The 56,431-nt window shown below is 72.3% G+C and carries 50 protein-coding genes and 2 pseudogenes (1 of these 52 cut by a window edge); 33 read left to right on the top strand and 19 right to left on the bottom strand.

Annotation, left to right across the window (positions count from 1 at the left end):
• Both ACIQWR_RS37335 and ACIQWR_RS37330 read left to right on the top strand, forming a co-directional pair.
• Positions 1–453, top strand: partial view of an amino acid ABC transporter permease gene (locus ACIQWR_RS37335; RefSeq protein ID WP_404019278.1) — the 3' portion only. 348 nt of this gene lie to the left of the window's left edge; only the last 453 of its 801 coding nucleotides appear in the window; its start codon lies beyond the left edge, outside the window; it ends in the stop codon at positions 451–453.
• 16 nt (positions 454–469) lie between these two features.
• On the top strand, positions 470–1,312 hold the full coding sequence (locus ACIQWR_RS37330; RefSeq protein ID WP_404019364.1) for an amino acid ABC transporter ATP-binding protein: 843 nt from the start codon (positions 470–472) through the stop codon (positions 1,310–1,312).
• 7 nt (positions 1,313–1,319) lie between these two features.
• Here ACIQWR_RS37330 and ACIQWR_RS37325 read toward each other — a convergent pair whose 3' ends face one another.
• The 3 genes from ACIQWR_RS37325 to ACIQWR_RS37315 all read right to left on the bottom strand — a co-directional run bounded on the left by ACIQWR_RS37325 (position 1,320) and on the right by ACIQWR_RS37315 (position 4,396).
• The gene (locus tag ACIQWR_RS37325; RefSeq protein ID WP_404019275.1) at positions 1,320–2,906 is read right to left on the bottom strand and encodes a carboxylesterase/lipase family protein; all 1,587 of its coding nucleotides are present in this window, start codon (positions 2,904–2,906) and stop codon (positions 1,320–1,322) included.
• Between the two features lie 115 nt (positions 2,907–3,021).
• Positions 3,022–3,606 carry an RNA 2',3'-cyclic phosphodiesterase gene (gene thpR / locus ACIQWR_RS37320; protein WP_404019272.1) on the bottom strand — a complete coding sequence of 195 codons (585 nt, stop codon included), beginning with the start codon at positions 3,604–3,606 and terminating at the stop codon, positions 3,022–3,024.
• 88 nt (positions 3,607–3,694) lie between these two features.
• A complete protein-coding gene (locus tag ACIQWR_RS37315) occupies positions 3,695–4,396 on the bottom strand; it encodes a class I SAM-dependent methyltransferase (protein ID WP_404019269.1) in 702 nt (233 codons plus the stop codon).
• A gap of 201 nt (positions 4,397–4,597) precedes the next feature.
• On the opposite strand from ACIQWR_RS37315, the gene ACIQWR_RS37310 reads away from it, so the two are divergent.
• Entirely contained in the window at positions 4,598–5,677 is a 1,080-nt protein-coding gene (locus ACIQWR_RS37310; protein ID WP_404019266.1) for a GNAT family N-acetyltransferase, read from the top strand.
• A gap of 34 nt (positions 5,678–5,711) precedes the next feature.
• On the opposite strand, the gene ACIQWR_RS37305 is transcribed toward ACIQWR_RS37310, so the two are convergent.
• The gene (locus ACIQWR_RS37305; protein WP_404019263.1) at positions 5,712–6,440 is read right to left on the bottom strand and encodes a hypothetical protein; all 729 of its coding nucleotides are present in this window, start codon (positions 6,438–6,440) and stop codon (positions 5,712–5,714) included.
• A 138-nt stretch (positions 6,441–6,578) separates the two neighbouring features.
• Positions 6,579–7,274: a TetR/AcrR family transcriptional regulator gene (locus ACIQWR_RS37300; RefSeq protein ID WP_404019261.1), complete on the bottom strand. Its 696-nt coding sequence runs from the start codon at positions 7,272–7,274 to the stop codon at positions 6,579–6,581.
• A gap of 127 nt (positions 7,275–7,401) precedes the next feature.
• Here ACIQWR_RS37300 and ACIQWR_RS37295 point away from each other — a divergent pair, with 127 nt between their 5' ends.
• From ACIQWR_RS37295 to kdpB, 8 genes are all read left to right on the top strand, one after another.
• Positions 7,402–9,264 (top strand): amidohydrolase family protein, encoded by a 1,863-nt coding sequence (locus ACIQWR_RS37295; protein WP_404019258.1) that lies wholly within the window; start codon positions 7,402–7,404, stop codon positions 9,262–9,264.
• Positions 9,265–9,378: 114 nt separating this feature from the next.
• Positions 9,379–11,070 (top strand): ABC transporter substrate-binding protein, encoded by a 1,692-nt coding sequence (locus ACIQWR_RS37290; protein ID WP_404019255.1) that lies wholly within the window; start codon positions 9,379–9,381, stop codon positions 11,068–11,070.
• Entirely contained in the window at positions 11,067–12,035 is a 969-nt protein-coding gene (locus tag ACIQWR_RS37285) for an ABC transporter permease (protein ID WP_404019252.1), read from the top strand. Before ACIQWR_RS37290 ends, ACIQWR_RS37285 begins: the two co-directional genes overlap by 4 nt.
• Positions 12,032–13,021, top strand: coding sequence for an ABC transporter permease (locus ACIQWR_RS37280; protein ID WP_404019249.1), 990 nt, complete (start codon positions 12,032–12,034; stop codon positions 13,019–13,021). The genes ACIQWR_RS37285 and ACIQWR_RS37280 overlap by 4 nt, the downstream gene beginning before the upstream one ends.
• Positions 13,018–14,049 carry an ABC transporter ATP-binding protein gene (locus tag ACIQWR_RS37275; RefSeq protein ID WP_404019247.1) on the top strand — a complete coding sequence of 344 codons (1,032 nt, stop codon included), beginning with the start codon at positions 13,018–13,020 and terminating at the stop codon, positions 14,047–14,049. The genes ACIQWR_RS37280 and ACIQWR_RS37275 overlap by 4 nt, the downstream gene beginning before the upstream one ends.
• Complete coding sequence (locus ACIQWR_RS37270) at positions 14,046–14,960, top strand: ABC transporter ATP-binding protein (RefSeq protein ID WP_404019244.1); 915 nt, start codon at positions 14,046–14,048, stop codon at positions 14,958–14,960. Before ACIQWR_RS37275 ends, ACIQWR_RS37270 begins: the two co-directional genes overlap by 4 nt.
• Before the next feature lie 424 nt (positions 14,961–15,384).
• The gene (locus ACIQWR_RS37265) at positions 15,385–17,379 is read left to right on the top strand and encodes an APC family permease (protein ID WP_404019241.1); all 1,995 of its coding nucleotides are present in this window, start codon (positions 15,385–15,387) and stop codon (positions 17,377–17,379) included.
• Between the two features lie 58 nt (positions 17,380–17,437).
• Positions 17,438–19,636, top strand: a complete 2,199-nt coding sequence (gene kdpB, locus ACIQWR_RS37260) for a potassium-transporting ATPase subunit KdpB (protein ID WP_404019239.1) — start codon at positions 17,438–17,440, stop codon at positions 19,634–19,636.
• Positions 19,637–19,679: 43 nt separating this feature from the next.
• Here the strand turns inward: kdpB and ACIQWR_RS37255 are convergent, their stop codons facing one another.
• Complete coding sequence (locus tag ACIQWR_RS37255) at positions 19,680–20,240, bottom strand: hypothetical protein (protein ID WP_404019238.1); 561 nt, start codon at positions 20,238–20,240, stop codon at positions 19,680–19,682.
• A 273-nt stretch (positions 20,241–20,513) separates the two neighbouring features.
• Here ACIQWR_RS37255 and ACIQWR_RS37250 point away from each other — a divergent pair, with 273 nt between their 5' ends.
• Positions 20,514–21,209 carry a response regulator gene (locus ACIQWR_RS37250; protein WP_404019361.1) on the top strand — a complete coding sequence of 232 codons (696 nt, stop codon included), beginning with the start codon at positions 20,514–20,516 and terminating at the stop codon, positions 21,207–21,209.
• A gap of 163 nt (positions 21,210–21,372) precedes the next feature.
• Positions 21,373–23,019, top strand: coding sequence for a hypothetical protein (locus ACIQWR_RS37245; RefSeq protein WP_404019236.1), 1,647 nt, complete (start codon positions 21,373–21,375; stop codon positions 23,017–23,019).
• A gap of 89 nt (positions 23,020–23,108) precedes the next feature.
• Here the strand turns inward: ACIQWR_RS37245 and ACIQWR_RS37240 are convergent, their stop codons facing one another.
• On the bottom strand, positions 23,109–23,990 hold the full coding sequence (locus ACIQWR_RS37240; RefSeq protein ID WP_404019233.1) for a GNAT family N-acetyltransferase: 882 nt from the start codon (positions 23,988–23,990) through the stop codon (positions 23,109–23,111).
• Between the two features lie 198 nt (positions 23,991–24,188).
• Between ACIQWR_RS37240 and ACIQWR_RS37235 the strand changes: the two genes are divergently transcribed.
• Entirely contained in the window at positions 24,189–24,623 is a 435-nt protein-coding gene (locus tag ACIQWR_RS37235) for a hypothetical protein (protein WP_404019230.1), read from the top strand.
• Between the two features lie 17 nt (positions 24,624–24,640).
• On the opposite strand, the gene ACIQWR_RS37230 is transcribed toward ACIQWR_RS37235, so the two are convergent.
• A complete protein-coding gene (locus tag ACIQWR_RS37230; protein ID WP_404019227.1) occupies positions 24,641–25,894 on the bottom strand; it encodes a serine hydrolase domain-containing protein in 1,254 nt (417 codons plus the stop codon).
• 178 nt (positions 25,895–26,072) lie between these two features.
• Between ACIQWR_RS37230 and ACIQWR_RS37225 the strand changes: the two genes are divergently transcribed.
• Positions 26,073–26,873, top strand: a complete 801-nt coding sequence (locus ACIQWR_RS37225; RefSeq protein WP_404019222.1) for a MerR family transcriptional regulator — start codon at positions 26,073–26,075, stop codon at positions 26,871–26,873.
• Between the two features lie 24 nt (positions 26,874–26,897).
• On the opposite strand, the gene ACIQWR_RS37220 is transcribed toward ACIQWR_RS37225, so the two are convergent.
• Positions 26,898–28,493 (bottom strand): alpha/beta hydrolase family protein, encoded by a 1,596-nt coding sequence (locus tag ACIQWR_RS37220; protein ID WP_404019219.1) that lies wholly within the window; start codon positions 28,491–28,493, stop codon positions 26,898–26,900.
• 299 nt (positions 28,494–28,792) lie between these two features.
• Between ACIQWR_RS37220 and ACIQWR_RS37215 the strand changes: the two genes are divergently transcribed.
• Both ACIQWR_RS37215 and ACIQWR_RS37210 read left to right on the top strand, forming a co-directional pair.
• Entirely contained in the window at positions 28,793–30,016 is a 1,224-nt protein-coding gene (locus ACIQWR_RS37215) for a sensor histidine kinase (RefSeq protein ID WP_404019217.1), read from the top strand.
• The gene (locus ACIQWR_RS37210) at positions 30,013–30,675 is read left to right on the top strand and encodes a response regulator (protein WP_404019214.1); all 663 of its coding nucleotides are present in this window, start codon (positions 30,013–30,015) and stop codon (positions 30,673–30,675) included. The genes ACIQWR_RS37215 and ACIQWR_RS37210 overlap by 4 nt, the downstream gene beginning before the upstream one ends.
• 57 nt (positions 30,676–30,732) lie before the next feature.
• On the opposite strand, the gene ACIQWR_RS37205 is transcribed toward ACIQWR_RS37210, so the two are convergent.
• Entirely contained in the window at positions 30,733–31,647 is a 915-nt protein-coding gene (locus tag ACIQWR_RS37205) for a LysR family transcriptional regulator (RefSeq protein ID WP_404019211.1), read from the bottom strand.
• A gap of 145 nt (positions 31,648–31,792) precedes the next feature.
• Here ACIQWR_RS37205 and ACIQWR_RS37200 point away from each other — a divergent pair, with 145 nt between their 5' ends.
• The gene (locus ACIQWR_RS37200; RefSeq protein WP_404019209.1) at positions 31,793–32,614 is read left to right on the top strand and encodes an inositol monophosphatase family protein; all 822 of its coding nucleotides are present in this window, start codon (positions 31,793–31,795) and stop codon (positions 32,612–32,614) included.
• Positions 32,615–32,671: 57 nt separating this feature from the next.
• A pseudogene (locus ACIQWR_RS37195) lies at positions 32,672–33,322 on the top strand (NADPH-dependent F420 reductase); the annotation flags it as partial.
• Positions 33,323–33,343: 21 nt separating this feature from the next.
• Here the strand turns inward: ACIQWR_RS37195 and ACIQWR_RS37190 are convergent.
• Positions 33,344–34,717 carry a HEAT repeat domain-containing protein gene (locus tag ACIQWR_RS37190; RefSeq protein ID WP_404019206.1) on the bottom strand — a complete coding sequence of 458 codons (1,374 nt, stop codon included), beginning with the start codon at positions 34,715–34,717 and terminating at the stop codon, positions 33,344–33,346.
• 110 nt (positions 34,718–34,827) lie between these two features.
• Positions 34,828–35,055, bottom strand: coding sequence for a hypothetical protein (locus ACIQWR_RS37185; RefSeq protein WP_404019203.1), 228 nt, complete (start codon positions 35,053–35,055; stop codon positions 34,828–34,830).
• Between the two features lie 246 nt (positions 35,056–35,301).
• Between ACIQWR_RS37185 and ACIQWR_RS37180 the strand changes: the two genes are divergently transcribed.
• Together ACIQWR_RS37180 and ACIQWR_RS37175 are read left to right on the top strand one after the other, a co-directional pair.
• Entirely contained in the window at positions 35,302–35,841 is a 540-nt protein-coding gene (locus ACIQWR_RS37180) for an ArsR/SmtB family transcription factor (protein WP_404019201.1), read from the top strand.
• A 17-nt stretch (positions 35,842–35,858) separates the two neighbouring features.
• The gene (locus ACIQWR_RS37175; RefSeq protein WP_404019358.1) at positions 35,859–37,130 is read left to right on the top strand and encodes an MFS transporter; all 1,272 of its coding nucleotides are present in this window, start codon (positions 35,859–35,861) and stop codon (positions 37,128–37,130) included.
• 20 nt (positions 37,131–37,150) lie between these two features.
• Here ACIQWR_RS37175 and ACIQWR_RS37170 read toward each other — a convergent pair whose 3' ends face one another.
• The 7 genes from ACIQWR_RS37170 to ACIQWR_RS37140 all read right to left on the bottom strand — a co-directional run bounded on the left by ACIQWR_RS37170 (position 37,151) and on the right by ACIQWR_RS37140 (position 44,116).
• A complete protein-coding gene (locus ACIQWR_RS37170) occupies positions 37,151–37,633 on the bottom strand; it encodes a DoxX family protein (RefSeq protein WP_404019198.1) in 483 nt (160 codons plus the stop codon).
• Between the two features lie 124 nt (positions 37,634–37,757).
• Entirely contained in the window at positions 37,758–37,997 is a 240-nt protein-coding gene (locus ACIQWR_RS37165) for a chaplin (RefSeq protein WP_404019195.1), read from the bottom strand.
• Positions 37,998–38,204: 207 nt separating this feature from the next.
• Positions 38,205–40,235 carry a transglycosylase domain-containing protein gene (locus tag ACIQWR_RS37160; protein WP_404019193.1) on the bottom strand — a complete coding sequence of 677 codons (2,031 nt, stop codon included), beginning with the start codon at positions 40,233–40,235 and terminating at the stop codon, positions 38,205–38,207.
• A 187-nt stretch (positions 40,236–40,422) separates the two neighbouring features.
• Positions 40,423–41,646 carry a trypco2 family protein gene (locus ACIQWR_RS37155; protein WP_404019190.1) on the bottom strand — a complete coding sequence of 408 codons (1,224 nt, stop codon included), beginning with the start codon at positions 41,644–41,646 and terminating at the stop codon, positions 40,423–40,425.
• Positions 41,636–42,712 (bottom strand): caspase domain-containing protein, encoded by a 1,077-nt coding sequence (locus ACIQWR_RS37150; RefSeq protein WP_404019187.1) that lies wholly within the window; start codon positions 42,710–42,712, stop codon positions 41,636–41,638. Before ACIQWR_RS37150 ends, ACIQWR_RS37155 begins: the two co-directional genes overlap by 11 nt.
• Before the next feature lie 16 nt (positions 42,713–42,728).
• On the bottom strand, positions 42,729–43,109 hold the full coding sequence (locus tag ACIQWR_RS37145) for a hypothetical protein (protein ID WP_404019185.1): 381 nt from the start codon (positions 43,107–43,109) through the stop codon (positions 42,729–42,731).
• A 53-nt stretch (positions 43,110–43,162) separates the two neighbouring features.
• Positions 43,163–44,116 carry a LysR substrate-binding domain-containing protein gene (locus tag ACIQWR_RS37140; RefSeq protein ID WP_404019182.1) on the bottom strand — a complete coding sequence of 318 codons (954 nt, stop codon included), beginning with the start codon at positions 44,114–44,116 and terminating at the stop codon, positions 43,163–43,165.
• A 228-nt stretch (positions 44,117–44,344) separates the two neighbouring features.
• Here ACIQWR_RS37140 and ACIQWR_RS37135 point away from each other — a divergent pair, with 228 nt between their 5' ends.
• From ACIQWR_RS37135 to ACIQWR_RS37080, 12 genes and pseudogenes are all read left to right on the top strand, one after another.
• Positions 44,345–45,772, top strand: a complete 1,428-nt coding sequence (locus tag ACIQWR_RS37135) for a 2-hydroxymuconic semialdehyde dehydrogenase (protein WP_404019180.1) — start codon at positions 44,345–44,347, stop codon at positions 45,770–45,772.
• Positions 45,773–45,816: 44 nt separating this feature from the next.
• On the top strand, positions 45,817–46,656 hold the full coding sequence (locus ACIQWR_RS37130) for a 2-keto-4-pentenoate hydratase (protein ID WP_404019177.1): 840 nt from the start codon (positions 45,817–45,819) through the stop codon (positions 46,654–46,656).
• Complete coding sequence (locus ACIQWR_RS37125) at positions 46,653–47,510, top strand: 2-keto-4-pentenoate hydratase (protein ID WP_404019174.1); 858 nt, start codon at positions 46,653–46,655, stop codon at positions 47,508–47,510. The genes ACIQWR_RS37130 and ACIQWR_RS37125 overlap by 4 nt, the downstream gene beginning before the upstream one ends.
• Positions 47,507–47,920 (top strand): RidA family protein, encoded by a 414-nt coding sequence (locus ACIQWR_RS37120; protein WP_404019171.1) that lies wholly within the window; start codon positions 47,507–47,509, stop codon positions 47,918–47,920. Before ACIQWR_RS37125 ends, ACIQWR_RS37120 begins: the two co-directional genes overlap by 4 nt.
• Positions 47,917–48,486, top strand: a complete 570-nt coding sequence (locus ACIQWR_RS37115) for a 3-hydroxyanthranilate 3,4-dioxygenase (protein WP_404019168.1) — start codon at positions 47,917–47,919, stop codon at positions 48,484–48,486. Before ACIQWR_RS37120 ends, ACIQWR_RS37115 begins: the two co-directional genes overlap by 4 nt.
• Positions 48,483–49,550: an amidohydrolase family protein gene (locus ACIQWR_RS37110; protein WP_404019165.1), complete on the top strand. Its 1,068-nt coding sequence runs from the start codon at positions 48,483–48,485 to the stop codon at positions 49,548–49,550. The genes ACIQWR_RS37115 and ACIQWR_RS37110 overlap by 4 nt, the downstream gene beginning before the upstream one ends.
• Positions 49,547–50,461: an acetaldehyde dehydrogenase (acetylating) gene (locus tag ACIQWR_RS37105; protein WP_404019163.1), complete on the top strand. Its 915-nt coding sequence runs from the start codon at positions 49,547–49,549 to the stop codon at positions 50,459–50,461. The genes ACIQWR_RS37110 and ACIQWR_RS37105 overlap by 4 nt, the downstream gene beginning before the upstream one ends.
• The gene (gene dmpG, locus ACIQWR_RS37100) at positions 50,458–51,543 is read left to right on the top strand and encodes a 4-hydroxy-2-oxovalerate aldolase (RefSeq protein ID WP_404019160.1); all 1,086 of its coding nucleotides are present in this window, start codon (positions 50,458–50,460) and stop codon (positions 51,541–51,543) included. Before ACIQWR_RS37105 ends, dmpG begins: the two co-directional genes overlap by 4 nt.
• Entirely contained in the window at positions 51,537–52,772 is a 1,236-nt protein-coding gene (kynU, locus tag ACIQWR_RS37095) for a kynureninase (protein ID WP_404019158.1), read from the top strand. The genes dmpG and kynU overlap by 7 nt, the downstream gene beginning before the upstream one ends.
• An 85-nt stretch (positions 52,773–52,857) precedes the next feature.
• Positions 52,858–54,630: a hypothetical protein gene (locus tag ACIQWR_RS37090; protein ID WP_404019155.1), complete on the top strand. Its 1,773-nt coding sequence runs from the start codon at positions 52,858–52,860 to the stop codon at positions 54,628–54,630.
• Positions 54,631–54,709: 79 nt separating this feature from the next.
• Entirely contained in the window at positions 54,710–56,164 is a 1,455-nt protein-coding gene (locus ACIQWR_RS37085) for an amino acid permease (RefSeq protein WP_404019152.1), read from the top strand.
• Between the two features lie 146 nt (positions 56,165–56,310).
• A pseudogene (locus tag ACIQWR_RS37080) lies at positions 56,311–56,431 on the top strand (IS5/IS1182 family transposase); the annotation flags it as partial.

Genomic DNA, 56,431 nt, shown 5'->3' with positions numbered 1-56,431 from the left:
GTGGCGGTCCCCCTCGCCTTCCCCGGCACGGAGATCCCCGGCGGTACGTACGGCAAGGTCGCCCTCGGTCTCGGGCTGGTGGCCGCCGCCTACATGGCGGAAACGATTCGCGCCGGCATCCAGGCGGTGCCCAAGGGGCAGATGGAAGCGGCCCGTTCGCTCGGCTTCTCGCACGCCCGGGCCATGGTCTCGGTGATCATCCCGCAGGCCTTCCGCATCGTCATCCCGCCGCTCACCAACGAGTTGGTCCTGCTGTTCAAGGACTCCTCGCTCGTGCTGTTCCTCGGCGTGACGCTCCAGGAACGCGAACTGACCAAGTTCGGCCGGGACCTCGCCAGTCAGACCGCCAACTCCACCCCGATCCTCGTCGCGGGCCTGTGCTACCTCCTGGTGACCGTACCGCTGAGTTTCGTGGTGCGGCGCCTGGAGGCCCGTGCGGACAAGGCCACGTGAGGACGACATGGACGACATGGACGACATGCCGCGGAAGAACCGAACGGCGCCGGCGGACGTGAGCGGCACGGACCGCCCGGAGATCGAGGTCCGGGGGCTGCACAAGTCCTTCGGCGACAACCACGTCCTGCGCGGCATCGACCTGGAGGTCGCCCGCGGCGAAGTGGTGTGCGTCATCGGACCGTCCGGCTCGGGCAAGTCCACGCTGCTGCGCTGCGTGAACCTGCTGGAGGAGCCCAGCGACGGCCGGATCTTCGTCGGCGGTACGGAGGTCACCGACCCGGACGTCGACATCGACGCCGTCCGCCGCCGCATCGGCATGGTCTTCCAGCAGTTCAACCTCTTCCCGCACGTGAACGTGACCGAGAACCTCACGCTGCCCCAACGCCGGGTCCTCGGCACCGACCGGGCGCGGGCGGAGGCCGTCGCCCGGGAGAACCTCCGAAGGGTCGGTCTCGCCGACAAGTCCACGGCCTATCCGGCCCAGTTGTCGGGCGGTCAACAGCAGCGGGTGGCGATCGCGCGGGCGCTGTCGATGGGCCCCGAGGTGATGCTCTTCGACGAACCGACCTCGGCGCTCGACCCCGAACTCGTCGGCGAAGTGCTGTCGGTGATGCGGGTGTTGGCGGGCGAGGGCATGACCATGATGGTGGTCACCCACGAGATGAGCTTCGCCCGCGAGGTCGCGGACCGGGTCGTCTTCATGGACGGTGGCGTCATCGTCGAACAGGGCCCGGCGGCCCAGGTGGTGGGCGCCCCGGCGCACGAGCGGACCAGGAACTTCCTCAACCGCGTGCTCGACCCCGCGGCGGTCGCACCCCCGACCCCCGCCCCCATCGACGACACCCCACAGCACTAGCGGTGTCTCAGGACAGCAGCGGCAGGGCGGCGAAGTCGTGTTCCCGCCACAGCAGTCGGGAGGCCTCCTCCGGGTAGGGGACGACGGCCGGGCCCGTATCGAAGCACATGGTCGGGCGCCGTGCGGCGTCGTACGCCGGCCAGCCCGGGTCGCCGTGCGCGGCGAAGGCCGTCCACGCGTCCCGGACGTACGCCGACACCGCCTCCGCCTCGGCCCGAGCGCCAGCGGCCTCGCCGATCAGCGCGGCGGGCTGGCCGCGGTCGAGGTTGCCGAAGACCAGCGGTACGTCGAGGCCGTGGCAGGCGCCGAAGAGGCCGCCCATGCCCGGCGCCGACCAGGTCAGCTCGTAGACGTGGGCCCGCCCGCCCGCCAGGGTCTGCGCCTCGGCGAGGTGCAGCGACGGCATGCGGAACAGCCAGTCCGAGTGCACCAGCTCGTACAGCTCCTCCGGACCCGCCGCCGGGAACGCGTCGCGGTAGCGGCGCGCCCCGTCCGGGCCGGGGGCGAAGAGCCGCAGGGCGTCCGCCGCCCGTTCTTCGCCCACGGTGCCCAGCAGGCCCTCGATCACCGTGAAGAGCCGTTGCTCGGCGCGCGTGTGGCCGACGAGCAGCTCGACGTCCCGCCCGGCGCCCTCGCTGAGGGCCCGCCACGGCGTGACGGGCAGCACCTCGCCGTCCACCACGGGCGCGAAGGCCATGGCGCGGTGGGCCGGCAGGCCCCAGCGCCGCACCCGCCGGTCGAGCGACGCGGTGACGGCGTCCCCGGCGGCGGACAGCCGGAGCGGATCGACATCGGCCAGATCGGCCACCGTGGGCCGTAGCGCCAGCTCGTCCGCGCAGGCGGCCGCGACGTCGGCCGCGAGCTCCGGCGCGAAGAAGGGGCCCGGCACGCTCTGCGTGACGGCCCGGTGGAAGAGCCCCCGCGCACGACCCGTGGCGAGCAGCGCGGCGATCGACCCGGCTCCCGCGGACTGGCCGAAGACGGTGACCCGGGCGGGGTCCCCGCCGAATGCCCGGATGCCGTCGCGCACCCACTCCAGCGCGGCGATCTGGTCGAGCAGACCACGGTTGGCGGGCGCCCCGTCGATCTGCGCGAAGCCCTCGATGCCCACGCGGTAGTTGAAGGTCACCACGACCACACCGCCCTCGCGCGCCAGGCGGGCGCCGTCGTACTCGGGCAGCCCGGAGGCGCCGATCACGTAGGCGCCGCCCTGGATCCACACCATCACCGGCAGCCCCGCGCCGGGACCGGGATCGGGCGACCAGACGTTGACCGTCAGCCAGTCGTCGTCGCCCGCCGCCTTGCGCGACAACGCGTCCATCCCGAACACCCCGGCCTGCGGGGGCGGCGGCCCGAAGGCACGGGCCTCCCGCACCCCGTCCCAGCCGCGCACCGGACGCGGCGCGGCGAAGCGCAGCGCGCCCACGGGCGGTTCGGCGAAGGGGATCCCGCGGAAGACCGCCAGGCCCCCCTCCCGGCTGCCGCGCAGCAGCCCGGCCGCGGTCCTCACCACCGGATCGGCGGGGGACGCTGCGGACCCGGAGAATTCGGCGGACCCGGCGGACCCAGCGGGCTCGGGTGCGGCAAGGGACATCACGGCCACCTCTCGGAGACGATCCCGTCGACCGGATCCTCGACGACCCCGTCGACCGGATCCTCCCACCGCGCCCGGCCGCGGACGACCCATTTACGACGCCGGCCCACGGGGATCAGCGCCCGCCGTCGAAGTCCCACGCCTCGATGTCGCGGTAGTGGATCGGCCCCGGCCCGCGGCCGATGTTGCTGCCCACCAGGTGCAGGCGCCGGGACCGCCACGGGCGTCCGACGAACCCGGTGAGCCCGGCGGCCGCCTCCACCACGCTGGACGGATCGTCGCGCCGGGCCCGCGCCAGCGTCAGGTGGGGACGCAGCGGTCGCTCCGGGAAGACCACCCCGGCCTCCTTGACCACCCCGCGGACCTCGGAGGCGAGCAGGTGGAGCCCTTCGAGGTCGCCCTCGATCCCGCTCCACAGCACCCGCTCGTCGAAGTGCCCGCCGCCGCGCATGGCCAGCTCCACCGGCCGCCGCGCCGCCGCCAGCTCGGCGAGCGGCGGCCGCAGCAACCCGGCGGCGGACACCGGCAGCTCGCCGAGGAACGCCAGGGTGATGTGCCAGTCCTCGATCCGGTTCCACCGCATGCGGGGGTACGCCTCGTAGGCGGGGGCCAGGGCCCGGGCGAGCTCGTCCTTCGCGTCGTCGGGCGGGGCGAGCGCTATGAACACGCGGATGGTCGAGGGCTGGATCTGTTCGTTCACGAAGAACTTCGTACACCACCGCGCGGGACCGGGTGCGCACGCCCCACCCTTGGGCCGCCCCGGGCCGCCCCGGGCCGTCCCGCCCGGACTACGGTCGGCGCTCGAAGGAGAAGAGGTGGGTGTCGAAGTACGCGGCGTCGGGGGAGGCGAGCACCTCCCCGACCCGCACCCACTCCGGGTCGCGCGCGATCACCGGGAGCAGGTCGTCCCCCACCAGGCACAGGACGGCAGCGCGCGGCCGGCGCAGGAGGGAGGAGCGGATGTTGCCGAGCACCGCGCGGGTGATGGTTTCGGTGAAGGGCTCGTACAGGAAGAAGAATCCGGCGTCGTCCGGGACGGCGTAGCGCGCGGCGTCCTCGTGGTGCACCTCGATCGACCCGCACCGGCGGCGGTCCGTTCCGAAGCGTTCGATGTTGCGCCGGGAGGTTTCGCACAGGCTCCGGGAGAACTCGACGCCGATCACGCTGCGGAACGGCAGTTCGCAGGCCACGAGCAGCACGCGGCCCTTGCCGGATCCGAAGTCCACGAACGACACGTCCTCGTGGCGGACGGGGGACGCGGCCAGGGCCTGCCGGATCGTGCGCAGCGGTGTGGGGGAGTAGCGGGAGTTGTGCTCCAGCGTGGCGGCGTCGGCCTCCTCGATCTGCCACGGTTCCACCACGGTGCTCGTGTCGAGCCCGTGCGCGGCGTCGAAGCCCGCATCGTCGTCGATCTTCCGCAGCGCCGCGTCGAAGGCCGCCTGCGACGCCAATGTGTCGAGGGCGTCATGCTTCGGGTCGTCCCTGCGCATGCTGCCGCCTCCCAAGGTCGGTGCCCCCGGGAGGAACGGCTGGTCAGCCGGGCCGGGGGAGGTCGTGGATCGGCACCATAGTCCGGGAGCCGCAGCGGGTCGACGCGCTGCGTCCCCGTGCGTCACCTCGGCGCCGCCCGGCGCGGGGAGGGGCTGCCGGCCGTGGGCGGGTCCCCCCCCGGCAGCCCGTAGGGTCGTCGCATGACACATACGGGCCCCAGGGACCTCGACCGCGCCGTCTCGGACGCCGTACGGGCGCTGCGGGCCGTCGCGCACCTCGACTGGTCCGTGCCCGCGGCGGGGCTGGAGTGGAGCTGCCGCGACACGGCCGTCCACCTGGCCGGTGACCTCACCGGCTTCGCCGCGCAGCTGGCCGGGCGGGTCACCGGCGCCTACCTTCCGCTGGTCGTCGGCGCGGCTCCCGGCACCCCGCCCGGCGGCCTGGTCGACCTGGTCGAGGCGAGCGGGAGGCTGCTGTCCGCCGCCGTCCGCGCGGCCGGGGCGGACGTGCGGGCCTGGCACCCCGCCGGTCCGGCGGGCCCCGACGGATTCGCCGCGATGGGGGCGGCCGAGCTCCTCCTGCACACCCACGACATCGTGCACGGCCTGGGCGACGCCGACTGGCAGGGGTCCGCGGACACGGCCGGGCCGGTCCTCGACCGGCTCTTCCCGCACGCGCCGCGCTCCGTCGAGGGCGGCCCGTGGGGGTCGCTGCTCGTGGCCACCGGCCGGGCCGACCTGCCGGGCCTGCCCCGACGGCGGGGCTGGCGCTGGTACAACGACCCGGTCCCCGGCGTCGGGGTCGTGCTCTGCGAGATCTCCCCGTCCGCCGCGGCCGACCTGTACGAGGGCGGCGACGGCGGATTCCACTGGCCCGAGGAGGGCCCCGGCGAAGGCACCCGCATCGCCTCCGGGATGGTGGGACTGGCCCGTGAGGTGGGGGAGTACCACCCGGGTTGGGGCCCCTATGCGATCGTCAGGCTGAGCGACCACCGGGCGATCGGCGGCATGGGCTTCCACGGCGCCCCCGACCCCGAGGGCCACGCGGAGGTCGGTTACGACCTGGTCCCCTCGGCCCGCGGACACGGCCACGCGACCGAGGCGCTGCGCGCGCTCGCCGCCCTGGCGTTCGCCCGGCCCGGGCTCACCGAGCTGCACGCCGTGGTCGAGGAGGGGAACCTCCCCTCCCACGGGGTGGTGGCCCGGGCGGGCTTCGAGCGGGCGGGGTCCGGGGAGGACGGCGTCCACTACCTCCTGCGCGGCCCGGAGGCGGCGGCGTAGACCCGCGGGCGCCTCGGGAACGCGTCCCGGGCGCTCAGGAGATCGCGTACCACTGGCTGGCCCAGCCGGTGTTGATGGTGCTGGTGGACTGTTCGGCGAGGTTCACCGTGGCCGGCAGGGACGTCTGGCCCGTCAGCAGGGTGCTGTAGCGGAGGTTCGGCGGGGCCAGGCCCGCGTTGACCGAGATGCCGGCGCCCGTGGACTTGAGGGTGAGGCCGTTGGTGGCCCAATTGCCGTTGAGCAGCAGGGCGATGAAGTACGTGCCGGGGGCGGCGGCGAGCGGTGTGGTCAGGGGCAGCGGTTTGGCCACGGCATCGGTCATCAGCTGCGGCGAGATGTCCGCGGTGGCGGCGACCAGGGCGCCCTTCGCGTCGTAGACGCCGAGCTGGCAGTTGGCGAGCTGTGCCTTCGGGTCGATGCCGGCCAGCCCCAGCCAGATGTTGGACCAGGTGATCCGCTCCCGCAGCACGATCCGCACCAAGGTGACGCGGCCGGCCACCCCCGCTGTCGACTGGGCGGTCACGTGCCCCGCGTCATTGGGGTCGCCGGTCCAGGCGAGCAGGTTCTGGTCCTGCGGGCGCGGTCCCTCGAACCCGGAGCCGCCGCCCGTGGCGGGCGCGGGGGGCGCCGCCGGCACGGAGGCGGCTGCGCTGCTGCCACCCGTGTGCGGGCTGCCGCCGGACGCGGAGCAGCCGGACAGGACCAGCGCGGCCGCGAGCGCGGTGGCCAGGCAGGTCGAGGCGAGGGTGGTACGGGTGCGCATGGTCCCCCCATGACGTTCGGATGTGCCGGAACAGCCATGCTCACATACGGTTCCCGCAGGTCGGCGCGGGCCCCGGCGCCGCGTTGCCGTGCGCCACCTCGCTCGCCGCTCCGCCACCGGGCGCGCCCGCTTCGATCGCTACCTCGTGCGCAGCGCCTCGACCCGGGTCTCGATCGCGGTGATCAGGGCCTCCACCCTGGCGTGGAAGATCTGTTCGTCCGTCACCTCGGGCAGCACGGCGAGCAGTCGGGTGATGTGCGGGAAGCCCTGCGGGTCGACCAGACGGTACTCGCGGCTCCAGGAGGACTCGTCGGCGGCCCGCACGTCCAGGTCGAACAGCAGGTAAGCGGCCCGCTGGCCGACGTACGCGAGGAGCGAGTCGCCGACCATCCGGTAGTGGACGGCCGCCTCGGCGCCGTCGAGTCCGGCCTCCGTCACCGCGCCGATGATCAGCTCGACGACGCGGAACTCGTTGGGCCTGCGGGTGGTCCGGCTCGCCATCGTCGAGCCGACCACGGGGTACTTGAGGGCGACCTCCAAGGAGCCCTCGGCCAATGCGCGCAAGCGGTCCTTCCAGCCGAGGCCCTCGGGAATGCTGTCGAGCACCTCACCGAGGGTGCGGTCGGCGACGGACAGCAACAGCTCGTCCTTGTCGCGGAAGTGCCGGTAGATCGCGGTCGGGTCGGCGCCGAGCTCCTCGCCCAGGCGTCGGACGGTGAAGGCGTCCGCGCTGCCACGGGCGGCGATGCGCAGGCTCGCTTCGATGATCGCGTCGGGCGTGAGCTGGCTGCCCGCGCGCTTGGACCGGGCGGGGGATTCGGATGACTTCGGCATGGTGCGGTCAGTGTAACGATGTGGATCGGAGGCGGCGCAACACCGTTGACAACAATGTTGCGCTCCCGTTCACTCCTCCTCAACACACGCCGTGCGGGTCCGTCCCGCCGAGCCGGAGGACGCGTCGATGGCCACCAATAGCCAACGGACCCACCAGCGGAGCAGTCAGCCGACCAACCAGCCGACCAACCAACCGTCCGATCAGCCGTCCGATCAGCCTGTCGATCAGCCTGTCGATCAGCGGAGCAGCCATCGGACCCCGCAGCGGGCCGACACCGTCTTCGTGGGGGGCCGGGTCTTCACCGGGACCGGGCCCGCCCCGATCGAGGCGGCGGTGGCCGTCGCGGACGGCCGGATCCTGGCCGTGGCCGATGCCGCCACCGTGCGCTCGCTCGTGGACGCGGACACCGAGGTCGTCGACCTCGCGGGCGGTCTGCTGGTCCCCGGCTTCCAGGACGCCCACGTCCACCCGGCCGTGGCCGGGGTCCAGATGCTCGGCTGCGACCTGAGCGAGGGGCACAGCATCGAGGAGTACCTCGCCGTGGTCGCCGCGTACGCCGAGGCGCACCCCGGGACGGGTTGGATACGCGGCGGCGGATGGTCGATGGACGTCTTCCCCGGCGGCACGCCGACCCGCTCGATGCTCGACGCGGTGCTCCGGGACCGGCCCGTCCTGCTCACCAATCGGGACGGCCACGGGGCCTGGGTCAACACCCGCGCGCTCCAGCTCGCCGGGGTCGACGCCACCACCCCCGACCCGGTCGACGGCCGGATCGAGCGCGAGGCCGACGGCGCCGCGGCCGGCACCCTCCAGGAGGGCGCCGTGGAGCTGGTGGCGCGCCACGTCCCCCTCGCCACACCGGACGAGGCCCACGCCGGACTGCTCGCCGCGCAGGAGCACCTGTTCTCCCTCGGCGTCACCAGCTGGCAGGACGCCATGATCGGCGCCTTCCCCGGCAACCCGGACAACTACGACGTCTACCTGCGCGCCGCCCGCGAGGGCTCCCTGCGCGCCCGCGTCGTCGGCGCCCTCTGGTGGGACCGCGAGCGCGGCCTGGAACAGATCCCCGACCTGGAGGAGCGCCGCCGTACCGGCCGGGTCGGCCGCTTCGCCGCCACCAGCGTGAAGATCATGCAGGACGGCATCGCGGAGAACTTCACGGCCGGACTGCTGGAGCCCTACCTCGACGCCTGCGGCTGCGCCACCGGGAACTCCGGGCTGAGCTTCATCGATCCGCAGGTCCTGACCGAGGCGGTGTCCCGGCTCGATCGTGCGGGGTTCCAGCTCCACTTCCACGCCCTCGGGGACCGCGCCGTGCGCGAGGTCCTGGACGCCCTCGCCGAGGCCCGCGAGGCCAACGGCGCCAACGACAACCGGCACCACCTCGCGCACCTCCAGCTCGTCCACCCCGACGACGTCGAGCGCTTCGCGGAGCTGGGCGCGGCCGCCAACATCCAGGCGCTGTGGGCCGCGCACGAGCCGCAGATGGACGAGCTCACCATCCCCTTCCTGGGGCCCGAACGGGCCGCGCTCCAATACCCGTTCGGTGACCTCCAGCGCGCCGGGACCCGGCTCGTCGCGGGCAGCGACTGGTCGGTGAGCAGCCCGAACCCGCTGTGGGGCATCCACGTGGCCGTCAACCGCTCCGTGCCCGACGAGGCCCCCGACTCGCCCGAGCCGTTCGCGCCGATGCCGCCCTTCTTCCCCGAGCAGGCCCTCACCCTGGCCCAGGCCCTCACCGCCTACACCGCCGGGAGCGCCTGGGTGAACCACCTCGACGCGGTCACCGGCACGGTGGAGGTCGGCAAGTACGCGGACCTCGTGGTCCTGGACCGAGACCCCTTCGCGCACCCCCCTCTGGAGATCGCGGACACCCGCGTGCTGCGCACGTACATCGACGGCGAGCCGGTCTTCATCGCCTCTGACCGTCCCGCCTCTGACCGTCCTGGCACTGACCGTCCCGCCACCGACCGTCCCACCTCCGACTGACCGACAGGAGTGCTCGACGGCCGGGCCGCCCACCGGCCGCGCTCCGCGCACCGCACCGCGCCCCACCCCACCCCCACCGCGCCCCACCACGTTCCATCCCTCAGGAGCCAGACGATGTCATCAGCCCGATCGGGATCACCGGTCCGCCGCACCGGCCGTCCGCGCGGCCGCACCCGGATCCGCCACAGCGTGGCGGCCGCCCTCGCCGCGGCCGCCGTGCTCGTCACGAGCGCGTGCAGCGGCGCCGCGCACCCGGCCGAGGAGCAGGGCGCCGCTCCCTACCGGCTCACGGACAGGACCCCGGCCGCCGCCCGGAACGTGGACTCCTTCACCTGGTCGACCTACGCCGAGCCGACCACCATCGACTACGCCTACTCCTTCGACTTCCCGCCCAACCAGATCCTCGCCAACGTCTGCGAGAGCCTGCTGCGCTGGAACCCCGACCTGACGACCTCGCCGAACCTCGCCGCCGCGTACACCAACCCCACCCCCACCACCTGGGTCTACCAGATCCGCCCCGGGGTGACCTTCCACGATGGGACGCCGCTGACCGCCGATGACGTCGTCGCCTCGCTGCGCCGCAACATCGACCCCGGGACCGCCAGCGTCTGGGCGAACCAGTACAAGAACGTCAAGTCCGTTGACCGGACCGGGGCGATGGAGGTCACCGTCACGCTGACCAGGCCCGACTCCACCTTCAACCAGTACCTCGCCGCCGGCCCCGGCACCGTCGAGTCCGCCGCCACCCTCGCCAAGTCCGGCAAGGACTACGGGAATCCGCAGACCGGCGTGAACTGCACCGGCCCGTTCTCCTTCGGGTCCTGGACCTCCGGCCAGTCCCTCACGCTCAAGCGCTTCGACGGTTACTGGAACAAGGAGGCGAGGGCGAAGTCGGGCGAGGTGAAGTTTGTCTTCCTCGCCGATGCCACGACCCGCGTCAACGCCTTCCAGAGCGGCGAGGTCGACGGCGGCTGGATGGTCCCGCCGAACGCCTACGCCCAACTGGGCTCCACCTCGGCGGGAACGCTCTACTTCGGCCGCAACACCACCGTCGCCGACGAGGTGGTGGCCGACCTCAAGGGTCCCCTCGGCGACGCCCGGGTCCGCCGGGCCCTGCTCATGGCCATCGACCGCAAGGGCATCGTCAAGGCCGGCGCTGGCGGGGTCGGCGAGGTCTCGGACTCGCTCACCACCGACAACCTCTGGGCCGGGGCGCCCGCCGCGTCCCGCGAGGCGCTCCTGAAGGACCTGCCGAAGTACCCGTACGACCCGGCCAAGGCCAAGGCGCTCGCCGCGGAGGCCGGAGTGAGCGGCCAGAAGGTCGTGATCGCGACCAGCCCGCTCGATTCCCAGACCACGATCATCACCCAGGCCGTCGCGCAGGCGGCCACGGCCATCGGCCTCAAGCCGCAGATCGACTCGCTCTCGGCGGAGAAGTACACCACCCTCTTCACCGATCCGGCGGCCCGCGAGGGCATCGACCTGTTCCTCACCTTCTGGTACACCTCCATCACCGACCCCCTGGACATGTACGGCTCCCTCCAGACCGGCGCGTTCAGCAATTACGGCGGCTGGTCCGACCCCGCCTTCGACCGGGCGGTCGACCGGGCCGTGGGGGCGTACGACCCCGCCGAACACGCCGCCGCCAACGCCGAGGCGCAGCGGATCGCCCTGAAGGAACTGCCCTGGCTGCCCCTGTACACCCAGCCCGTCAGCGTCTTCCTCGGCAAGCGGATCACCGGCGTCCAGCCCTCCATCGCCTACCTGTACCACCCCTGGGCCGCCGAGATCGGAGCCAAGGGATGACGCCCGCGCTCGCCCGGGCCTGCCGGGTGCTGCGCCGGCTGGCCGGGATGGCGGGCACCCTGCTCGTCACCTCCTTCCTGGTCTTCTCCTCGCTGTTCCTGGCCCCCGGGGACCCCGCGAGCTTCCTGATCAAGGGGCGGAGCCCCGGGCCGCAGGAGCTGGCCGCCATCCGCCGCCAGTACGGCTTCGACGAACCGTTCCTGCTGCGCTACTGGCACTGGCTCGAAGGGGTCGTCCAGGGCGACCTCGGCCGTTCCTACCTCTTCCACCAGGACGTCTCCTCCGTCATCTGGTCGCGGTTGCCCTCGTCCCTGCTGCTCATCGGCGTGTCCGCGCTGATGATCGCCGTGTTCGGCATCGGATCGGGGATCGTCGGCGCACTGCGCAGCGGGTCCCGCACTGACCGTTCGCTGATGCTCCTGGTCACGGTGGGCGCCGCCGCGCCCGCCTTCGTCGCCGCCCTGCTGCTGCGCTCGGTGCTCGGCGTACGGCTGGGCTGGTTCCCGACGATCGGCAACGGCTCGGGCGCCCTGGACCGGTTGCACCACGTGGTCCTCCCGGCGGTGGCCCTGTCCGTCACCTTCACCGCGCTGGTGACCCGCGTGACCCGCTCGGCCATGCTCGACGAACTGCGCCGCGACCACGTGGAGGTCGCGCTGAGCCGGGGGACACCGCGCCGGACCGTCATCCAGCGGCACGTCCTGCGCAACGCGCTCGGCCCGATCGTGACCGTCTCCGCGCTCCTCGTCTCCGGCATGCTGGTCAGCACCGCGATCGTGGAGACCGCCTTCGGCATGTCCGGCGTGGGCTCGTTGCTGGTGCAGTCCGTCGACCAGCTCGACTTCCAGGTCGTGCAGGCGATCGTGCTCCTGGTGGTGGCCGCGTTCGTCGTCGTCAACGCCCTGGTGGACCTCGTCCAACCACTCATCGATCCGCGCACGGCGGCGGCGGGGAGCGCCCGATGAACCTCTTCCCCGACCCCGGCCGCGCAACAGCCCCGGACACAGCCCCGGACACAGCCCCCGACGCAGCCCCCGAAACGAGCCCCGAAGCCGGCCCCCGGACCCGCACCGCGCCCCGCCCGGTGCACCCGTCCGTCCCGCGCACCCGCCCCGACCGCGTCGCCCGGCTCCGCCGGCTCGGCGGCGGCCCGCTCCAGCGCGTCGCGCTCGCGCTCCTCGTCACGTTCGTCCTGGTCGCGCTGCTGGCCCCTTGGATCGCCCCGCAGGACCCGACCTTCGGCCAGCTCGGCGACACGCTGCTGGGGCCGGGCGCCGCGCACTGGCTGGGCACCGACCAGGGCGGCCACGACACCTTCTCGGCGCTCCTGGTCGCCGCCAGGACCAGCCTCGCGGGCCCGCTCGCCGTCGTGCTCTCCTCCACCGTCCTCGGCACCGCCGTCGGTCTGTGCACCGCCTGGTGCGGCGGCTGGATCGACACCGCCGTGGGCCGCGTCCTCGACGTCGTCTTCGCCTTCCCCGCGCTGCTGCTGGCGATCTTGGCGGTGGCCCTCTTCGGCAAGGGGATGACGGCGCCGGTGCTCGCCATGGCGATCGCCTACATGCCGTACACGGCGCGCCTCGTGCGCGCCCTGGCCGTCCAGGAGAAGAGCCGTCCCTACATCGCCGCCTACCGGGTGCAGGGCCACTCGCCCCTGTACGTCACCGTGCGCGGGCTGCTGCCCAACATCGCCCCGACGCTGCTCTCCCAGTCGACGGTGAACTTCGGATACGCGCTGCTCGACCTCGCCGCGCTCTCCTTCCTGGGGCTCGGCGTACAGCCGCCCACCCCCGACTGGGGCGCCATGATCAACCAGGGGCAGGCGGCCGTGCTGCAAGGGCAGCCGCTGTCCGCGATCGCGCCGGCCGTGGCCGTCGTCCTGGTCGTCGTCGCCTTCAACATCGTCGGGGAAGACCTCGGCGACCGGCTCGCGGGGCGGGACTCCTCATGACACTGCTCGCGTACGACGCCCTGCGCGTCACACTCCCCGGCACGGCCCGCCCGGTGCTCGACGGCATCGGCCTGACCGTCGCCGCGGGAGAGGTCGTCGCCCTCGTCGGCGAATCCGGCTCGGGCAAGTCGGTCACCGCCCGCGCCGCCCTCGGCCTCTTCCCGCACGGCGCGCGGATCGACGGCCGGGTCCGCGTCGACGGCACCGACCTGGTCGGGGCGGACCCGGCCGCCCTGCGCGAGGTGCGGACGAAGAAGGCGGCGATGATCTACCAGGACCCCCGGGCCGCCATCAACCCCGTCCGCCGGGTGGGGGACTTCCTCACCGAGCCGCTGCGCCTCGTGCACGGCTGGTCCGCGGCCCGGGCGAGCGCCCGCGCCGCAGAACTGCTGGGCGCGGTCGGCCTGCCCGATCCCGTACGGCACCTGCACCAGTTCCCGCACGAACTCTCCGGCGGCATGCTCCAACGCGTGGTCATCGCGGCCGCCCTGACCACCGGACCCCGGCTGCTGCTCTGCGACGAACCGACCACCGCGCTGGACGTGAGCACCCAGGCCGAGATCCTCGCCGTCCTGGGTCGCCTCCAACGGGAACGCGGCCTCGGGCTCCTCCTCATCACCCACGACATCGAGCTCGCGGCCGCCGTCAGCGACCGGATCCACGTCATGTACGCGGGCCGCATCGTGGAGACCGCGCCCGTCGCGGACCTCTTCGCCGCCCCCCGGCACCCCTACACGGCGGGCCTGCTCGGTTCCTCGCCGCCGCTCGACGGCCCGCCGGCCCGCCTCGTTCCCATCCCAGGAGCCCCCATGGGACTCCTGGAGTCCGCACCCGGCTGCGCCTTCGCCCCGCGCTGCCGGTTCGCCGAACCGGGCCGCTGCGACCAGTCCCCACCGGCGCTCGAACGCCACGGCCCGGGCGAGGTGGCCTGCCACCGCGCGGCCGAACTGGTCGGCGCCATCGGCGCGTTGACCGGCACGGTCACCGCCGCACCCGCCTCCCCGCTCACCCCCACGGAGGACAGTTGAGCACCCGGACCGTCCACCCGAAGACGGACGCCGCGGCCGCCCCGGAACTCCTCCGGGTGACCGGCCTGCGCAAGACCTACCGCACCGGTGGGACCGAGGTCGTCGCCGTCGACGACCTGTCCTTCTCCCTACGGGCGGGCGGCGCGCTCGGCATCGTGGGGGAGTCCGGCTCCGGGAAGACCACCACCGCCCGCATGCTGATCGGCCTCGAACGCCCCGACGCGGGCGAGATCCTCGTACAGGGCGAGCCGCTGGCCGCGTCCGTCCGCGGGAGGGCGGCCCGACTGGCCCGTGCCAAGGCGGTCCAGATCGTCTTCCAGGACCCCTACCTCTCGCTCGACCCCCGCATCGGCGTCGGCGCGACGATCGACGGGGTGCTCCGGCTGCACGGCGGCCTCGACCGGGCGGCGCGCGCGGCCCGGGTCGAGGAACTGCTGGCGCAGGTCGGGCTGGGCCCCCGCGAGGCGGCGGCGCTGCCCCGGAAGCTCTCGGGCGGTCAGCGCCAACGCGCCGCGATCGCCCGGGCGTTGGCGGCCCGGCCGAGGGTCCTGGTGCTCGACGAAGCGGTGTCCGCCCTCGACGTGTCCGTACAGGCGCAGGTGCTGAACCTGCTGTCCGACATCCGCCGTGACACCGGCGTCGGCCTGGTCTTCGTCAGCCACGACCTGGCCGTCGTCCGCTACGTGTGCGACGAGGCCCTGGTCATGCACCGGGGCCGCATGCGGGAACACCGGCCGGTGTCCGAGCTGCTCACCGACCCCCGGCACCCTTACACCCGGCTGCTGTTGGCGTCCGTACCCCGCCCGGGCTGGGATCCGGAATCGATCGGCCGTCGACGCCGCGAGCTGGATCCGCCGCGGGCGGGGGAGCGTACGGGCCCCGGGGCGGGGACGGTCTCCCCGCCGCGGTGACGAGGACCGACCCGCGCGCCACGCCCGGCGATCGCCCCGCCGGTGTGGCGACGGCCGGGCTGACGGGCCGCGCTCCGGGTGGGGAGGCCCCGGGAGATGGTTCCCGGGGCCTCCCCGTGGCGCGCCGCCGCAGGGGAGCGGAGTGTGCACCCGGCGCGCTACAAGGAGAAACGATCCGGCAGCCCTGGGGTCACGCCCTCGCCGGGTAGAAATTCACCGGCCCGCGCGCGGCCCCGGCCGGTCTCCGCATTCCATGATCCGACCGGCGCGGCGGAGCCGCGGACCGTCGCCGTGTGCGAGCCGAGGCATATGGATCGCGTGAAGAGCGGCGGGGCCGCCGTATGGATCATGCCAAGAGTGCTGCCGGCCACCCCGTACGCCTTCGACGCTGTCCTGACTTTGCTCATTCGGAGGGACTGGCGACATGGCCATGCAGGTAGGAAAGACGACCGGGGCGGTGCGGGGGCCGAGCCAGGAGGAGCCCCCGGACACCGGCTGGACCGCGACCGGGACCGGAAGCGAGGCCGTGACCGGGACGGGTGCTGGGACCGGGACGGGGGCCGAGACCGTGACCCCACCGGTGGGGGCGGCGGCTGCGGACCGGCACCGGCTGACCGCCGTCCAAGGCCTCGCCGCGCTGTCGCTCGACGCGATGGCGTCCGTCGCGTACGGGCCGGAGTCGATCGTCCTCGTCCTGGCCGCCGCCGGCGCCCACGGCTTGGGGTTCACCCTCCCCGTGACCCTGGCGATCGCCGCGCTCCTGGCCGTGCTGGTGGCCTCGTACCGCCAGGTGATCGCCGCGTTCCCGGACGGCGGCGGTGCCTACGCGGTCGCCAAGCGCCACCTGGGACGGCGTACGAGCCTGGTCGCCGCCGCCTCGCTGATCCTCGACTACGTCCTGAACGTCGCGGTGTCCGTCACCGCCGGCGTCGCCGCCCTGACCTCGGCATTCCCGGGCCTCCACGACCAGCGGGTGGGGATCTGCCTCGCCGTCCTGGTCCTGGTCACCGCCGTGAACCTGCGCGGGATCGTCGACTCGGCCAAGGCGTTCCTCGTCCCCACCGCGCTCTTCGTCGGGTCGATCCTCGCGATGATCGTCGTCGGCCTCCTGCGCGACGGACCGGTCAGCACCGCCTCCGCCGCCGGACACGCCTCCGCACTCGGTGAGGGAGCCACCACCGTCGGCGCGCTCCTGCTGCTCAAGGCGTTCGCCGCCGGTTGCTCGGCCCTCACCGGAGTCGAGGCCGTCGCCAACGCCGTACCTTCCTTCCGCGCGCCGGCCGCCCGCCGGGCCCAGCGCACCGAGGTCGCCCTCGGCGCGCTCCTCGGCGTCATGCTGATCGGACTGTCGATCCTCATCGGCCGCTTCCACCTCCAGCCCGTCGAGGGCGTCACCGTCCTCGCCCAGCTCGCGGACGCCTCCTTCGGCCACAACGCGGCCTTCTACGTCGTCCAGTTCGCGACCGTGGTGCTGCTCGCGCTGGCCGCGAACACCTCCTTCGGCGGCCTGCCCGTGCTGATGAGCCTGCTGGCCCGCGACCACCACGTACCGCACCTCTTCGCCCTGAAGGGCGACCGTCAGGTGCACCGCCACGGCGTCCTCGTGCTGGCCGTCGTATCCGCCGCGCTCCTCGTCCTCTCCGGCGGCGACACCAACACCCTCGTCCCGCTCTTCGCCATCGGGGTCTTCGTCGGCTTCACGATCTGCCAGGTCGGGATGGTCCGGCACTGGCACGCGGAGCGCCCGAAGGGCTGGCGGGCCAAGGCAGCGCTGAACGGCTTGGGCGCCCTGCTGACCGGTGTCGGAGCGGTGGTCGTCACCGCCACCAAGTTCACCGAGGGCGCCTGGATGATCGTCCTCGCCCTGCCGCTGATCGTCCTGGGCTTCGAGAAGGTCCACCGGGCGTACGGCGAGATCGGTGAACGCCTCGAACTCGGCCGGGTACCCGGGCCGCCGCACCGGGCGCGTTCGGTGGTCGTCGTCCCCGTCTCGGGGCTGTCCCGGCTGACCTGCCAGGCCCTCACCGCCGCCCGTTCCCTCGGCGACGAGGTCCTCGCGGTCACCGTCACCCACCCCGCGTCGGAGGACCGGCGGTCGGCGGAAGCACTGCGCCGGGACTGGGAGTTGTGGAGCCCCGGCGTGGAGCTCGTCGAACTCGCCCCCGACAAGAGCGCGGTGGGACGCCCGGTGTCGGCGTACGTGCGCGAGCTGGCCCGTAACCATCCGGACGCGCAGGTCACCGTACTCATCCCGGAGGCCGAACCCACCCGCCTGTGGCAGCGGATGCTCCACAACCAGCGTGGCTCCGTGATCGCCCACGCCGTGCGCCGCGACACCGACGCGGTGATCTGCCGCCTGCGCTTCCGCGTCGGAGCGCGGACCGAACGGACCGAACGGACCGAACGCACGGAGCCCTGACACCGTCCTGACGCCGTCCCGCCCGGGCCGATCCGACACCGCACCAGAAGGTCTCGCCATGCCTCCCGCCGACACCCGGCAGGTACCTCCCTTTCCGCCCTCGCCCTCGTCCCGGTCCGCGTCCGTGCCCTCTTCCCCCTCCTCGCGTCCGTCGCGGGCGCGGGGCGACCGGTCGTCGCCCGGAAGGCGCCCGCCCCGACCTCCGCTGCTGGAGTCGGTACGGCCGGCGGCCTCCTTCCGCGAGGCCGTGCGCAAGCTCCACCCCCGCGAACTGGTCCGCAAACCGGTGCTGTTCGTCGTGGCCGTCGGATCGGCGCTCACCACGCTGTCGGCGCTCGTCCACCCGTCCGTCTTCACCTGGGTGATCAGCGTCTGGCTCTGGCTGACGGTGGTCTTCGCCAACTTCGCCGAGGCCGTCGCCGAGGGGCGCGGCCGGGCCCAGGCGGAGTCGTTGCGCAAGGCGCGCACGGACACCGTCGCGCTCCGGCTGCGGCACTGGACGTACGGCGCGAACCCGCGGCAGGCGGAGACGGAGGCCGTCGCCCCGGGCGAACTACAGCCCCTGGACGTCGTGTTGGTCAAGGCGGGCGAGTTGATCCCGGCGGACGGCGACGTCATCGACGGCGCCGCGGCCGTCGACGAATCCGCGGTCACCGGGGAATCGGCCGCGGTGATCCGAGAGGCCGGCGGCGACCGCAGCGCGGTCACGGGCGGTACCACCGTCCTCTCCGACTCGATCGTCGTGCGCGTCACCTCGCGCCCGGGGCAGAGCTTCATGGACCGGATGATCGCCCTGGTGGAGGGCGCGTCCCGGCAGAAGACATCGAACGAGATCGCGCTCAACATCCTGCTCGCCGCGCTCACGGTCGTCTTCGTCCTGGTCGTCGTCTCGCTCCAGCCCATGGCCGCGTACGCGGGCGCCGCCCAGACCACCACCGTCCTCGTGGCCCTCCTCGTCACGCTCATCCCGACCACCATCGGGGCCCTGCTCTCCGCGATCGGCATCGCGGGCATGGACCGGCTGGTCCAGCGCAACGTCGTCGCGCTGAGCGGGCGCGCCGTCGAGGCGGCCGGCGACGTGAACACCCTCCTCCTCGACAAGACCGGCACCATCACCCTCGGCAACCGCGAGGCCGTCGCCTTCGTCCCGCTGCCCGGCATCGACCACGTACAGCTGGTGGACGCCGCGCAGTTGGCGTCCCTCGCGGACGAGACCCCCGAGGGCAGGTCCGTCGTCGACCTGGCCCTGGAACAGGGGAGGCGGGCGGTCGCCGCGGGGGACCTCAGCAACCCGCGCTTCCAGGCGTTCAGCGCCCGTACGCGCATGAGCGGGATCAATCTGAGCTGGGACGACGGAGCCGGCTGCGCGATCCGCAAGGGCGCGGCGGCCCAGGTGGCCGAGTGGGTCACGCTGCGCGGCGGGACCGTACCGGCAGAGGCCATGGAGTGGTCCGACCAGGTCGCGCCCTCCGGAGGAACCCCCCTCCTGGTGGCCGTCCACGACTGGGACGGGCCCCGGGTGCTCGGGATCGTCCACCTCAAGGACGTGGTCAAGGAGGGCATCCGGGAGCGCTTCGCGGAGCTGCGCGGCATGGGGATCCGTACGGTCATGGTGACCGGCGACAACCCGCTGACGGCCCGGGCGATCGCGCGGGAAGCCGGGGTCGACGAGTACCTCGCCGAGGCCGCGCCCGAGGACAAGCTCGCCCTCATCAAGCGGGAGCAGGAGGGCGGCAGGCTCGTCGCGATGACGGGAGACGGGACGAACGACGCCCCCGCGCTCGCGCAGGCCGACGTCGGCGTGGCCATGAACAGCGGAACCTCGGCCGCCAAGCAGGCCGGGAACATGGTGGACCTGGACTCCGACCCCACCAAGCTCATCGAGATCGTCGAGATCGGCAAGCAACTCCTCATCACCCGAGGAGCACTGACCACCTTCTCGATCACGAACGACGTCGCCAAGTACTTCGCGATCATCCCCGCGATGTTCACCGCGGCCTACCCGGGGCTCGCAGCCCTGAACGTGATGGGCCTGCACAGCCCGCGGTCCGCCATCACCTCGGCGATCATCTTCAACGCCCTGATCATCATCGCACTGATCCCGCTCGCCCTGCGCGGCGTCCGTTACGCGCCGGCCTCCGCGCACGACCTGCTGCGCCGCAATCTCGCGGTCTACGGTCTCGGCGGCCTCGTGCTGCCCTTCGTCGGCATCAAGCTCATCGATCTGCTGGTGTCCACGATCCCGGGGATCGGATGACACCGGGCGGTCGGCACGGGCGCCATGCGTGTCACGGAGGGTGTCAGCGCAGGCCGGAGACCTGGAAGACCGTGCGGGCCGTCTCGCGGTCGACGTGCTCCGCCAGCTGTCGCAGGGCGCAAGCGCCGGACCGGAGGGTGCCGCGGCGCAGGGACGTGCGGGTGTCGGTGTCGAGGCGCCGCCACATCGTGGGATTGCGGACGAGGACGGTCGGGTCGATCTCGACCCGGTTGCCCTCCGTGTCCCGCAGCACCACGCGCGGAGCCACTCCGTCGGGCAGTGCGAAAGAGACGAGGGAGTCGGTGCGCACGCTGTGCTCCACCAGCAGCCCGCGGGAGCTCAGCAGGCCCAGGCGCACGGAGACCCGGGCCGGCAGCAGCATCACGAAGAGGAGCACGGCCAGGCCGGTCCACAGGGAGCCCCGCACCAGGTCGAGCCGGCCGGAGCCCGCGTCCATGGTGAGCAGGGCGACGAGAAGGAGGAGCGCGACACCGGTCGCCGAGCGCCGCTCCCCGGCCCAGTGGATGTCCTGCGCGATCGGCGCGGTGGACCGCGTGCGTCCGGCCCGTGCACCGGATCCGGCCAGAGTGAATCGTCGTCCCATACGGGCGACGCTAGGACGGGCCGGGCGGTCGGTGCCGTCCTCTGACGCGCTCCTGACGCCGCCGCAACGCGATCTTGACGCCGCGCCCTCGGGCCGTCAGAAGGGCGTCAACGTCGCGCAGGTCGCCGTATGGACGTCGTCAAGGGCGGTGGATCCGGCCGAAAAGCGATGTTTGCTGCGGTGGGTAGCTCCGTAGGAAAGCCGTCCGCGGATCAAAAGAAGACAGACAGACAGGCAGACAGACAGGCAGACAGACAGGAAGGCGGCATGCCGGTGACTCGGGTGCTGGTGGTGGACGACGAACCGCAACTGGTGCGTTCGCTGGTCATCAATCTGAAGGCGCGCAAGTACGAGGTGGACTCCGCGCAGGACGGAGCTCGGGCCCTGCTGGCCGCTGCGGCCGGGCGGCCGGACGTCGTCCTGCTCGACCTCGGGCTGCCGGACATGGACGGCATCGAGGTGATCAGACAGATCCGTGCGTGGTCCCGCGTGCCCATCGTGGTGCTCTCCGCCCGCCACGGCTCCGGCGAGAAGGTCGAAGCCCTCGACGCGGGCGCCGACGACTACGTCACCAAGCCGTTCGGCATGGACGAACTACTGGCCCGACTGGCGGCCGCCACCCGCCGAACGCGCGCGCAGGGCGGGACCTCCGATGATCAAGTCGTGGTCACGACGCGGGAGTTCACCATCGACCTGCTCGCGAAGAGGGCTCGGCGAGGGGGAGCGGACATCAGACTGACCCCCACGGAGTGGCACATCCTGGAGGTCCTGATCCGCAACCGCGGCCGCCTCGTCAGCCAGCGGCACCTGCTCCAGGAGGTCTGGGGCTCCGCCTACGGCACGCAGACCAACTACCTCCGGGTGTACATGGCCCACCTCAGACGGAAGTTGGAGGCGGACCCGTCGCACCCGCGCCACCTCATCACCGCCCCCGGCATGGGGTACCGCTTCGAGCTGCCGGAAGCATGAGCCGCGCTCGCAGAAAGTGGGAGATTCCCGATTCGGCCAGCGAACCTCTGTTTCGCGCCGGTTGGGGCCGATCCGGGTATCGGGTGGACCGGCGGGTGGTGTGCTGGAGGGGCTGGCCCGTCGGGGGCGAGCGTCGGAGAGCGTCACCAGGGGGTCTTCAGCGATGGCTTCTCTGCACTACGACATACTCACCGATCCGGCTCCGCTCCAGGTGCCTGTCGCGGGCGAGGAACGCCGTGGATCGGTCTACATCGTCGTCTCCAATCCGACCCTGGACGAGGTGATCTGGTACTCCATCGAGGTACGGGTGCCCTGTGGCCAGGGGGACGGCGACCTGACGGCGCACCCGAAGACGATCACCGCCCGGGTGGAGCGGAACACCGGGACGAAGCAGGGGGAGGAGCCGATCGTCGCCTGGGACGACACCACGGGCGTCCTCACCGTGACCGCCCGGCCGAACACGCTCTTCCAGGAGGCCGGTTCGATGGCGCTGGTCCTGGACGGCTTCCCCGTCTCCGCCGCATCGGGGCTGGTGCTGCTGCGCGTGACGGAGCGGGCCGCGAACGGCGCCTTCGTACGCAGGACCCCCGTGACCTTGAGCCTGCTGAAGCAGCTGCCCAAGGTTCCGCGCAACTTCCGTGCGCAGCAATCCCTGGTGGCCGGCGGTCAGGACGTCGTCCTGCGGTGGGACGGGCCCGACACCCTCGTCTACCGGATCCAGGGCCCGGACGGCTCCCCGGAGGCGGTGGCGCCCTCGCAGGGCGCGACGGGCTGGCAGTGGTCGCCGGCCCCGGGCCGGGAGCCGAAGCGGGATGCCACGTACACCCTGATCGCGACGTCCCCGGGCGGGGAGCAGCCCGGCTACTTCCTCACCACCACGGTCCACCTGCGCAGCCCCGAGTTCGAGGGCGTCACGGCGACGGCCGGGATCCACAGCCCGTGGGTCGAGGGCACGGCGGACCGTGGCCGGATCGTCTTCACCCCGCAGGGGGCGTGGATCCGCGACGCCGCCGACGACCCCGGTGAGCTCTCCGCCGCGAGGGCCGATGTCGAGACCGTGACCGCGGAGCGGGTCCGGGGGCGCGGGGGCGACGCCGGGTGGATCCGCTTCCCGTCCGACGGAATCAGGGTCGGCCGCGGCAGTGGCGGCGATCTGGGCACCGTGACGGCCGACAAGATCAGCGTGAACGGGATCAACACCCAGTGGGTGGGGGACCGGGACGCGGGCAAGGGATGGGTCGAGTTCCCACCGTCGGGGGTGAACGTCCGCAAGGACGGGAAGCAGGACTGGGGAACCGTCGCCGCCGACCTCGCGGACCTGAACGGCATCAACACCACGTGGGTGCAGGGCCGCACGGCGGCCGACGGGTGGATCGAGTTCCCGCCTGCCGGGCTGAACGTCTTCCAAGGATCCGGTAGCCGCCAGTGGGGGACCGTCGCGGCCGACAAGGCGGACCTGAACGACCTGGCGACCGACCGCGCCCAGGTCAAGGAACGCCTCACCCTCCAGGGCGGGCTGAGCGTCGACAACGTGCTGGAGACGCAGGACGGCCCGCCGCGGCTGATCGTCCACGGGCGCCTGGACGCCGAGGGCGAGGTGAAGGCCGACGGGACGGTCACGGTCGCCGCGGACCTCACCGCCCTCGGCATGCTGCGCGTCCAGGGCGAATCGCGCCTGCAGGGGAAGGTGAACGCCGGCGGGCACCTGTCGGTCCGTAGCGGGGGCGCCTGGATCATGCACACGAACGACGGAAAGGTGGCGATCAACGGCGACCTGCGCGTCCACGGGGCGTTCCGCTCCGATTCCTGATCGGGGCGGGCGGGCGGGCGGCTGCGCTGGGCGGGTCGGTCGGGCGGGCCGGTCCATGTGATGTCCAGGTGCGGCCCGCCCGACACCGCCTAGAGGTCGAGTTGGTACTGGTGCGTCGTGTGCGTGGGCGTGTAGCCCAGGCCGTCGTTGATCTGCCTCATGGACTCGTTGCTGTCGGCGGTGTCGGTCAGGAGACCACCGAGGCGTGGATGGCGCTCATGGGCGTGTCGGATCGACTCGGCCTTCATCCATCGGCCGAGGCCGTGTCCACGGTGCTCGGGCAGCACGCCCGTGCCGTAGTGCTGGCCGTCACCTCTGCCGTCGCCGGGGACGACCAGTTCGGTGAACCCGGCGATCGAGCCGTCGGAGGCGTCGACGGCGACGACGGTGTGCAGGTGGTCACCCCGCTGTTCGACAGCCTTCGCCGCGGCGCGGACGCTGTCCACGTCCCAGCTCACCGTGCCGTAGTCGGTGTCGTCCATGGGCATGTCGTCCATGGCGCGACGCGAGGCGGCGAACGTCTCGGCGAGGCCGTCGGGCACGGTTCCGTGCCATGACACCAGCCGGTAGCCGGGATGCGGACGCTCGATGATGCGGGCGAGGGCGGTGGTGTCCGCGTCGGCCAGCGGCAAGCGGGTGTACCTCATGGTGAGGACCTTCCTGAAACCGCGCGACGGCAGGAAGTGGTCGCCCGGCGATCCGGCCTCGGCCTGCGCGATGACGCAGCGGCGGGCATCGGTTCGGGCAGCGGCGACGGCGGCGTCCAGGAGCTGCGAGCCGACGTGCCGGCGTCGCTCCGCCGGATGGACCTGGAGGGTCAGTTCGGCCAGGTGCTCCTGTCCGGGACTGTTGAACAGGCGCAGAAAGGCGCTTCCGACGGGGTTGGAATCGGCGTCGGACGCCAGCCAGGCGAGACGGCGGCTGTTCGCGCCGTGAGCGGGATCGGTCAGTGGGGTGATGCGAGACGACAAGGTGTCTCCGTCGTGAGGAAGGGGCAAAGGTCAGTACGCGGGCTCAACTGCTGGGCACTCCTGCGCATGTGCTCCACACCTCCTCGTCGACAGCGCCGCTTCCGAAGGACATCGGCCGGCTGGGAGAACCTAGCCGGCCCGTCGGCTCTTCGGCAAAGGGGTAACGAAGGATCGGTGCGAGCTGGGACAATGGAGACCATGCAGATGGTCTCCTTCGCGGCGTGGCGGGACGGCGGCGCCCCGTATCCGGGCCGCGGCCCGGCCGGGCGCCGCTACGTCACCCTGGCCGAGCTGCTGGTCCGCCTGGGGAGCTACGGGCTCGGGCTGAGGTGGAAGGCCCGGATGGTGGACGAGCAGCCGCACCCGGCCTTCGCCCGGATGGTGGAGGCGTCGGCGGACACGGACACCGGGATCCCCACCCTGGAGCTGCTGGCCATGGAGGCGCCGCACCTACAGGCCGTCGACGGCGACTTCGAGGGGTATGCGGGTGGGGAACTCGTGCTGACCTTCAGGGAGTTCGACAGCTCCAGCTGGGACGTCCGCACGGCCGACGCGTGGGTGCTGGGCGAGATCCAGCGGTACTACCCGGACGCCAGGCCCATGACCGCGGACGAATGGGACGGTACGAACTGATCCCGGGGGCGGCGGTGTCAGGCGACGGCCTGGTGGAGAGTGGTCCAGAAGTCGTTCATGACGCGCGGTGAATCCGGGGTGGACAGCCCGACCTGGGTGAGCAGGACGCCGGTGATCCCGTGGGTCCTGTCCGCGTGGGCGGCGGTGCCCGTACCGCCGAACCAGCCGAACTGGCCGACGGGCGCGTAGTCGTCGCGTCGGGTGCGCACCGCCATCCCGAAGCCCCAGCCCCCGGCCGAGCCCTGGCCGCAGGACAGGTGAGCGACGTTGCCGAACATGCCCTCCCGGGCAGCTAGTTGATGGGGCGAGAGGCGGTTGGTGGTCATCAGCTCCACGGCGGCCCGGGACAGGATCCGTTCGCTGCCGTGCATCCCGTGGTCGAGGAGCATCCGGAAGTAGGCGTGGTAGTCGTCGGCGGTGGAGACCAACCCGCCGCCCGCGCCCTGGAACGCGGGCGGCGTGCTGGACCGTCCCCCCACCGCCTCGTCCCACACGGTGAACTCGCCGGTCTGCGGATCGGGCCCGTACAGGGGCGGCAGCCGGTCGATCTTGTCGGCGGGCACGTGGAAGCCGGTGTCCGCCATACCCAGCGGATCGAGGACGCGTTCGCGCAGGAACGCCTCCAACGACCGTCCCGCGACCCGGGAGACGAGCACGCCGACCACCTCGTTGCTCAGGTCGTACTGCCAGCGCACACCGGGCTGGTACTGCAGCGGCAGTTCGCCGAGGCGCCGCATCCACTCGTCCGGCCCGGGCGCCGGCCCGGAGGCCACGCTGTAGTCGAGGCGCTCGAAGGTCGCCGCCCGGATCGGCGAGGCCATCGACTCGAAGTCCACACCGAGCCCGAACGTCGAGGACAGCAGGTCCCGCACGGTGATCGGCCGCCGCGCCGGCACGGTGTCGTCCAGCGGTCCGTCGGGCCGCCTGAGCACCTGCCGATCGGCGAGCTCCGGCAACCACGGGTCCACCGGATCGTCCAGCCGCAGCCGGCACTCGTCGAGCAACACCATCGCCGCGGCCATCGTGACCGGTTTGGACGTGGACGCCATCCGGAAGATCGTGTCCCGGCGCATCGGCGCGCCACCGTCATGACGCATCGTCCCGATCGCTTCGACGTGCGTCCGGCCGCCGCGGCCGACCAGGGCGACGAGTCCCGGAATTCGCTGGGACTCGACGTGCCGTGCCAGCACTTCGCGCAGTCGGCGCAGCCCGTCCTCCGTGAAGCCGCTGTCGCTGGGGGTGCTTGTCTTGCTGTTGTCGCCCGATCCCATGATGGGTCTCCTCTGGGTGGTGTGTGGTCTGTGGTGTGCGGGTGTGCCGTACCGGTTCGGGTGGCGGCCGCCTACGGAGAAACCTGCACCCTTGACCCAAGGTCAAGGTCAACCCCGGAACTGCGGCGCGCGTTATGCTCGCCGGCGACGGCAGTGCCCGGTGGGCCGGCGGCCGTCCATGATCTGGAGGGACGCCGAACCGATGGCGGACGGGCTCACGATCGGCCAGGCGGCCTCGTACGTCGGTGTCACGATCAAGACCGTGCGCCACTATCACCGGCTGGGCCTGGTCGCCGAGCCGGAGCGCGACGTCTCCGGCTACCGCCGTTACCGATCGGGCGAGTTGTTCCGGCTGGTCCAGGTCCGGACCCTGGCCGCGGCCGGCGTGCCGCTGGCCGAGATCGCCGACCTGCTCGACGCCGACCCCGAGGCGTTCGCGGCCACCTTGGGCGACGTCCACCGCCGGCTCACCGAACGGATCGACGAGCTGACCGCGCGCCGCGACCGGCTGCACCGCCTCGACCACGGGGACCGGGCCCTGCTGCCCGACCGGGCCTGCGCGGTCCTGGATCGGCTCGCCGCACTCGGCTTCGGCCCCGACTACGTGTCCGGGCAACGGGAGGCCCTCGTGCTGGCCCGGGCACTGGTACCGGAGATCTTCGACAACTTCCTCACCCGGCTGGAACGTTCGCTCGATGATCCCGCGTCCGTCGAGCTGACCAAGCGCGGCCTGGACGCCCGGTCCTGGGACCCGGACGACCCGCGGATCGCCGAGCTTGCGTCCGAACTGGCCGACGAACTGCTCGCCGACCGCGCACTGCTGGCGATGCCGACCGGGTTCCGGGACCACCCCGAGACCGCCTCCCGGTACGGGATGGTCAACCACCACCGGGAAGACGGATCACGGTCCATCGCCAGGTTGAACGCGCTGGTCGAGGCGAAGCTGCGCGCGGCGGGCATCGCCGTTCCACGTCAGTGACGGCCGCTGCCGGGGCGCGACCGATCAGCGGCCGTCGTCCGGTGCGTACACGCTGAGCTCGCCGTACGCCGACAGGGTGCCGACCAGGTCACCGGGCTCGCGCCGCAAGGTCGCGTCCAGGAAGGCGAGCGTGGTGGCGGCGACGACCCGGGGGCTCCGGGTACGGCCCAAGGATCCGACGACGGAGGGCACGGGCGGCAGGTACAGGGGGCCGTCCATGAAGGTGAGGTGCGCGGCGCCGGGGACGGTGAGCCGGTAGCTCGTCGCGGTGCCCCGCCTCAGTGCTTCCGTGAGGCGGGGGAGGTAACGCGGGTCGGTCCCCGGGGTGATGGCCTGGGTGAGCGCGAGCGTCGGCTGGGCGAGGACGGGCGAGTCGGGGCCGTGCGGGTAGCCGTCGAGATCGATGACGGCGTCGAACCGGCGGTCCTGCCGCGCCGCCTGTAGCGCGGCGGCGCCACCGAGCGAGTGGCCGGCGACCGCGACCCGACCGGTGTCCAGGCGTCCGGTCAGCGGATCCGCGCTCTCGCCCCGGTCCGGACGGTCCATCCGCTCCAACCGGGTGCGGACGAAGCCGAGGTCGGCGGCCCGCACGGCCGTCCACCGGGCGGCCAGCTCGGTGTCCTCGTCCCGGTCTCCGCTGGAGGCGGTCACGGCCTCGATCGTCCGGCCGTCGGCGAGGACGACGGCGGCGGAGTCGTAGGGGTGGTCGAGGGCGGCGACCACGTAGCCGTGGCTGGCCAGTTCCTCCGCCCAGGCGGTGTTCTGGGTACGCACGCCACCCGACCCGGGGGAGAACAGTACGACCGGGAACCGTCCGCCCCCACCGGCCACGGGGGCGTCGAAGACGGAACGGGTGCGGGCCCGCGGGACGCCGTCGATCAGGAAGTCGGGCAGGCCGACCCCGCGGGCGAGGGCGCGCGAGACGGTGCGCGCCTCGTGTTCCGTGCGTCCGAGGTACTGGGCCCGCTGCGCGCCCGCGGGGCTGTCCCGGGCGGGGTACCAGAGCTGGACCACGACGGTGCGCAGGTCGTGCGGGTCGGGGGTGAAGGTCTCGGGGCGGCTCGGGTCGGTCCATTGCACCACCCGAGTGCCCACCGCGTAGTCCCCCGACGGCTCGGGGAACACGGGGACGGGGAAGGCCCAGGCGGCCACCGGCCCCGTGGCGATGAGGCCGAGGCAGGCCGCCGATCCCGGCAACGCCAGCCACCAGCGGGCCCGCCGGGCGGGTCGGGCGGTGTGGCCGCAATGGCTGGTGTGGCGTGAATGCCTGGTGTGGCGGGTGTGGCTGATGTGGCTGTTATGGCGTTGTCGGGACAGGAGTAGCGGTCCTGTCGACCGGAGGAGGGGGGAGAGGGCGAACGGCAACGCGACGGCACCGCCCGCCAGTACCGGCACCATCTGCCAGCGGATCCCCGACGTCACGCCCAGCACGCTCGCGGCCGGCACGAGGAGCGCCCCCGCCGCGAGCGTGACGGGTGGGCGGGCGGCGGTGGGGAGCCAGCGCGCCATCACCAGCGCGGTGGCGCCCAGCAGGGCAAGGACTTCCAGGGGCGACAGGTACAGCCCCGCGACGGTCTCGTTCACCCGGCCATGCTCGGCGCCGGGCGTGCGCTGACACATCGGTCCCGGGTCGCCCCGGCAGGTGACCGGGGGCGCAAGCCGACGCGGTCCCCGTGCGACCGGAAGGGCAATCGATCGGGTCGGGTCAGCGACCTCCTTGCAACCGCAGGAGGTACCGCGACTCCTCCTGTGGTCGTAGCCCGTCGTCGCGCCGTCAGACGCTGGACTCATGTGCCGCGCGCTCCGGCCGCCTACGGTGACGGAGCCGCCGGAGCGCCGAAGTTCCGCAGGTCCGCAGGTCCGGACTTCCGCAGGTCCGGAGCGCTGGAGCGCCGCAGCTCGAATCGACGGGACGTGTGATGACCGAGGTGGTGGGGCACCGGTACCGGAGTTTGTGGCCGCCGCCGGTGGTGGGGGATGCGCTGCTGCCGGCGCTCCTCCTGCTCGACGTCGTGACCACGCGGGCGCCGCGAGAGCTGCCGCTGGCCGCGGCCCTCACGGCCGCCCTCGTGCTGCCCCTGGTGTTGCGGCGCAGGGCCCCCCTCACGGTGTTCGGCGCCGTGGCGTCCGCGGCCTTCGTCCAGTGGCTGATGGACGTCCCGCTGCCGGCGGACATCGCCCTGCTGGTGGCCCTCTACACGGTGGCCGCGCGCACGGACCGGCGCGGCACGCTGATCGCCGCCGCCGTCGCGGAGGGCGGGGCCCTGTTGGCCTGCCTGAGCTGGGCGACGGACGGCGCCTTCCTGACCCCCTTCGTCGCGGTGACCGCGATGGTCGTCGCCGCCGCGGTCCTGGGGGTGAACGTACGGACCACGCGCGCCTACCTCGCAGCGGTGGAGGAACGGGCGGCACGCCTGGAGCGGGAACGGGACCAGCGGGCGCGATTGGCCGCCGCCGAGGAGAGGGCCCGCATCACCCGGGAGATGCACGACATCGTCACCCACAACCTGTCCGTCATGGTCGCGCTCACCGACGCCGCCGTGTACGCGCAGCACCGCTCGCCCGACCGGGCCACCGCCGCGATGCACCAGGTCTCCGAGACGGGCCGGCAGGCCCTGACCGACATGCGGCGCTCGCTGGGGATCCTGCGGGCCGACGAGCCGGATGGCGAACCGGGCGCGGAGCGACACCCGTTGCCGGGCATCGGACAACTGGAAGCGCTCGCCGGCCAGATGTGCGCCGCCGGGCTACCGACCCGCGTCGAGGTCGAGGGCGACCACGGCCACGTACCGGCCACCGCACAACTCACCGTCTACCGCCTGGTGCAGGAAGCCTTGACCAACAGCCTCAAACACACACCCTCCGGCACGCACGCGAGGGTCCGGATACGGTGCTCGACCGGGGACGGAACAGGGGCCGGTACGGGCACCGGGACCGCGGTCGCAGCCGGGACCGTCACCGTGGACGTCACCGACAGCGGCCCCGGCCTGCCCGGCGCCGCCCCGGCCGGCCACGGCATCCCCGGCATGCGCGAGCGCGCGGCCGCCTACGGGGGGACGCTGGAGGTCGGACCGCTGTCGGGCGGCGGCTGGGGAGTCCGTACGTGCCTCCTCCTCGGCAGCGGCGCAGGGGCGTCCGCATGACGATCCGCATCCTGATCGCCGACGACGAAGCACTGCTGCGCATGGCGTTCGGCACGGTCCTGGAGGCCCAGCCCGACATGGCGCCGGTCGGCGAAGCCGCCGACGGGGCCCAGGCCGTACGCCTCGCCCGGGAGCTGCGCCCCGATGTCGTCCTCATGGACGTCCGGATGCCCGGGACCGACGGGATCGAGGCGACCCGGCAGGTCGTCCGGGTCTCGCCGCGGAGCAGGGTGCTGATCCTCACCACCTTCGACCTGGACGAGTACGCCTTCGCCGGGCTCAGGGCCGGCGCGTCCGGCTTCCTGCTGAAGAACACCAGGCCCGAGGAGTTGCTCGCGGCGATACGCAACGTGGCCGCGGGCGACGCGGTGGTCTCCCCGCGGATCACCCGCCGCCTGCTGGAGGACCTGCGCCCGCACATCCCCGACGGCAGCGTCGCGGAGCGCGCCCGGCGGCTGAACCGGCTCAGCGCCCGTGAACGCGAGGTGCTCGTCCAGGTCGGCGCCGGCCGGTCCAACACCGAGATCGCCGCCGCGCTCGACCTGGCGGAGGCGACCGTGAAGTCCCATCTGGGGCGCATCCTGCACAAGTTGGAACTGCGCGACCGGATCCAGGCCGTGGTCTTCGCCTACGAGAGCCGACTCATCCAACCGGCGTGACGCACCTGCCGACCGCCGCGACGACCGCTGCCCCCGGGCTGGAACATCGCGGGAACATCACCGCGGCGCGAACAGCGGCCGGACGGTGCGGGCGGCCAGTTCGCGCAGCCAGGCGTGGGCGCGGTCGTCGTCGTAGCGCTGGTGCCAGAGCAGGTACAGCGGGACGCCGGGTAGCTGGAGCGGCGCCGGTAGCGGCAGCGTGACCAGGCCGAGCTGCTCCCGGGCGGAGCGGGTGACCGCTTCCGGCAGGGTGACGACCAGGTCGGTGGCGAGTACGAGGTGCAGGGCGAAGGCGGAGGTGGGCCCGGCGGCCACGACGCGGCGTTCGAGGCCGCCCGTCCCCGCGAGGGCGTCGTCGATCGGGTCGCGCAGTTTCCCGCGCCGCGAGACGGTGAGGTGCTCGGCGGCCGCGTAGCGCTCGGGGGTCAGCGCACCCTCGGCGAGCGGGTGGCCCGGACGGACGACGACGACCAGCCGGTCCGTGCCGAGCAGGCGGTGGCGGACGTCCGGGAGCGACGGAGCACCGGCACTCGATTCGAGGTCGACCTCGCCCCGACGCAGGTCCGGGGTGTCGGTGCCCGGCTCGGCGGACATGCGCAGCTGGACGCCGGGGGCTTCGCGACGGACGGCGCCGATCAGGGCCGTGCCGCACGCGGCGGTCAGGGCGTCGTGCCAGCGCACGGTGAAGACCCGCTTCAACCCCGCCAGGTCGAGCACCTGCCGCGCGGCGAGGAGTTGGTGGGCCTGTTGCACGAGGGTGTGGACCTGGGCGCGCATGGCGAGCGCGCGAGTGGTGGGGACCATGGTGCGACCGGCGCGTACGAGGATCTGGTCGCCGGTGGCCTTGCGGATGCGCCCCAGCGAGCGGCTCATCGCGGGGGCGGTGACGTGCAGACGGGCTGCGGCGCCGGCGACGCTGCCCTCTTCGAGGAGGGCGTCCAGGGCGGTGAGCAGGTTCAAATCCAGTTGCATGGAAGTAACTCTATAAGTGCAAAGCATGCACTTGTCGTTAATCGTCTGGGGCCATAACTTTCGGAGTGCGGCAAGGGGAACGGCGCAAGTCGCCCCCCGCACCGCCCGATTGACCGACCTACGGACCAACCCAAGGGAGCCCACCATGAGTACTGCCACTGCCACTGCCACCGCCGCAGTCAGCACCACTTTCCTGTCCGAGGTGACCGCCGCGGTGCAGAGCGCCGGCCTGACCCTGCTGGACCGGTTCACCCCGCATGCCCGGGGAGTGAGCATGGAGGAGGTCGTGGCGGAGATCTACGCCAATGACGACGCGGTGCTGGCCGTGCTGCGGGAGCCGCTGCTGCGGGCTCGGCCGGGATCGCGGTGGGCGGAGGACGAGTTGGCCGGTGGCGCGCTGCCGGCGGGGGAGTGGTGGGTCGTCGACCCCGCCGAGGGCAACATCAACCACGTCCACGGGATGTCGGACTGGGCCGTGACCGCCACCCTGGTCCGGGACGACCACCCGGTGCTGACGGTCGTTCACCTGCCGCTGACCGGTGACACCTACACCGCTGTCGCCGGTGGTGGCGCCCATCTGAACGGTCACCCGCTGAAGGTGTCCGCCAAGGCCGACCTGGGCGCGGCCCTCATCGGTACCGGCCAGGCCAAGCCGGGCGAGGACGAGGCGACGTTCCGGCGGATCGGTGACTCGGTCACGGCCATGCTCATCAACGGTTTGGTGGTGCGGGTGTCCGTGCCGGCGACGATGCAGCTCATCCACGTCGCCGCGGGGCGGATGGACGCGTTCTGGCAGTTCTCCGACGTCCGTTCCGGTCTGGTCGCCGGCGCCCTGTTGGTCTCGGAGGCCGGCGGCACGGTCACCGACCTGGCGGGCGAAGCCTGGAGCACCGCCAGCCGCGACTTCCTGGCCGCCGCCCCCGGCCTCCACCAGGCCACCCTCGACATCCTCCAGCCGATCGCCTGACGCAGCAGCTTCCCCCTCCCCCTCCCACCTGACGCTCAACACCGCAAGGAGCACCACCCCATGACCACCACCATCGGCATCCTCGGCGCCGGCCGAGTCGGCACCAACCTCGCCACCAAGCTCGCCGCGGCCGGACACCACGTCACCCTCGGCGGCCGCACCCCGCAGGAGAACGCCGCCCACGCCACCGGGCTCTCCGAGCGGATCACCTTCGCCGACCAGCGCACCACCGCCCGCACCACGGACCTCGTGATCAACGCGACCCCCGGCGACAGCGCCCTCGACCGCCTCGCCGACCTGCGCACCGAGCTCGCCGGCAAGATACTCATCGACGTCTCCAACGCCACCCACCACGCCGAGGACGGACTCCCGGGCGACCTCCTCTACCCCGGCAGCAGCCTCGCCGAAAAACTCCAGACCGCCCTCCCCGACACCCGAGTCGTCAAGACCCTCAACACCATGCTCTTCATGGTCATGACCGCTCCCGAGACCCTGACCACCCCACCCACCGCCTACCTCTCGGGCAACGACGAGCAGGCGAAGAAGACCGTCACCGACCTCCTCACCGACCTGGGCTGGCAGCCCGCCCAGATCGAGGACCTCGGCGACATCACCACGGCCCGCGCCACCGAAGCCATGGTCCTCCTCGTCCCCCACATCCTGCGCCGCAACGGCTTCACACCCTTCGCCATCTCCCTGGCACGCTGACCCGCTGACCCGCCCACGGGCTCATGCCCGGTCAGGGGTGGCGGGAGTCGAGGGAGCGGTGTCGGCGAGGATCGCGTGACGGGCGGCGAGCGCGGCGGCGAGCAGGCCTTCGTCGAGCATCATCTCGCCGTCCCGGGTGGAGTCGTTGACCGGGATCCGGGTACGTCGATCGATCAGTGCCGTCAGCGACGGCAGCGCGGGCCGCGCATGGCGGCCCATGCGCGCCAGTCCCTCCGCGTAGTACTCGCCGATGCCGTAAGTACCGAGGTGCGGTGTCATGAGGGCGAGGACGCGGGGCCCGGCCGTGGGGCCGGCGTGCCGCAGCCACAGCGGGGCGCACACCCCCTGCATGCGCCCGGGCCGCTTGAACGTGAGGTTGTACAGCTGGGCAGCCTCACGAAAGGTCAGCGGGCCTGCGTCCAGCAAGGCTCCGAAGAGCTCGGGGGCACGGTGGAGCCGACCGGTGTCCACGGGCTTGGCCCGCAGGACCGCGCCGGCGGTGGCGCTGTCGTACGTCGGCCTCTGCGCCTGGCTCCGCGTCGGGCTCGAACTGCCGAAAAGGTGGCGGGGTCGGGGATACGGGGTGACGGCGACCGTGGCGAACAGCGCGCCGTGCGCGCGCATCGCGGCGCGCGAGACGGAGGCGGTGGTGAGGGCTTTGGCCATGGCAGGGCTGACCTCTGGTCCGCAGTGGCGGACGAGGAGCGGTAGGAGTGCGATCGGGGCGGCCCGCCAGTGGTGACAGGCCTCCCGGGCCACGCCGGCGCCGATGTCCCGGGTGGTGGGGTCGCCGAGGAGTCGCGCCACCAGGGCGTGGACGTGACGCTCGCGCCCCAACCCGCACAGCACCCGGCCCCAGCGCCGACCGACGCGGTCCAGGTGGATCGCGGCCTCGCGGGCATCGGCGAGCAACGCCCTGTCGAGCGGCGGCCGTTGGCGTGCCGGGGCGACGCGCAGGGCCTCCAGGCGGACGAGGAAGCGTACGGAGGGCAGGGGGTCGTCCCGCAAGTGTGCGAGGGATCCCTGGAGACGATCGGCGAGGACGGTGCGCACCACGGGATCGGTGAGTTTGCCGAGCGCCCGGAGCCCCACGTCCCGACCGCCGGCGCGCACGACGAGGTGCGCGGCTCGGCGGCGTACCTCTTCATCGGGGTCGGTGAGTCGTGCGAGCGAGGCGGCGACGGCTTCGGGCCACGGGCTGCCGGTGCCAGCCCACGACAGGAGTTCCAGGGCCTCGCGCCGTACGAACGCATTGTCGGAGTAGGACAGTTGGAGCAGCCGGAGGGGTACGGGGCCGGTGCGGTCGGCGCGTAGCGCGTCGATGACCGTGATGCGGGAGGGATGGGCGGCCGTCGTGGCGTGTCCCGCGGACACGGCCTCGTCCAGCCACTTCATCGGACGGGGCGGTGGCCGCCCTTCCGTGCGCGGAGAGGAGTCATGCGGCCGATGATGTCACGGGCGACGACTCCTGGGCCAGGGCATTGGCCGTCGTGGGGGATCGCGGGTCAGGCCGTCTCCTGGCGCCGGGGCGTCCTTCGTGTCCTGACCCCGACGATGACGAGTGCCAGCCCCGCGGCGACGATGCCGAGGTAGGCGGTGGGCGGGAGGTCGACGACTTTGTGCAGCCAGCCCCACTCCGTGCCGAAGAAGGTCTGCGAGGCGAAGCCGACGAGCCCTTGGGCTCCTACGACGTAGCCGATGCTTTCGAGGGTGTATCCGATGGTTGTTCGCACGGGTCAACCCTCTCGTGGTGGCGCCCCGAGAGCGTCCTCCGCAGGGCCCAAAGCGCGGTAGGCCGAAGGGTGTAGTCGCCCCTGGGCCCCTGGGCCCCTTCGCCCTCCGCCCGCTGACCGCCGGGACCGCCGGTTCGCGACACGCCTCGAGAACACGCCTCGAGAACACGCCTCAAGAACACGCCTCAAGAACACGCCAGCCATATGTCCTTGCGCAATGGTCAAGAGTCGTTGACCATTACTCGCATGCCAACCGATGATGTTCCCGAGACGTTCCACGTCACCACCGACGAGCAACTGCGCGCCGTCTCCAACCTCACGCGCCACCGGATCATGGCCGTGCTCCGCTTCGAGCCGGCGACGATCACGCAGATCGCTGAGCGGGTGGGCCTCGCCAAGGGGAGTTCCAGCTATCACGTGCGCCTGCTGGAGCGGGCCGGCCTGGTGAAGGTGGTACGGACCCGCAAGGTCCGCGGGGTCACCGAGCGGTACTACGCCATGGCCGCACGGTCGATCGTGCTGCCGGATACGGGCGAGGGGGGCCCGGACGTGCTGATGCGGCACGCGGTGGCGGACCTGGAGGCGGCGCCGGCGGAGGCCGAGCGGCACGTGCGGATGGCGCACCTGCGGCTCACCGAGGAGCAGTTCACGGAGTTGGGCGAGCGCTTGCAGGCGCTGGCGGACGAATACCGGGAGCTGTCCGATCCGTCGCTCCCGGACGCGTCGCTCGTCTTCGCGCTGTTCCACCCGGCGGCGCGCCAGCAGGTAGAGGGGAACACCAAGTGAGCTCGGACATGAAGAAGTTGCCGACCGGCTTCGGGCGGCTCTGGACCGCGCAGACGGTGTCCTCGTTCGGTGACGGGGTGATGCACGCCGCGCTGCCCCTGCTCGCGCTGACCTTGACGCGGGATCCGATGGCGCTCGCCGTCGTCACGGCCGCCGGAACGCTGCCCTGGCTGCTCTTCGGGGTGCTCGGCGGCGCGCTGGTGGACCGCTGGGACCGTCGGCGCACGATGTGGGTCGCGGATGCGGCGCGGGCGGCACTGCTCGCGATACCCGTGGTGGCGGCGGCGCTGGACGTGCTGAGCATTCCGCTGCTCGCGGCCGTCGCCTTCTTCCTCGGCATCGGCGGACTCTTCTTCGACACGGCCGCCACGGCTTATCTGCCGGACCTGCTCCGGCGCGATCCCGCACTCCTGGAGCGCGCCAACTCCCGCTTGCGCGGCGCCCAGACGGCCATGTCGGGCTTCGCGGGTCCACCCGCGGGAAGTGCGCTGCTCGCGCTCGGGCGGGCGGTTCCGCTGCTCGCCGACGCGGTGTCGTTCATGGTCTCCGCCCTGCTCGTACGTACGCTGCCCGCCGTGCCCCGGCCCGTGCCGGAGGTCCGCGAGTCGCTGCTCCGGCAGGCGCGGGCGGGGGCCTCGTACGTCTTCCGGGACCGGTTGCTGCTCGGGCTCGCGCTGCGCCCGGCCGTCGGGAACGTCGCCTTCCTCGCCGTGGAGACCGTACTCGCCCTCTTCGCCCACGACCGGCTCGGCGTCGACACCTTCGGCTTCGGCCTGCTCCTCACGGCGGAGGCCACCGGCGGCCTGCTCGGCGCGGGCATCGCCTCCTACCTCGGCCGACGACTGGGCACCGGCACCGCGCTGACCTGCACGGCAACCGTCGAAGGGCTGGCGATCCTGGGCCTGGCCGCTGCCCCGAACGCGTACGTCGCCGGGCTGGCGCTCGCCGTCTGCGGGGCCGGCATGGGGGCCACGATGGTGCTCGGCCCCTCCCTCCGACAGGCGATCGTGCCGGCCCACCTGATGGGGCGGGTCGCCTCCACCTCCCGCATGCTGGCCATGTGCGCCGCCCCCATGGGGGCCTTCCTCGGCGGCTGGCTCGCCACCGCCTTCGACCTCCGTACCCCGCTCTACGCCGCGGCCGGCATGCTGCTGGCGATGACAGTTGTCACGGCGTCCATGACCAACAACCGGCGGGTCGAAGCGGCGCTGAGCGCCGCCCGGGACGATGCTCCCGTTCCCCCGGCAGCCAAGGATCCCGTCCGGGAGAGTGCGTCCCAGGACGTGTGACGGGCCCTGTGAGCAGCGGATCAGCGTAGACGGCCGAGCAGCTCGAAGGTCTCGGCGCGCCGGTTCCAGGCGATGACGGCCAGCGGCACCATGAAGAGGAACGGGGTCCCGGCGTTCTCGCCGTGCATGGCGGTGAGCTGGGTGACGAAGGCGAACGCCAAGAAGACGATCAGGGCCGTGGCGGCCGGCCCGGCCAGCCGGCGGACCAGCAGCCCGACCGCTCCGGCCAGCTCCACCAGCCCGGTCAGGTACATGAACCAGTGGCCCACGCCCATGGCGTCGAAGACGGTGGTCGCTGCGGGGAGCGCCAGCAGCTTGGGCAGTGCGCTGGCCAGGGCGAAGAAGAGCGCGAGCAGGATCCGCAGCGTCCAGACCACCCGGACCGCGGAGTTGCCGGACTTGCTGGACTTGCCGGACTTCGTGGCCGAGGGGGTGGCGGTAGCGGCGGAGGCGGTCGTGGCCGGCGTGGTGGTGGTGGCGGCGGTGGCGGCGGTGCGGGACATGTGAGGTCTCCCTGATCGGCTGTTGTGGCTTCCTCAGGTTTGACCGCCGCCACCGACCGAACTCATCGGTCCCGGTGGAGGAATCTCCGGCAGTTCTGCCCCGGGCCGGGTTCGGGCCAGGGCTTCACTTGTTGACGCAGGTGCTGCCGCCGGCGGGGTTGAGCAGGGCGAGCACGTTGAGGGTGTTGCCGCAGACGTTGATCGGGATGTGGATCGGAACCTGGATCACGTTGCCCGACAGGAGGCCCGGGGAGTTGGCGGCCACGGCGGAAGCGCCCGCATCGGCCGACGCCGCGGTCGCCCCACCGACGACGGCCATGCCGACGGCGATCGCGAGGGCTGCGCTCTTCAGAAGACGAGACATGACGGGCTCTCCTTGTTGCTCCAATGACGCCTGGGCGCCGGCGCCCCGGTACTGGGCCGCACCCCCTCTTCGGCACGGCACCGCAGTACGGTTCGGTCCCGACCGGTCCGTTCACCCGAAGGGGGCCGTGCGTGACGGCATCCGGCCCAAGGGAGAGACCTCCGCCGACCCCACGCGTACGCGTACGCGTACGGGTATGGCTACGGCCTACGGCCGCGCGGGCGTGACGGCCTCGTTGTAGGCCTTCCAGATCAGTGGCGGGAAGGCGCTGCCGCGCTCGGAATCGGGGCCGCCCACACCCTGCATCGGCAGCAGCTGCGGGACGTCGGGCTTCGTGCGGAACATCGCGACCGAGGTGCTCAGGTCCGGCGTCACGCCGATGAACCAGGCTGAGTTCATGCGGTCGTTCGGACCGGTCCTGCCGGCCCAGGAGGGAACGAAGGTGCGCGCGTCCTTCGGCGGTCCGAGGGCTGTCCAGCTCACCTGGCGCAGCGCCGAGCCGACGGCCGCGGCCGTGTCGGCGCTGATCGCCCGCCGCGGCTTGCCCGGACCGAAGCCGCCGTCCACCGCGACGCCGTTCCGCTCGACCTTGGTCACCGAGTAGGGGTCGGCGGCCCGGCCCTGGTTGACGAAGGTCGTGTAGGCGCTGGCCAGCCGGACGGCGCTGGGGGTGGAGGTGCCGATGGAGAACGTCGGCTCCAGCTTGGCCATGCTCTCCTCGCGCAGCCCCGACGCGACCGCCACCTCCTTGACCGTCTTCAGCCCGATCTTCTTGCCCACCTCCACGAACGGCGTGTGGTCGGAGTTCACCAGGGCCGTGTGGAGGGCCGTGGACGACGCCGACGGCCCTGCCGGTTCGGGCGTGGGGGGAGCGGTGCCCGAAGTCGCGGCGGGGCGGTTATTGCCGTCGGACTCCTGCTCCAGGGCGGCTGCGTACACGAAGGGTTTGAACGCCGAGGCCGCCGGGACGCCCGAGGTGTCCGCGTTGTTGGTGAAGTGCTCGATCGCGTCGGAGCCGCCGTAGACGGCGATGACGGCTCCGTCCTTGGGGCGGATCGAGGCGGCGCCGACCTGTACGTGCTCGTCCTCCGCGCGCTTCTTCGGGTCGAGGCGCTCCGCGCGCACTTGCTCGACGGCCTTGGCCAGGGCCAGCACCTTGTCCTTCTCGAAGGTGGTGTGGACGTTGTAGCCACCCCCGGCCAGGTCCTTGTCCGTGATCCCGCTGCGGCTCTTGAGGTACTTGTTGGCGATGTCGACGAGGTATCCGGTCTGCCCCGCCTGGCTGGTCGGCTTGACGGGAGACTTCGGCTCGGGGAACTTCGTGTACTTCGCGCGTTCCTCGGCGCTCATCGAACCCGTGGTGACCTGGCGGTCCAGGATCCAGCTCCAGCGGTCCTCGGCGCGCTGGTGGTTGTCGGCGCTGAGGGAGGGGTCGAAGCTCTCCGCACCCTTGAGCACCGCCGCCAGCAGGGCGCCCTGACCGGGGTCGAGGTCCTTGGCGGGGATGCCGTAGTAGGCGTACGCGGCCGCCTGGACGCCGTACGCGTCGCGGCCGAACCAGGAGGTGTTGAGGTACCCCTCCAGGATCTCCGTCTTGGGCCGCTGGTTGCTGATCTTCAGGGAGAGGAAGAGTTCCTTGACCTTGCGCGTGACGGTCTGGTCCTGGCTCAGGAAGGAGTTCTTGACGTACTGCTGGGTGATGGTGGAGCCGCCCTGGGTCTCCTTGCCCTTGAAGATGTTGACGGCGGCGCGCCCGATGCCCGTCACCGAGACGCCCGAGTCGCTGTAGAACTCCGCGTTCTCCGCCGAGATGACGGCGCCCTGGACGGAGTCGGGAACCTGGGCGAGCTTCACGTCCTGCCGGTTCACATTGCCGACGCTCACCATCCGACTGCCGTCCGCCCAGTAGTAGACGGTGGCCTGGCGGCTCGCCGAATCGTGCGGGTCCGGTATCTCGACCTGTATGTAGACGGTGACGAAGAGGCCGGTGAGGGCGGCGACGAAGAACAGGAACAGGCCGCAGACGAGCTTCCAGGAGGGCGTCCAGCGCCGCCAGCCGCGCCGGCCGCGCCGGGGGAAGTCGATGAGACGGCGACGGAGCTTCCTACGGGCTGACCTGCGTCTCTCCGCTCGGCCCGGCGGGCGCCCGGTGCGTTGCGTACCTTCCGTTCGCTCGTCGCTACCAGTGGCGTCCGTCCTGCCGGTGTCATCCGCGCGGCGTTTGTGGGGCAGCCTCATGGGGGATGCGGACCTCCTCGATCGCGAGCCGTCGCTTCGGGGCGGCGACGGACTCGGCCGGGAAGATGATCACTTCGCGGTCGTGGTTGGTTCGTTCACAAAATCTTCAAATGCGGCACGGGACTTAGATCGCGCTCTATCGGGTGATATGGACAAATCGCCTGCCGTTGGCGGAGGTTACCGGCGGTCACCATTGGCTGTCGGAGGCGTCGGAGAGGTCGTCACCGATCAAGAGGTCCCGCCCGCCACTTGCCCGCGGTGTGAGTTCAAGCCGAATCCGATGCTGCGCGCCACCGGACGACTTGTCCGGGCCGCCCAGGAGGACCATGACCCGGACTCCCGCACGAGCGCCCGCATCCGCGCGCAGTTCGACGCCGAGTTCCAGTTCGATGGGACCGACCTGGAGCTGGAGGTCGCTCGTCATCTGGGCGGCAGCGGTTTGCCTCAGTGCGTCGCGAACGGCCTCGATGGCCGTTGCGAGTTCCACGTAGGTGTTGCGTTCTGTTGTCAATGCTCCGGTTCCTTCCTCAGTGGGACCCTCCTCCGATGCGGGCTGTGGGGGCGATTCGGCCTCGCGCAGGTCGAAGCCCGTCAAGAACGTGCCCGCGGACGCGGCGCCCAAGTCGGCTGCGAGCACCTGCGGCTCATGGCGTGCGGCCGCCAGATAGGCGTACGAGCCCTGGGCGGCGGTGTCGGGCACCGGTGCGCTGCCGCGCTCCTCCTGGATGGCGGTCAGGGCCTGCAGCGCCCGGCTCAGCAGGGCCTCGCCGCCCCGTGCCCCGGCCTCGATCGCCTCGCGGTAGAGGGTGACCGCTCGGGTCAGCTCGTTCGCCGCCCGTTCGTAGTCGCCGTTGGCCGCGGCGGTGACGGCCCAGTTGTTCAGTCCCCTGGCGAGAAGCAAGGTCTCCGTCGGCCCGTGGCCCGATGTGTCTGCGAGTGCCTGGTACAGGGCTACCGCCTCGCCGGCCACCGTCAACGCGTACGCGACGTCGCCTTGAGCGGCTACCAGCCCGGCGAGCGCGTCTAGTGCCCCGGCCAGCATCAGCCGCGGACCGGTAGCGTCGGTAGCGCCGGCGTTCTTGGCCGCATGCTTCCTGGAGATCTCCACGGCTTCGCCGACGATGTCCCGTGCCTCATCGACCGAACCGTCCGCCGTCAAGGTGGCGGTGAGTGCCAACAAAGCTTGGCCTAGACGTACTTCGTCGGCGTCCTGGTGGTTCTCCGCCAGCGCGAGTCTGCTGGCTCGCACCGCTTCTTGGGCGCCCGCCACGGCCCTCTTCGCTTCCCCCGTGGCGAGCCAGCGCTGGCTCATGAGCAGGGCGAGATCCGCCCACCGCGCGTACCCGCCGGGGGTCTGTTCGGCCTGCCGGCTTGCTTCCAGCAGGAGCCGGAATTGTGTGCTAAGCCCCATGGTGTCCGCCCTCCGGCGGTGTTCGTGTGGTCGTCCGCTCGCCGTGCTGCGGCGTTTCGGATGCGGATCTCTCCAGCATGCCGATGATCCGGTTGGCGAGATCCTGGTCGAAGACGTCGAGAGGACCGGCGGGCGTGCGCCAGGTCAGGAGCCGTCTCGGGGACAGATCGGGAGCATCAGCATCAGCATCAGCGCCGGCAGCAGTAGCTGCCGTTGCGATCGCCGGCGCCGTCTGCGGAGGTGTCTCCAGCGTCGTCTCCGGAGGCCGCGCCAGCGCCTGCCGCATCACGAGGTTGCCGGCCGCTCCCACGGAGGCCATCAACGGCTGGTGTCCGACGTCGTACCTCCCCATGCGCTTTTCGGTGCGCTGGAAGAGTTCACCCAGGAGCAAGGGCCCGGCGTCGCCCCGCCTTTGCTCCAACACGGCCACGAGGTGCCCGGTGAATGCCGTGAAGTCGGTCTCCCCGACCGTGTCGGACGCACCCGAGGTCTGCGCGGGTCCGCTCGATGCGAGGACGCAGACTCCGTCGATGAGGCCCTCGTCGACGTCGTAGGCGGCGGCGGCCCGGTCGAGGAGCTCGTCCTCGGCCAGGTTCTCCTCGGTCAGGGTCCCGTCGCCGAGCACCTTGGTCGCGATGCCGCTGAAGCAGCAGTCCAGGACCAGCACGACGACGCGGGCGCGTGCGGCGCGCAGCACGCTGCGCAGGACCGTGTAGCGCAGTCCCGTGGTTTCGACCGACTCGGCGCTGGAGGTGGTGCACGACGTGAGGTACAGCTCGCGCTCGGCGCCCACGCGCGAGCCGTGTCCCACGTAGTACACGAAGAGGACGTCCGTCGCCTGCTCGGCCGCGCGTTTGACGGCAGCACGGATCCCTTCACCGGTCTGCGGGTTGAGCACCGGTCGCGTGTACTCGGGCAAGCGGCCGAAGCCCGCGTACGCGGGATCGGTGAGGATGCCCTTGAGGCGCAGCACGTTGTGCAGCGCCGCCTCCACGCCGGTGAAGACCCCGCCGTCCGGGTAGTCCGCGACCCCGATCAGCACCGCCCGGGACTCGCTCGGGCGCAACGCACGCATGATCGGGTCAGGCCGCATCCAGTTCTTCGAGCCTCTGTTTGATCTCCTCGGGGTCCGAGCCCGTCACCGCGAACTGCTTGCCGTCCTTCTCCACGGTGATCGTGATCTTCGGGGCGGCGGCGATCCGACGCTGCTCGCGCCATTGAGCGATGAGGACGCCGAGCGAGGTGGCACTGAAGGCGCCGCTCAGGGCGAGTTGCACGACCTCCAGGGTGCCCAGCTGCCCCGGCTCGGGGGCGTCCTGCCTCAGCTCGGGCGTGGCGTGCCGGCGCGCGCCGGCGTCGTCCACGAGCCATTCGTACAACTCGGATGAGACGTCGTCGCCGTCGTCCTCCGTCACACAGCGGATCAGGATCTGCACCATGGCCCCCAGCCCCTCGCGGTCCACCAGAGCATAGGACGACGCCTCGGTCGGCGTTCCCGGAACCGGGGAATTCGCCGCTACGGCGATCGGTGTTGGCCTACCAGGTGGGCGGCCTCCTCGTCCAAGTGCTGGAGCAGGGCCTGGAGGGCGGGGGTGCGGGTGCGGTGCGACGCTTCCGTCGTGCCCACCGTCCGGCTCACCGAGGGGAGGTCGACCGGCAGCGCCGCCAGGCGTTCGTCGTCGCGCAGCACCAGCTCGGGCAGCAGCGCCACCATGGTCGTCTGGAGCAGCAGGGCGCGCATCGTCAGGATCGACGTGCACTCCACCCGGTCCACCGGGAGCGCCAGGCCCTGTTCCACGAACAGGGCCTCCAGTTCCTGCCGTAGTGCGGTCTGTTCCACCGGCAGGATCCACGGGTGCTCCAGCGCGTCCAGCAGCGTGAGCGGCTCGGCCTGCGTGCCCGGCTGCGGGGTCAGGAGGGGGTGTCCGGCGCGGACCGCCAGCATGATCCGCTCCCGGTACAGCATCCGCTGGTGCAGCCGCTCGCCCTCCTTCGGCGCCGGGCCCACCCGACCCACGATCACGTCCAACTCGCCGCCCAGCAGGGCGGGATGGAGTACGTCGACGGTCCCCTCGCGGACGACCACGGTCAGTCGCGGGCGCTCCTGCTTCAGGCGGGCGATGGCCCGGGGGAGCAGGACGTTCGCACCGGCCAGCAACGTCCCCACCGTCACCGTGCCTTCGTGGCCCTGCCGCAGGCCGTCCAGGTGCTCACCGGCCCGGCGGATCTCCGTGATCACCGCCCGGGCGTGGCCGGTCAGTGCCTCCCCGTAGACGGTGGGGCGCATGCCGCGCGGCTCGCGCACGAACAACGGCAGGTCGGCGATGGCCTCCAGCTCCCGCAGGGTGCGGGTCGCGGCGGGCTGCGTGAGGTGCAGCGCCTCCGCCGCCCGCGCCACGCCCCCGTGCTGCACGATCGCGACCAGGAGGGTCAGGTGCCGGAACTTCAACCGGCCGTCCAGTAGGTCCATCGGGGCCGCTCCTTCCAGAGGGTTCGCTGCCTCGTGCGTATCGCGTCGGGGTGCGGTGCTGGCCGGTTCCCAGCTGTTTTGCAGGCCGCATCCGACCCTTCCATATCCGAACCGGTATGGGAACTACCTGATTTGGCATTGGTTAGGCATACCGATGTCGGCGCATGATGTCCGCACGATCCGGGGTCCAGAACCGAACGCCCCGGCCTGTTAGGGGAGGTCTGCAAGGTGAGCGCACCTGTGCGGCATTACGTGGGAGGCGGGTTCGACGCGTCGGGCGATCCGTTCCCGCTCGTCGACCCGGTCAACGGACGCACCGTCGGCGAGGTGCCCTCGGCCCCCGCCGAGGTGGTCGACCGTGCGGTGCGCGCCGCCCGGGAGGCGCTGCGCGGGCCGTGGGGCGCGTGGAGCCCCGCCGACCGGGCCCGGGCACTGCACCGCATCGCCGACGGCATCGAGCGGCGGTTCGAGGAGTTCGTCGCCGCGGAGTGCGCCGACACCGGAAAGCCCCGCGAGCTCGCGGCCGCCGTCGACATCCCGCGGGCCATCGCCAACTTCCGCGCGTACGCCGAGCTCCTCGCCGGGCGCGGCGAGCAGTCCTGGCACACCGGGACCCCCGACGGGCGCGGCGCGCTCAACTACACCGTGCGCAAGCCGCTCGGCGTGGTCGCCGTGATCTCGCCCTGGAACCTGCCGCTGCTGCTGCTCACCTGGAAGGTCGCGCCCGCCCTGGCGATGGGGAACACGGTCGTCGCCAAGCCCTCCGAGCTCACGCCCGGCACGGCCTGTCTACTGGCCGAGGTGACCGCCGAGGCCGAACTGCCCGCCGGGGTCTTCAACCTCGTGCACGGCCCGGGCGCCGACGCCGCCGGCCAGTGGCTCACCGAGCACCCCGGTGTGGACGCGATCGCCTTCACCGGCGAGTCCGGCACCGGCACCACCATCATGCGCGCCGCCGCGGCCCGCCTCGCACCGGTCTCCTTCGAGCTGGGCGGCAAGAACGCGGGGCTGGTCTTCGCCGACGCGGACCTGGACCGGGCCGTCGCGGGCACGCTCCGGTCCGCCTTCACCCACAGCGGCCAGGTGTGCCTGTGCACCGAGCGGCTGTACGTCGAGCGCCCGGTCTTCGACGAGTTCGCCGAGCGGCTCGCCGACGGGGCGCGGGCGCTCAGCGGCTACGGGCCGATGATCTCCGCCGCCCACCGCGACAAGGTGCTCGGCCACGTGGCCAAGGCGGCTGCCGACGGCGAGGTCCTCGCGGGAGGCGGCGTGCCGAGCTTCGGCGACGAGCGCGACGGCGGCTTCTTCGTCGAGCCGACCGTGCTGACCGGACTGCCCGAGGACCACCCGGCGGTGCGCGAGGAGATCTTCGGCCCCGTCGTGCACCTGGCGCCCTTCGACACCGAGGCGGAGGCGCTCGCCCTGGCCAACGCCGGCCCGTACGGCCTGGCCGCCACCGTGTGGACCGACGATCTCGCCCGCGCCCACCGGGTCGCCCCCGCCCTGGAGGTGGGCATCGCCTGGGTCAACACCTGGAACCTGCGCGACCTGCGCACGCCGTTCGGCGGCGTGAAGGCCTCCGGGATCGGGCGCGAGGGCGGCGACCACTCCCTCGACTTCTTCTCCGAGCCGATGAACGTGTGCGTGAAACTGTGACCAGCCGCCCTGTTGTGACAGCCCCCGCCCCCACACCCGCCCCCGTGCCCGTCCCCCTGTCCGCCCTCGCGTCCGCTCCCGTGACGCGGGCCGCCGAGCTCCTCGACCGGGCGCGCCGCACCGGGGTGCCCTGCGCCCCCGTCCGTGACGTCCTGCCGGTCGGCGACCTGGACAGCGCCTACGCCGTCCAGGCCCTGCTCACCGACCGCCGCCTCGCCGAGGGCCGGCGCATCACCGGCTGGAAGATCGGCCTGACATCGGCCGCCGTCCAGGCCCAGCTCGGCGTGGACACCCCGGACTTCGGCGCCCTGTTCGACGACACCGCCGTACCCGACGGCGCCGACCTGCCCTGGGGCGCCGTGCTCCAGCCCAAGGCGGAAGCCGAGGTCGCCCTCGTCCTGGAAAGCGACCTGGACCACGAGCGGCACACCGTCGCCGACGTCATCCGGGCCACCGCCTTCGTGCTGCCCGCCATCGAGATCGTCGGCAGCCGCATCCGCGACTGGGACATCACCGCCGTCGACACCATCGCCGACAACGCCTCCAGCGGCGCGTACGTCCTCGGCAACCGGCCCGTACTGCTCCGCGACCTCGACCTGCGCACCGCCGGCATGGTCCTGGAGCGGCGCGGCGAACCCGTCTCCACCGGCGCCGGCGCCGCCTGCCTCGGGAATCCGCTGCACGCCGCGGTCTGGCTCGCCGACACGCTCGTACGCCTGGGGCGTCCGCTGCGGGCGGGGGACACCGTGCTGACCGGCGCCCTCGGTCCCATGGCGGCCGTCGCCCCCGGTGACGTGCTCGAAGCGCGCATCGAGGGTCTCGGCTCGGTCCGCGCGGCCTTCGGGACCGACGCGGCGCGGGTACCGGCGGGGGAGGCCCGATGAGCCACACCCCCGCCGACGCCCGCACCCCCGCCGGCGCCCACACCCCCACCGGCCTCGACGTCGCGGCCCTCGCCGAGCTGCTCGACACCGCCGCCCTCGGCGCCCGCACGGTCGCCGGCGGCAGCACCGGGCTCACCACCACCGACGAGGCGTACGCCGTCCAGCGGGCGCTGGTGGCCCGCATGAGGGCGCGCGGCGAGCGGATCACGGGCTTCAAGCTCGGCTTCACCAGCCTCGCCAAGATGCGGCAGATGGGGGTGTCCGACCTGATCCACGGTCGGATCACCGACCGGATGCACATCACCGACGGCGGTCGGTACGACGTCTCGGGTCTGATCCATCCGCGCGTCGAGCCCGAGATCGCCTTCCTGCTCGGGGACACCCTCGTCCCCGGCGGGGACCCGGTCGCCGCGGTCGCCGCGGTGGCCCCGGCGTTGGAGGTCATCGACTCGCGGTACGACGGCTTCGCCTTCTCCCTGCCCGAGGTCATCGCCGACAACACCTCCGCCGCCGGCTACGCCGTGGGCCCCTGGACCGCCGCGGGCGGGCTGACGCACCCCGGTGGCCTGGCCAACCTCGGCGTGCTGCTGGAGATCGACGGGCGCCCGGCCCAGACCGGTTCCACCGCCGCGATCCTGGGGCACCCGCTGCGGGCCCTGGCCGCCGCGGCCCGGCTCGCCGGGGAGCTGCCCGCCGGGACCGTGATCCTCGCCGGTGCGGCCACCGCCGCCGTACCGCTGCCGCCCGGCACCCACGTACGGGCCACGGTCGCCACCCTCGGCAGTGTCCGGTTCAGCACCGCCCCCACCGCCGCCACCGCGTCCGTCCCTTCCGCTACGGGGGAGTCCGCATGATCGTCCCCGGTGCCGCGGAGCCCCGTGGCCGCTTCCCCCACCTGCGCCGGGCCGGCGACCTCGTCTACGTCTCCGGCACCAGCTCGCGCCGCCCCGACGGCACCTTCGTCGGCGCGGCCGCCGACTCGATGGGCGTCACCGACCTGGACGTCCGGGCCCAGACCCGGGCCGTCATCGAGAACATCGGCGCTCTGCTCGGCGCCGCCGGCGGCGGCCTCGCCGACCTGGTCTCCGTCACCACCTACCTCGTGAACATGAACGACTTCGGTGGCTACAACGAGGTCTACGCCGAGTACTTCGACGAGGACGGACCGGCGCGCACCACCGTCGCCGTCCACCAACTCCCGCACCCCCACCTGCTGATCGAGATCAGTGCCATCGCCCACCTGCCGCAGGAGCTGCACGCATGACCGCGACCCCGTTCAACCTCCACGCCTGGATCGAGGAACACCGCCACCTCCTCCAACCGCCCGTCGGCAACGTCCAGATCTGGCAGGACGCCGACCTGATGGTGACCATCGTCGGCGGCCCCAACCGGCGCACGGACTTCCACGACGACCCGATCGAGGAGTTCTTCTACCAGTTGGAGGGCGACATGGTGCTGCGGGTCATGGACGAGGAGGGCAAACCCCCGCGCGACATCCACATCCGGCAGGGCGACGTCTTCCTGCTGCCGCCGCACGTACGGCATTCGCCGCAGCGCCCGGAAGAGGGCAGCATCGGCATGGTCGTCGAGTTCGCCCGCCCCGAGGGCAGCCTCGACGCCTTCGAGTGGTACTGCACGCGGTGCCACCACCTGGTGCACCGAAGCGAGGTGCAGCTGACCTCGATCGTCGACGACCTGCCGCCGATCTTCAACGCCTTCTACGCCGACGAGTCCGCCCGCACCTGCGGCAACTGCGGGGCCGTGCACCCCGGCAAGGAGTGGCCCGAGGAGATGCGTCCGCGGACCCGGCGGGACGGGGCGGACGCATGACCGTCGTCGACATCCACGCCCACGTCTTCCCGGAGATCACCCGGGCCCGGTCGCGGAGCCTCACCGGGTCCGACGAGGCGCCCTGGCTGCGGACCTCGGACGGCCCGGACGCCGGGATGATGATGGCCGGCGCCGAAGAGTACCGGCCGGTGCGGCGCACGCTGTGGGACCCCGCCGCCCGCGTCGCGGACCTCGACCGCCTCGGGGTGGCGGTGCAGGTGCTGTCCAGCACCCCGCTGATGTTCGGCTACTCGCTGCCCGCCGAACGCGCCGTCGACTGGTGCCGTGCCGTCAATTCCGCGCTGCTCGACTACAGTTCGTACGCTCCGGACCGGTTGGCACCCCTGTGCCAGGTGCCGCTGCAGGACACGGAGGCGGCCTGCGCCACGCTCTCCGAGGCGATGCGCCAGGGCTTCCGCGGCGTCCACATCGGCAATCACCTCGGCGACCGCGACCTCGACCACGGCGCCCTGGTGGAGTTCCTCGCGCACTGCGCCGACGAGGGCGCCGCCGTCCTCGTCCACCCCTGGGACCTGCCCACCGGACCGCGGTTCTCCCGCTACATGCTCGCCTGGCTCGCCGGGATGGCGGCCGAGACCCACCTGACGATCCTGTCGCTGATCCTCTCCGGCGCCTTCGAGCGGCTGCCCACCTCTCTGCGGCTGCTGTTCGCGCACGGCGGCGGCAGCTTCCCGTACCTGCTCGGCCGCGCCGACAACGCCTGGCACCGACGGGACCTGGTGCGCGCCGACAGCCCGCGCCCGCCGTCCGCCTACACCGACCGGTTCTCCGTCGACTCGGCCGTCTTCGACCCGGGCGCGCTGCGCCTGCTGGTGGACGTGATGGGCGTGGAGCGGGTGCTGCTCGGCTCGGACCACCCCTTCCCGCTGGGCGAGGAGGACATCGGTCGGCTGGTGCGGGAGAGCGGGCTGACCGTGGAGGAGAAGGAGGCCGTGCTGGGCGGCAACGCCGTCCGGTTCTTCGGGCTGGAGGACCTGGTGGGGGACCGGGACCACACCCCGGAGCGCACCGCACACGACATGGAGAAGGAGGCCGCGCGATGAAGGCCGCCGTCATCGGTTCCGGCAACATCGGCACCGATCTGCTCATCAAACTGATCCGCGGCCGGGGCGTGGTCACCGCCGCCGCGATGATCGGCATCGACCCCGACTCCGAAGGGCTCGCCCGCGCCCGCCGCCTCTCCGTCCCCACCAGCGCCGACGGGGTGAAGGGCCTCATCGCCCTGGACGGTTTCGACGACATCGACATCGTCTTCGACGCCACCTCCGCCGCCGCCCACCGCGCCAACGCCGCCGCCCTCGCGCCCCACGGCAAGACGCTCATCGACCTGACCCCCGCGGCCATCGGCCCCTACGTCGTCCCGCCGGTCAACCTCGACGAGCACCTCGACGCCGCGAACGTCAACATGGTCACCTGCGGCGGCCAGGCCACCATCCCCGTCGTCGCCGCCGTCTCCCGCGTCACCCCGGTCCACTACGCCGAGATCGTCGCCTCCATCGCCTCGCGCTCCGCGGGACCCGGCACCCGGGCCAACATCGACGAATTCACGGTGACCACCGCCCGCGCCATCGAACAGGTCGGCGGCGCGACCCGCGGCAAGGCCATCATCGTGCTCAACCCGGCCGAACCACCGCTCCTCATGCGCGACACCGTGCACTGCATCGTCGACGACTGCGACACCGACCGCGTCGCCGACTCCGTGCGCGAGATGGCCGCGTCCGTCGCCGCCTACGTCCCCGGCTACCGGCTCAAGCAGCGGCCCCAGTTCCGCACCCTGGCCGCCGACGACCCCCTGGTCGGCCTCGCCGGCGGGGGCCGCCTCCTGGTCTCGGTGTACCTGGAGGTCGAGGGCGCCGCCCACCACCTGCCCGCCTACGCCGGAAACCTCGACATCATGACCGCCGCCGCGCTGCGCACCGCCGAGCGCCTGGCCGAACGGAGCCCGGCCCGATGACCCGCGTCTACGTCCAGGACGTGACCCTGCGCGACGGCATGCACGCCGTCTCCCACCGCTACACCGTCGACCAGGTCCGCGCCATCGCCGCCGCGCTCGACGCGGCCGGCGTCGACGCCGTCGAAGTCGCCCACGGCGACGGCCTGTCCGGCTCCTCCGTCACCTACGGGCCCGGCGCCCACACCGACTGGGAATGGCTGGAGGCGGCCGCCGACGTCCTGCACCGCGCCCGGCTCACCACGCTCCTGCTGCCCGGCATCGGCACCGCCGAGGACCTGCGCCGCGCCCACGCCCTCGGCGTCACCTCCGTACGCGTGGCCACCCACTGCACCGAGGCCGACATCTCCGCCCAGCACATCGGGCTCGCCCGCGAGCTGGGCATGGACGTCGCCGGCTTCCTGATGATGTCCCACCTCGCGAAGCCCGCCGAACTCGCCGTCCAGGCACGGCTGATGGAGTCGTACGGCGCGCACTGCGTGTACGTCACCGACTCCGGCGGCCGCCTCACCATGGACGGGGTCTGCGACCGGGTCCGCGCCTACCGCGACGTCCTCGAACCCGGCACCGAGATCGGCATCCACGCCCACCACAACCTCGGCCTCGGCGTCGCCAACAGCATCGTCGCCGTCGAGGCCGGCGCGCACCGGGTCGACGCCTCGCTCGCGGGACAGGGCGCCGGCGCCGGGAACGCCCCGCTGGAACCCGTCGTCGCCGTCTTCGACCTGCTGGGCTGGGAGCACGGCTGCGACCTCTTCCCGCTCACCGACGCCGCGGAGAACCTCGTACGCCCCACCCAGGACCGGCCCGTGCGCGTCGACCGCGAGACGCTGACCCTCGGCTACGCCGGGGTGTACTCCAGCTTCCTGCGGCACGCCGAGAGCGCCGCCGCCCGGCACGGCCTGGACACCCGCGACCTGCTCGTCGAGGCGGGCCGCCGCAGGCTCGTCGGCGGCCAGGAGGACCTGCTCACCGACATCGCGCTCGACCTGCGCCGGGAAAGCGGCGCGGACACCGTCACCCCCACCCCAGCCCCCGCCCACAGCGCCACCCCTTCCTGTACGGAGGACGTACCCGCATGTTGAAACAGCGCGCCGCCGAGCTGGACTCCGCCGATCCGATCGCCCACGTGCGCGACCGCTTCACCCTCCCCGAGCACGTCGTCTACCTCGACGGAAACTCCTTGGGCGCCCTGCCCACCGCCGTCCCCGCCGCGGTCGAGGACGCCCTGCACCGCCAGTGGGGAACCGACCTGATCCGCTCCTGGAACGCCAACGGCTGGTGGGGCGCCCCCGTCCGCACCGGCGACGCCATCGGCCGCCTCGTCGGCGCCGCCCCCGGTCAGGTCGTCGTCGGCGACTCGACCAGCGTCCAGCTCTTCAACACCCTGCTCGCCGCCGCCCGCATGCGCCCCGACCGCCGCCTGCTGCTCACCGACCCGGACCACTTCCCCACCGACCAGTACGTCGCCGACTCCGTCGGCCGGCTGCTCGGCCTCGACGTCCGCCGGGTCCCCGCCCGGGAGGCCGCCGGGGTGCTGGCCGCCGAGGGCGATCGGGTCGCCGTCGCCGCGTACGCCCCTGTCGACTACCGCACCGGCGAGCTGTACGACATGGCGGCCCTCACCGCCGCCGCCCACGCGGCCGGGGCGCTCGTCCACTGGGACCTCTGCCACGCCGCCGGCGCGCTACCCATCGAACTCGACGCCATCGGGGCCGACTTCGCGGTGGGCTGCGGATACAAGTACCTCTCCGGCGGGCCCGGCGCCCCCGCCTTCGCCTACCTGGCCCGGCGGCACCAGGAGGACTTCGACCACCCCGTCACCGGCTGGCACGGGCACGCGCAGCCGTTCGCGATGTCCGGTACGTACACCCCGGCGCCCGGCATCACCCGCGCCCGCATCGGCACCCCGCCGCTGCTTTCGCTGATCGCCCTGGAAGCGGCGCTCACCGCCTACGACGGCGTCGACATGGCGGCCGTACGCACCAAGAGCCTGTCCCTGACGGGCTTCTTCCAGGAATGCGCCGACGCGCTCCTCGACGGCCTCGGCTTCACCATGGCCACCCCGCGCGACCCCGAACGCCGCGGCAGCCAGGTCGCGCTGCGCCACCCGGAGGCGTACCCGCTGGTCGCCGCCCTCACCGCGCGCGGCGTCATCGGCGACATGCGGGCCCCCGACCTGCTGCGCTTCGGCTTCAACGCGCTCTACCTCACCCATGCGGACGTACTGCACGCCGTCCGCGAGCTGCGCGACATCGCGACGACGTCCGCCCACCGGGCCCCGGAGTTCCAGCAGCGCCCCACCGTCACCTGAGGCACCGGGCCCGGCCCCACCTCCGCCACCGCTTCCCCTTCATTCTCCGCCTCCCCCCCCGCAGCCGAGACCTTCGAGGACTCACATGAGATCCCTGCGCACCACAGCGGCACTGGCCACGGCCGTGGCCGTCGCCACCGTCGCGACCCTGCTCGCGCCCGGCGCCACCGCGACCACCGCCTCGACGGCGACCACCGCGAAGGACCCGAACATCCCCGACGTCTGCGAGGACCGCCGCCCCGGCCCCGCCGACCCCGGCGCGTACGGCGTGCAGCTCGACGGGACCTTCCGCCACCCCGCCCTCACCCCGGTCGACGAGGAGCACGAACACTCCTTCCCGGGGCGCAACGAGAACTACGACACCCGCTCGTACATCAAGAACATGAAGGTCGAAGCCGCCTACGAGGGAGCCGACTTCACCCCCGACTTCTTCCACACCTGGCAGAACGTCGTCGACTTCGACGGCCGCCGCTACCTCTTCCAGTACGACCGCTCGGAAGGCCGCGTCTACGACATCACCGACGTGAAGAAGGTGACGGTCGTCGAGAAGATGTCGCGCGCGGACATCGGCGGCGACGAGACCAAGGCCAATGCGTCCTGGGCCGCCAACGACTACTGGGGCGCCTCCACCATCCAGTGGAACAAGAAGCTGCGCGCCTACGTGATGGTGCAGAGCTTCGAGGACAAGCGGCAGATCTCCGAACTCACCGACGAGCCCGGCCACGACAAGTACGGCAACCCGGCCGGCGTCGAGAAGCTCCGCGGCAAGCCCGGACTGAAGGGCTTCAAGGTCTTCCGCCTCGACGGCCCCCGCAAGAAGGACTGGAAGCTCCTCAGTACGGTCTCCACCGACTCCACCCAGCGGGACCCGCTGTCCTCCGACCCGAACAAGGCCCAGCAGGGCTCCGGTTCGCTCGACGTGCCGTACTGGACCGGCGAGAAGTACATGTTCATCGCCACCGCCCCGAACGACACCTACTCCGGCACCGAGTACCCCACCAACCTGCACTCCGCCGGCTACCAGTCCTGGGACATGTCCGACCCCGCGCACCCGAAGCTGCTCGACACCTGGCACCTGCCGGGCCAGCGCACCGGCGAGGACGCGGCGTACCGCACCAACCCGCGCTGTGGCAACCGCACCAGCTGGATGGGCGCGCGGATGCCGCTGTTCATCCCCAAGCCGGTGGAACAGGGCGGGCGTTACGCCTTCGCCGCCATGGGCGGCTACGGCCTGACCGTCCTCGACATCTCCGACCCTGCCGACATGAAGGCCGTCGGCCACCTGGACCTGCCGCCCTCCGTCTCGGGCACCGAGGGCGACAACATCGACGTGTCGCAGTACGAGAAGACCGGGCTGATCTACTACTCCGGCTACCCGCTCACCGAGGACTGCTACGAGCCCTACAAGGACGTCTACCAGATCGACGCCAAGGACCCGAAGCACCCGCGCGTTGTCGGTACCCTGCCCCGCCCGACCCCGCCCAAGGCGGCCGGCTTCCAGGACTTCTGCCAGCGGCGCGGCAGCTTCGGCCCCAAGCGCACCGGCTACTACACCAACCCCGGCCAGCACGACGCGGGCGTCCTCGGGTACGGCTTCTACAACGCGGGCGTGCAGTTCTTCGACGTGAAGAACCCGGCGAAGCCGGAGATCGAGGCGTACTTCGTCCCCAAGGCGTACGGCCCCGAGACCCCGGACTACGCGTACGGCAACCAGACCCACGGCGTGTACGTGGAGTGGGACCGCAACATCGCCTGGGTGCTGACCAATCACGGCATCTACGCGCTGTCCTCGCAGCAGGTCCTGGGACAGCCGCGCCTGACGCGCCCCGAAAAGCCCTTCCGCAACAGCGAGTTCTGAGCATCTCCCACCCATCTCCCACCCAGCTCGCACCCCGCTCCCTCACCGCCAGCTCTCCGTAGAGAAGGACGTCCCCGCCATGGCCGCTCCGGAAAGACCCGCCCCCGCGCCCTCACCCGTGCCCGCACCCGCACCCGCCGGGTCCCCCGAAGGCCCGTCCCCGCAGCAGCCGGGCCTGGTGCGGTCGCTCACCCACCGCCAGACCACCATGATCGGCCTGGGTTCGGCCCTCGGCACCGGCCTCTTCCTCGGCTCCGGCTCCGCGATGGGCGCCGCCGGTCCGGCCGCGATCGTCTCGTACGCCATCGGAGCCGTCCTCGTCGCGATCATCGCGGTACTGCTCGGTGAGATGTCCGCGGCCCACCCGGTCCAGGGTTCCTTCGGGGTCATCGCGCACAAGTACCTCGGTCCCTGGGCCGGGTTCCTCACCCGCTGGACGTACTGGTTCAGCGCCGTCGTCGTCATCGGCACCGAGGTCGTCGCCTCCGCGCTCTACATACGCTGGTGGTGGCCGGGCGTGCCGATGACGGCCGCCATCCTCGCCGTCGCGGCGGTGGTCCTCGCGGTCAACGTCATCAACGTGAAGTCCTTCGGCACCACCGAGTTCTGGCTGTCCACCATCAAGGTGACCGCCCTGTGCGCCTTCATCCTGTGCGCCGCGTTCCTCGTCTTCTTCGGCCTGCCGGACAGCGAGGCCACCGGCTTCGCGCACCTCACCGACGACGGCGGTTTCATGCCGCACGGTGCGAAGTCGATCTGGATCGCCATGTCGGTGGTGATGTTCGCGTACGCCGGCTTCGAGGTCGTCGCCATCGCCTCCGCCGAGGCGACCGACCCGCAGCGCACCATCCGTACCGCGATGCGACAACTGGCATGGCGGCTCAGCGTGTTCTACGTCCTGTCCATCACCCTGGTCATGGCCGTGATCCCGTGGCAGCGCCTCGCCGCCGGTGACGGCAGCGTGGAGGCGAGCCCGTTCGTGCGGGTCTTCACCGACGTCGGCGTGCCCGCCGCGGCCACCCTGACCAACCTCGTGGTGCTCATCGCGGCGATCTCCGCGGCCAACGCCCACCTGTACGGAGCCTCCCGCCTGCTCCACTCGCTCGGCGCCGACGGTCTGGCTCCGGCCCCGCTGGCCGCACTGACCGCCCGGGGCGTGCCGGCCGCGGCCCTGGCCGCGTCCACCCTGGGCATCGCGGTCGCCGCGCTCCTGGCCTTCTACGACGTCGGCGGCATCTTCGGCATCCTGATGTCCATCGCCCTGTTCGCGGTACTGCTCGTCTGGCTGCTCATCCTCGCCTCGTACGTCGCCTTCCGCCGCCACCGGGACGCGCACCCGGCGGACTTCACCGGCTTCAGCGTCCCCGGCGGTCCGGTCCTCGCGGTGGTGGCCGGCGCGGGCGTCCTCGCCGTCGCCGCCACCGCGATCGAGGTCCCGGACATGCGCCAGGCGGCGGGGGTGGGCCTCGCCTTCACCGTCGTGCTCCTGATCGCCTACGCCCTGATCGCGGCCGGCCGCCGCAGACGGGCCTGAGGGCCCGGACCGGCACGGCGAGCGGCTGGCCGCCCCCGCGCAGGGGCGGCCAGCCGCTTCGCGCCATGTGCGGGTCGCCCTAGGCGGTGTCTGATGGCTCTTGCCCGGCATGGTGGATCTACCGCTGTTCCGGGCAGGAGTCGGTCATGGTGCGTCGGCATGAACTGACGAGTGCTCAGTGGGAACGCATAGCCCCGCTGCTGCCGGAGACCGGGAACCCGGGTGGGCGGTGGGCTGATCACCGCACCGTGGTCAACGGTGTGTTCT

The organism is Streptomyces sp. NPDC098789, from assembly GCF_044759975.1.
Lineage (GTDB): Bacteria > Actinomycetota > Actinomycetes > Streptomycetales > Streptomycetaceae > Streptomyces.
This window is presented reverse-complemented; position numbering and strand designations above follow the sequence as displayed.

Coding starts and splice junctions, on each gene's coding strand:
- ACIQWR_RS37330 (WP_404019364.1), top strand. CDS start 470: ATGGACGACATGCCGCGGAAGAACCGAACGGCGCCGGCGGACGTGAGC.
- ACIQWR_RS37325 (WP_404019275.1), bottom strand. CDS start 2,906: ATGTCCCTTGCCGCACCCGAGCCCGCTGGGTCCGCCGGGTCCGCCGAA.
- ACIQWR_RS37315 (WP_404019269.1), bottom strand. CDS start 4,396: ATGCGCAGGGACGACCCGAAGCATGACGCCCTCGACACATTGGCGTCG.
- ACIQWR_RS37310 (WP_404019266.1), top strand. CDS start 4,598: ATGACACATACGGGCCCCAGGGACCTCGACCGCGCCGTCTCGGACGCC.
- ACIQWR_RS37305 (WP_404019263.1), bottom strand. CDS start 6,440: ATGCGCACCCGTACCACCCTCGCCTCGACCTGCCTGGCCACCGCGCTC.
- ACIQWR_RS37300 (WP_404019261.1), bottom strand. CDS start 7,274: ATGCCGAAGTCATCCGAATCCCCCGCCCGGTCCAAGCGCGCGGGCAGC.
- ACIQWR_RS37295 (WP_404019258.1), top strand. CDS start 7,402: ATGGCCACCAATAGCCAACGGACCCACCAGCGGAGCAGTCAGCCGACC.
- ACIQWR_RS37290 (WP_404019255.1), top strand. CDS start 9,379: ATGTCATCAGCCCGATCGGGATCACCGGTCCGCCGCACCGGCCGTCCG.
- ACIQWR_RS37285 (WP_404019252.1), top strand. CDS start 11,067: ATGACGCCCGCGCTCGCCCGGGCCTGCCGGGTGCTGCGCCGGCTGGCC.
- ACIQWR_RS37280 (WP_404019249.1), top strand. CDS start 12,032: ATGAACCTCTTCCCCGACCCCGGCCGCGCAACAGCCCCGGACACAGCC.
- ACIQWR_RS37275 (WP_404019247.1), top strand. CDS start 13,018: ATGACACTGCTCGCGTACGACGCCCTGCGCGTCACACTCCCCGGCACG.
- ACIQWR_RS37265 (WP_404019241.1), top strand. CDS start 15,385: ATGGCCATGCAGGTAGGAAAGACGACCGGGGCGGTGCGGGGGCCGAGC.
- kdpB (WP_404019239.1), top strand. CDS start 17,438: ATGCCTCCCGCCGACACCCGGCAGGTACCTCCCTTTCCGCCCTCGCCC.
- ACIQWR_RS37255 (WP_404019238.1), bottom strand. CDS start 20,240: ATGGGACGACGATTCACTCTGGCCGGATCCGGTGCACGGGCCGGACGC.
- ACIQWR_RS37245 (WP_404019236.1), top strand. CDS start 21,373: ATGGCTTCTCTGCACTACGACATACTCACCGATCCGGCTCCGCTCCAG.
- ACIQWR_RS37235 (WP_404019230.1), top strand. CDS start 24,189: ATGCAGATGGTCTCCTTCGCGGCGTGGCGGGACGGCGGCGCCCCGTAT.
- ACIQWR_RS37230 (WP_404019227.1), bottom strand. CDS start 25,894: ATGGGATCGGGCGACAACAGCAAGACAAGCACCCCCAGCGACAGCGGC.
- ACIQWR_RS37225 (WP_404019222.1), top strand. CDS start 26,073: ATGATCTGGAGGGACGCCGAACCGATGGCGGACGGGCTCACGATCGGC.
- ACIQWR_RS37220 (WP_404019219.1), bottom strand. CDS start 28,493: ATGTGTCAGCGCACGCCCGGCGCCGAGCATGGCCGGGTGAACGAGACC.
- ACIQWR_RS37215 (WP_404019217.1), top strand. CDS start 28,793: ATGACCGAGGTGGTGGGGCACCGGTACCGGAGTTTGTGGCCGCCGCCG.
- ACIQWR_RS37210 (WP_404019214.1), top strand. CDS start 30,013: ATGACGATCCGCATCCTGATCGCCGACGACGAAGCACTGCTGCGCATG.
- ACIQWR_RS37205 (WP_404019211.1), bottom strand. CDS start 31,647: ATGCAACTGGATTTGAACCTGCTCACCGCCCTGGACGCCCTCCTCGAA.
- ACIQWR_RS37200 (WP_404019209.1), top strand. CDS start 31,793: ATGAGTACTGCCACTGCCACTGCCACCGCCGCAGTCAGCACCACTTTC.
- ACIQWR_RS37190 (WP_404019206.1), bottom strand. CDS start 34,717: ATGAAGTGGCTGGACGAGGCCGTGTCCGCGGGACACGCCACGACGGCC.
- ACIQWR_RS37180 (WP_404019201.1), top strand. CDS start 35,302: ATGCCAACCGATGATGTTCCCGAGACGTTCCACGTCACCACCGACGAG.
- ACIQWR_RS37170 (WP_404019198.1), bottom strand. CDS start 37,633: ATGTCCCGCACCGCCGCCACCGCCGCCACCACCACCACGCCGGCCACG.
- ACIQWR_RS37165 (WP_404019195.1), bottom strand. CDS start 37,997: ATGTCTCGTCTTCTGAAGAGCGCAGCCCTCGCGATCGCCGTCGGCATG.
- ACIQWR_RS37160 (WP_404019193.1), bottom strand. CDS start 40,235: ATGAGGCTGCCCCACAAACGCCGCGCGGATGACACCGGCAGGACGGAC.
- ACIQWR_RS37155 (WP_404019190.1), bottom strand. CDS start 41,646: ATGGGGCTTAGCACACAATTCCGGCTCCTGCTGGAAGCAAGCCGGCAG.
- ACIQWR_RS37140 (WP_404019182.1), bottom strand. CDS start 44,116: ATGGACCTACTGGACGGCCGGTTGAAGTTCCGGCACCTGACCCTCCTG.
- ACIQWR_RS37125 (WP_404019174.1), top strand. CDS start 46,653: ATGAGCCACACCCCCGCCGACGCCCGCACCCCCGCCGGCGCCCACACC.
- ACIQWR_RS37120 (WP_404019171.1), top strand. CDS start 47,507: ATGATCGTCCCCGGTGCCGCGGAGCCCCGTGGCCGCTTCCCCCACCTG.
- ACIQWR_RS37115 (WP_404019168.1), top strand. CDS start 47,917: ATGACCGCGACCCCGTTCAACCTCCACGCCTGGATCGAGGAACACCGC.
- ACIQWR_RS37110 (WP_404019165.1), top strand. CDS start 48,483: ATGACCGTCGTCGACATCCACGCCCACGTCTTCCCGGAGATCACCCGG.
- ACIQWR_RS37105 (WP_404019163.1), top strand. CDS start 49,547: ATGAAGGCCGCCGTCATCGGTTCCGGCAACATCGGCACCGATCTGCTC.
- dmpG (WP_404019160.1), top strand. CDS start 50,458: ATGACCCGCGTCTACGTCCAGGACGTGACCCTGCGCGACGGCATGCAC.
- kynU (WP_404019158.1), top strand. CDS start 51,537: ATGTTGAAACAGCGCGCCGCCGAGCTGGACTCCGCCGATCCGATCGCC.
- ACIQWR_RS37090 (WP_404019155.1), top strand. CDS start 52,858: ATGAGATCCCTGCGCACCACAGCGGCACTGGCCACGGCCGTGGCCGTC.
- ACIQWR_RS37085 (WP_404019152.1), top strand. CDS start 54,710: ATGGCCGCTCCGGAAAGACCCGCCCCCGCGCCCTCACCCGTGCCCGCA.